The sequence below is a fragment of the Luteimonas sp. e5 genome, assembly GCF_054031035.1.
This window is the reverse complement of the sequence record NZ_JBSTRX010000004.1, coordinates 1-56,563: the sequence shown is the minus strand read 5'-3', so window position 1 is coordinate 56,563 and position 56,563 is coordinate 1. Positions and strand designations below refer to the sequence as shown.

48 protein-coding genes, 3 pseudogenes and 1 riboswitch (1 of these 52 cut by a window edge) are annotated in these 56,563 nt (G+C 67.9%); of the genes and pseudogenes, 15 read left to right on the top strand and 36 right to left on the bottom strand.

Annotation, left to right across the window (positions count from 1 at the left end; translation table 11 throughout):
* Together cysQ and nudE are read right to left on the bottom strand one after the other, a co-directional pair.
* Positions 1-489, bottom strand: partial view of a 3'(2'),5'-bisphosphate nucleotidase CysQ gene (gene cysQ, locus ACW11F_RS11875; protein WP_456997152.1) — the 5' portion only. It extends 303 nt beyond the left edge of the window; 489 of the gene's 792 nt are visible here — the first part of the coding sequence; its start codon is at positions 487-489; the stop codon falls past the left edge of the window.
* Positions 486-1,034 carry an ADP compounds hydrolase NudE gene (nudE, locus tag ACW11F_RS11870; protein WP_456997151.1) on the bottom strand — a complete coding sequence of 183 codons (549 nt, stop codon included), beginning with the start codon at positions 1,032-1,034 and terminating at the stop codon, positions 486-488. The genes cysQ and nudE overlap by 4 nt, the downstream gene beginning before the upstream one ends.
* A 35-nt stretch (positions 1,035-1,069) precedes the next feature.
* Between nudE and bioA the strand changes: the two genes are divergently transcribed.
* The gene (gene bioA, locus ACW11F_RS11865; RefSeq protein ID WP_456997247.1) at positions 1,070-2,485 is read left to right on the top strand and encodes an adenosylmethionine--8-amino-7-oxononanoate transaminase; all 1,416 of its coding nucleotides are present in this window, start codon (positions 1,070-1,072) and stop codon (positions 2,483-2,485) included.
* Positions 2,476-3,213 carry a 16S rRNA (uracil(1498)-N(3))-methyltransferase gene (locus tag ACW11F_RS11860; RefSeq protein WP_456997150.1) on the top strand — a complete coding sequence of 246 codons (738 nt, stop codon included), beginning with the start codon at positions 2,476-2,478 and terminating at the stop codon, positions 3,211-3,213. Before bioA ends, ACW11F_RS11860 begins: the two co-directional genes overlap by 10 nt.
* Positions 3,214-3,232: 19 nt before the next feature.
* Here ACW11F_RS11860 and ACW11F_RS11855 read toward each other — a convergent pair whose 3' ends face one another.
* The 3 genes and pseudogenes from ACW11F_RS11855 to ACW11F_RS11845 all read right to left on the bottom strand — a co-directional run.
* A complete protein-coding gene (locus ACW11F_RS11855) occupies positions 3,233-3,706 on the bottom strand; it encodes a chemotaxis protein CheW (RefSeq protein ID WP_456997149.1) in 474 nt (157 codons plus the stop codon).
* Positions 3,703-5,634, bottom strand: coding sequence for a chemotaxis protein CheB (locus ACW11F_RS11850; protein ID WP_456997148.1), 1,932 nt, complete (start codon positions 5,632-5,634; stop codon positions 3,703-3,705). The genes ACW11F_RS11855 and ACW11F_RS11850 overlap by 4 nt, the downstream gene beginning before the upstream one ends.
* Positions 5,621-7,897, bottom strand: a pseudogene (locus tag ACW11F_RS11845) (hybrid sensor histidine kinase/response regulator); the annotation flags it as partial. The gene ACW11F_RS11850 and the pseudogene ACW11F_RS11845, both read right to left, overlap by 14 nt.
* A 194-nt stretch (positions 7,898-8,091) precedes the next feature.
* On the opposite strand from ACW11F_RS11845, the gene ACW11F_RS11840 reads away from it, so the two are divergent.
* Positions 8,092-8,721 (top strand): pentapeptide repeat-containing protein, encoded by a 630-nt coding sequence (locus ACW11F_RS11840; RefSeq protein ID WP_456997246.1) that lies wholly within the window; start codon positions 8,092-8,094, stop codon positions 8,719-8,721.
* 79 nt (positions 8,722-8,800) lie between these two features.
* Here ACW11F_RS11840 and ACW11F_RS11835 read toward each other — a convergent pair.
* The 5 genes and pseudogenes from ACW11F_RS11835 to pilG form a co-directional block, all read right to left on the bottom strand.
* A pseudogene (locus tag ACW11F_RS11835) lies at positions 8,801-9,874 on the bottom strand (Hpt domain-containing protein); the annotation flags it as partial.
* A 1,648-nt stretch (positions 9,875-11,522) separates the two neighbouring features.
* A complete protein-coding gene (locus ACW11F_RS11830; protein ID WP_456997147.1) occupies positions 11,523-13,535 on the bottom strand; it encodes a methyl-accepting chemotaxis protein in 2,013 nt (670 codons plus the stop codon).
* Between the two features lie 63 nt (positions 13,536-13,598).
* Positions 13,599-14,138, bottom strand: a complete 540-nt coding sequence (locus ACW11F_RS11825; RefSeq protein ID WP_456997146.1) for a chemotaxis protein CheW — start codon at positions 14,136-14,138, stop codon at positions 13,599-13,601.
* Positions 14,135-14,506, bottom strand: a complete 372-nt coding sequence (locus ACW11F_RS11820; protein ID WP_456997145.1) for a response regulator — start codon at positions 14,504-14,506, stop codon at positions 14,135-14,137. The genes ACW11F_RS11825 and ACW11F_RS11820 overlap by 4 nt, the downstream gene beginning before the upstream one ends.
* Positions 14,507-14,519: 13 nt before the next feature.
* Positions 14,520-14,915 (bottom strand): twitching motility response regulator PilG, encoded by a 396-nt coding sequence (pilG, locus tag ACW11F_RS11815; RefSeq protein ID WP_456997144.1) that lies wholly within the window; start codon positions 14,913-14,915, stop codon positions 14,520-14,522.
* 196 nt (positions 14,916-15,111) lie between these two features.
* On the opposite strand from pilG, the gene gshB reads away from it, so the two are divergent.
* Both gshB and ACW11F_RS11805 read left to right on the top strand, forming a co-directional pair.
* A complete protein-coding gene (gene gshB, locus ACW11F_RS11810) occupies positions 15,112-16,074 on the top strand; it encodes a glutathione synthase (protein ID WP_456997143.1) in 963 nt (320 codons plus the stop codon).
* Complete coding sequence (locus ACW11F_RS11805; protein ID WP_456997142.1) at positions 16,071-16,958, top strand: energy transducer TonB family protein; 888 nt, start codon at positions 16,071-16,073, stop codon at positions 16,956-16,958. Before gshB ends, ACW11F_RS11805 begins: the two co-directional genes overlap by 4 nt.
* Positions 16,959-16,968: 10 nt before the next feature.
* Here ACW11F_RS11805 and tsaB read toward each other — a convergent pair whose 3' ends face one another.
* From tsaB to mrcB, 3 genes are read right to left on the bottom strand one after another with little or no spacing between them, the layout of a single operon-like run.
* Positions 16,969-17,673 (bottom strand): tRNA (adenosine(37)-N6)-threonylcarbamoyltransferase complex dimerization subunit type 1 TsaB, encoded by a 705-nt coding sequence (tsaB, locus tag ACW11F_RS11800; RefSeq protein ID WP_456997141.1) that lies wholly within the window; start codon positions 17,671-17,673, stop codon positions 16,969-16,971.
* A 31-nt stretch (positions 17,674-17,704) separates the two neighbouring features.
* The gene (locus tag ACW11F_RS11795) at positions 17,705-19,693 is read right to left on the bottom strand and encodes an ATP-dependent DNA helicase (RefSeq protein WP_456997140.1); all 1,989 of its coding nucleotides are present in this window, start codon (positions 19,691-19,693) and stop codon (positions 17,705-17,707) included.
* Between the two features lie 29 nt (positions 19,694-19,722).
* Positions 19,723-22,197 carry a penicillin-binding protein 1B gene (gene mrcB / locus ACW11F_RS11790; RefSeq protein WP_456997139.1) on the bottom strand — a complete coding sequence of 825 codons (2,475 nt, stop codon included), beginning with the start codon at positions 22,195-22,197 and terminating at the stop codon, positions 19,723-19,725.
* A 111-nt stretch (positions 22,198-22,308) separates the two neighbouring features.
* On the opposite strand from mrcB, the gene ACW11F_RS11785 reads away from it, so the two are divergent.
* Complete coding sequence (locus ACW11F_RS11785; RefSeq protein WP_456997138.1) at positions 22,309-24,396, top strand: glycosyltransferase; 2,088 nt, start codon at positions 22,309-22,311, stop codon at positions 24,394-24,396.
* Between the two features lie 20 nt (positions 24,397-24,416).
* Here the strand turns inward: ACW11F_RS11785 and ACW11F_RS11780 are convergent, their stop codons facing one another.
* Positions 24,417-26,402, bottom strand: a complete 1,986-nt coding sequence (locus tag ACW11F_RS11780) for a RelA/SpoT family protein (RefSeq protein ID WP_456997245.1) — start codon at positions 26,400-26,402, stop codon at positions 24,417-24,419.
* 215 nt (positions 26,403-26,617) lie between these two features.
* On the opposite strand from ACW11F_RS11780, the gene ACW11F_RS11775 reads away from it, so the two are divergent.
* The gene (locus ACW11F_RS11775; RefSeq protein ID WP_456997137.1) at positions 26,618-27,118 is read left to right on the top strand and encodes a hypothetical protein; all 501 of its coding nucleotides are present in this window, start codon (positions 26,618-26,620) and stop codon (positions 27,116-27,118) included.
* A gap of 30 nt (positions 27,119-27,148) precedes the next feature.
* Here ACW11F_RS11775 and hrpA read toward each other — a convergent pair whose 3' ends face one another.
* From hrpA to ACW11F_RS11745, 6 genes are all read right to left on the bottom strand, one after another.
* The gene (gene hrpA, locus ACW11F_RS11770; protein ID WP_456997136.1) at positions 27,149-31,180 is read right to left on the bottom strand and encodes an ATP-dependent RNA helicase HrpA; all 4,032 of its coding nucleotides are present in this window, start codon (positions 31,178-31,180) and stop codon (positions 27,149-27,151) included.
* A 48-nt stretch (positions 31,181-31,228) separates the two neighbouring features.
* Positions 31,229-32,140 carry an aspartate carbamoyltransferase catalytic subunit gene (locus ACW11F_RS11765; protein ID WP_456997135.1) on the bottom strand — a complete coding sequence of 304 codons (912 nt, stop codon included), beginning with the start codon at positions 32,138-32,140 and terminating at the stop codon, positions 31,229-31,231.
* 1 nt (position 32,141) lies between these two features.
* A complete protein-coding gene (gene ruvX / locus ACW11F_RS11760) occupies positions 32,142-32,630 on the bottom strand; it encodes a Holliday junction resolvase RuvX (protein WP_456997134.1) in 489 nt (162 codons plus the stop codon).
* 4 nt (positions 32,631-32,634) lie between these two features.
* Positions 32,635-33,207 (bottom strand): YqgE/AlgH family protein, encoded by a 573-nt coding sequence (locus ACW11F_RS11755; RefSeq protein ID WP_456997133.1) that lies wholly within the window; start codon positions 33,205-33,207, stop codon positions 32,635-32,637.
* Between the two features lie 80 nt (positions 33,208-33,287).
* Complete coding sequence (locus ACW11F_RS11750) at positions 33,288-34,424, bottom strand: PilT/PilU family type 4a pilus ATPase (RefSeq protein ID WP_456997132.1); 1,137 nt, start codon at positions 34,422-34,424, stop codon at positions 33,288-33,290.
* A gap of 40 nt (positions 34,425-34,464) precedes the next feature.
* On the bottom strand, positions 34,465-35,502 hold the full coding sequence (locus ACW11F_RS11745) for a type IV pilus twitching motility protein PilT (protein ID WP_456997131.1): 1,038 nt from the start codon (positions 35,500-35,502) through the stop codon (positions 34,465-34,467).
* Between the two features lie 141 nt (positions 35,503-35,643).
* On the opposite strand from ACW11F_RS11745, the gene proC reads away from it, so the two are divergent.
* On the top strand, positions 35,644-36,495 hold the full coding sequence (proC, locus tag ACW11F_RS11740) for a pyrroline-5-carboxylate reductase (RefSeq protein ID WP_456997130.1): 852 nt from the start codon (positions 35,644-35,646) through the stop codon (positions 36,493-36,495).
* Between the two features lie 5 nt (positions 36,496-36,500).
* Positions 36,501-36,989, top strand: a complete 489-nt coding sequence (locus ACW11F_RS11735; RefSeq protein WP_456997129.1) for a DUF4426 domain-containing protein — start codon at positions 36,501-36,503, stop codon at positions 36,987-36,989.
* 6 nt (positions 36,990-36,995) lie between these two features.
* On the opposite strand, the gene ACW11F_RS11730 is transcribed toward ACW11F_RS11735, so the two are convergent.
* From ACW11F_RS11730 to ACW11F_RS11715, 4 genes are read right to left on the bottom strand one after another with little or no spacing between them, the layout of a single operon-like run.
* Entirely contained in the window at positions 36,996-37,793 is a 798-nt protein-coding gene (locus ACW11F_RS11730; RefSeq protein WP_456997128.1) for an ABC transporter substrate-binding protein, read from the bottom strand.
* Positions 37,790-38,146: a hypothetical protein gene (locus tag ACW11F_RS11725; protein WP_456997126.1), complete on the bottom strand. Its 357-nt coding sequence runs from the start codon at positions 38,144-38,146 to the stop codon at positions 37,790-37,792. Before ACW11F_RS11725 ends, ACW11F_RS11730 begins: the two co-directional genes overlap by 4 nt.
* The gene (gene pdxH / locus ACW11F_RS11720; RefSeq protein WP_456997125.1) at positions 38,146-38,748 is read right to left on the bottom strand and encodes a pyridoxamine 5'-phosphate oxidase; all 603 of its coding nucleotides are present in this window, start codon (positions 38,746-38,748) and stop codon (positions 38,146-38,148) included. Before pdxH ends, ACW11F_RS11725 begins: the two co-directional genes overlap by 1 nt.
* A gap of 45 nt (positions 38,749-38,793) precedes the next feature.
* Positions 38,794-38,997 carry a dodecin family protein gene (locus tag ACW11F_RS11715; protein ID WP_456997124.1) on the bottom strand — a complete coding sequence of 68 codons (204 nt, stop codon included), beginning with the start codon at positions 38,995-38,997 and terminating at the stop codon, positions 38,794-38,796.
* A gap of 90 nt (positions 38,998-39,087) precedes the next feature.
* Here ACW11F_RS11715 and ACW11F_RS11710 point away from each other — a divergent pair, with 90 nt between their 5' ends.
* From ACW11F_RS11710 to hemE, 4 genes are all read left to right on the top strand, one after another.
* On the top strand, positions 39,088-39,627 hold the full coding sequence (locus ACW11F_RS11710) for a shikimate kinase (protein WP_456997123.1): 540 nt from the start codon (positions 39,088-39,090) through the stop codon (positions 39,625-39,627).
* Positions 39,624-40,715 (top strand): 3-dehydroquinate synthase, encoded by a 1,092-nt coding sequence (aroB, locus tag ACW11F_RS11705; RefSeq protein WP_456997122.1) that lies wholly within the window; start codon positions 39,624-39,626, stop codon positions 40,713-40,715. The genes ACW11F_RS11710 and aroB overlap by 4 nt, the downstream gene beginning before the upstream one ends.
* An 84-nt stretch (positions 40,716-40,799) precedes the next feature.
* Positions 40,800-41,054: a WGR domain-containing protein gene (locus ACW11F_RS11700; RefSeq protein WP_456997121.1), complete on the top strand. Its 255-nt coding sequence runs from the start codon at positions 40,800-40,802 to the stop codon at positions 41,052-41,054.
* A 45-nt stretch (positions 41,055-41,099) separates the two neighbouring features.
* The gene (gene hemE, locus ACW11F_RS11695) at positions 41,100-42,167 is read left to right on the top strand and encodes a uroporphyrinogen decarboxylase (protein ID WP_456997120.1); all 1,068 of its coding nucleotides are present in this window, start codon (positions 41,100-41,102) and stop codon (positions 42,165-42,167) included.
* 32 nt (positions 42,168-42,199) lie between these two features.
* Here hemE and ACW11F_RS11690 read toward each other — a convergent pair whose 3' ends face one another.
* The gene (locus ACW11F_RS11690) at positions 42,200-45,751 is read right to left on the bottom strand and encodes an ATP-binding protein (protein WP_456997119.1); all 3,552 of its coding nucleotides are present in this window, start codon (positions 45,749-45,751) and stop codon (positions 42,200-42,202) included.
* Between the two features lie 110 nt (positions 45,752-45,861).
* Between ACW11F_RS11690 and ACW11F_RS11685 the strand changes: the two genes are divergently transcribed.
* A complete protein-coding gene (locus ACW11F_RS11685; protein WP_456997118.1) occupies positions 45,862-46,434 on the top strand; it encodes a cytochrome b in 573 nt (190 codons plus the stop codon).
* A gap of 36 nt (positions 46,435-46,470) precedes the next feature.
* Here the strand turns inward: ACW11F_RS11685 and ACW11F_RS11680 are convergent, their stop codons facing one another.
* Positions 46,471-46,728, bottom strand: coding sequence for a glutaredoxin family protein (locus ACW11F_RS11680; RefSeq protein ID WP_456997117.1), 258 nt, complete (start codon positions 46,726-46,728; stop codon positions 46,471-46,473).
* A gap of 66 nt (positions 46,729-46,794) precedes the next feature.
* Here ACW11F_RS11680 and ACW11F_RS11675 point away from each other — a divergent pair, with 66 nt between their 5' ends.
* Positions 46,795-48,177 (top strand): L-serine ammonia-lyase, encoded by a 1,383-nt coding sequence (locus ACW11F_RS11675; protein WP_456997116.1) that lies wholly within the window; start codon positions 46,795-46,797, stop codon positions 48,175-48,177.
* A gap of 4 nt (positions 48,178-48,181) precedes the next feature.
* Here the strand turns inward: ACW11F_RS11675 and ACW11F_RS11670 are convergent, their stop codons facing one another.
* The 10 genes and pseudogenes from ACW11F_RS11670 to ACW11F_RS11625 form a co-directional block, all read right to left on the bottom strand.
* Positions 48,182-49,015 (bottom strand): aminoglycoside phosphotransferase family protein, encoded by an 834-nt coding sequence (locus ACW11F_RS11670; protein ID WP_456997115.1) that lies wholly within the window; start codon positions 49,013-49,015, stop codon positions 48,182-48,184.
* 193 nt (positions 49,016-49,208) lie between these two features.
* Positions 49,209-49,580 (bottom strand): helix-turn-helix domain-containing protein, encoded by a 372-nt coding sequence (locus tag ACW11F_RS11665; protein ID WP_456997114.1) that lies wholly within the window; start codon positions 49,578-49,580, stop codon positions 49,209-49,211.
* A 145-nt stretch (positions 49,581-49,725) separates the two neighbouring features.
* A complete protein-coding gene (locus ACW11F_RS11660) occupies positions 49,726-50,220 on the bottom strand; it encodes a helix-turn-helix domain-containing protein (protein ID WP_456997113.1) in 495 nt (164 codons plus the stop codon).
* A 47-nt stretch (positions 50,221-50,267) separates the two neighbouring features.
* Positions 50,268-51,350, bottom strand: a complete 1,083-nt coding sequence (locus ACW11F_RS11655; protein ID WP_456997112.1) for a homoserine dehydrogenase — start codon at positions 51,348-51,350, stop codon at positions 50,268-50,270.
* Positions 51,347-52,534 carry a cystathionine gamma-synthase gene (gene metB / locus ACW11F_RS11650; protein WP_456997111.1) on the bottom strand — a complete coding sequence of 396 codons (1,188 nt, stop codon included), beginning with the start codon at positions 52,532-52,534 and terminating at the stop codon, positions 51,347-51,349. Before metB ends, ACW11F_RS11655 begins: the two co-directional genes overlap by 4 nt.
* Positions 52,531-53,526 carry a homoserine O-succinyltransferase MetX gene (gene metX / locus ACW11F_RS11645; protein WP_456997110.1) on the bottom strand — a complete coding sequence of 332 codons (996 nt, stop codon included), beginning with the start codon at positions 53,524-53,526 and terminating at the stop codon, positions 52,531-52,533. Before metX ends, metB begins: the two co-directional genes overlap by 4 nt.
* 61 nt (positions 53,527-53,587) lie before the next feature.
* Positions 53,588-53,697: riboswitch (SAM riboswitch) on the bottom strand.
* 128 nt (positions 53,698-53,825) lie between these two features.
* A complete protein-coding gene (locus ACW11F_RS11640) occupies positions 53,826-55,040 on the bottom strand; it encodes a peptidoglycan-binding protein (RefSeq protein ID WP_456997109.1) in 1,215 nt (404 codons plus the stop codon).
* A gap of 158 nt (positions 55,041-55,198) precedes the next feature.
* On the bottom strand, positions 55,199-55,606 hold the full coding sequence (locus ACW11F_RS11635) for a hypothetical protein (protein ID WP_456997108.1): 408 nt from the start codon (positions 55,604-55,606) through the stop codon (positions 55,199-55,201).
* 143 nt (positions 55,607-55,749) lie between these two features.
* Positions 55,750-56,265, bottom strand: a complete 516-nt coding sequence (locus ACW11F_RS11630; protein ID WP_456997107.1) for a DUF4189 domain-containing protein — start codon at positions 56,263-56,265, stop codon at positions 55,750-55,752.
* A 12-nt stretch (positions 56,266-56,277) separates the two neighbouring features.
* Positions 56,278-56,563: pseudogene (locus ACW11F_RS11625) on the bottom strand (hypothetical protein); the annotation flags it as partial.

The window sequence follows — 56,563 nt, the reverse complement described above, 5'->3', positions numbered from 1 at the left end:
GCTGGCCGCGACCACCAAGCCGGTTTCCGGCGCGGCGCGGGTGCGGATCGGCACATCGCGCCCGGCTTCGCGGCGCCATGCGCCTTCGCCCGGTGCGCCGTGCCAGCACAGACCGCTGACCGGCTGCTGGATCAGGCCGAACACGGCATGGCCTTCATCGATCAGCGCGATGTTGACGCTGAATTCGCCATTGCGTTTGACGAAATCGCGGGTGCCGTCGAGTGGATCGACCAGCCAGTAACGCGACCATGCGTGGCGCTGCGCGATCACCTCCGGCGCGGATTCCTCCGACAGCAGCGGGATCGATGGCGTCAGCGTGGCGAGGCCATGGGCGATCACCCGGTGGGCGGCGAAATCGGCCGCCGTGACCGGCGAATCATCGGCCTTGTGCTCGACCTCGAACGCCTGCCGGTACACCTCGAGGATGGCGGCCGCCGCTTCGTTGGCGATCGCGATCACGCCCTCGCGCACGGTCCCGGGCAGGCTCACTGCGCCTGCAACCATTCGCGCACGATGAACAGCGCGGCGATGGCGCGGCCATCGGAAATGTCATCGCGCGCGACCAGTTCGCCCAGTCGCGCCAATGGCCAGCGCACCTGCTCCATTTCCTCGGGCTCGTCCCCCGGCAGGCGCTGCGGATAAAGTTCGCGCGCCAGCACCACATGCGCGGTATGGGTCATGTACGAAGGCGAAAGTGCGAGGCTGCGCAGCACGCGGATATCGTGCGCGCCGAAACCGGCCTCTTCCATCAGCTCGCGGTTGGCGGCGACTTCGGGGCTTTCCCCGGGATCGATCGCGCCCTTGACCGGGCCCAGCTCGTAACGCTCGAAGCCGGCGGCGTATTCGCGCACCAGCAGCACGTGTTCGGGATCGGGCATCGCCACCACGATCACCGCACCGGGGCCCTGCGCCAGCAGGCGCCGGTAACGGCGCCGTTCGCCATTGGAGAACTCCAGGTCGAGCTCTTCGACGATGCGTCCGTCGCCCTCGTCGCGCCGGCGCACGCCATGGATCACGGGCGGGATGCGACTCATCGGCGAATGCGGCGCAAGGCGCGATAATGGGCGATATGCAGGACGATCTTCATGCCCCGCCAATTCTAGCCGAGGAGCATGGCGCCCCGGCCGATGCCTGGCGCGCGCGCGACCTCGCCGTGCTGTGGCATCCGTGCACGCAAATGCGCGAGCATCCGCACACGCTGCCACTGGTCCCGATCGCCGAAGGCCGCGGTGCCTGGCTGACCGGCATGGACGGGAAGCGCTACCTGGACGCGGTGTCGAGCTGGTGGACCAATCTCCACGGTCACGCCGAACCGCGCATCGCCGAGGCCATCGCGCGCCAGGCACACAGCCTGGAGCAGGTGATCCTGGCCGGCTTTTCGCATGCGCCGGCGATCGAGCTGGCCGAACGGCTGCTGCAGATCGCGCCGCACGAGGATGGCCGCGCACCGCTGGCCAAGGTGTTCTACGCCGACAACGGCTCGGCCGGGGTCGAAGTGGCGCTGAAGATGGCCTTCCACTGGTTCCGCAACGCCGGGCAGCCACACCGCACCCGCTTCGTGGCACTGGAGAACGGCTACCACGGCGAAACCCTGGGCGCGTTGTCGGTCGGCGACATTCCGCTGTACCGGCGCACCTACGCGCCGCTGCTCGCCGAATGCCTGTTCGCGCCGAGCCCGGACGCCTACCAGGCACGCCCCGGCGAGGATGCCGAGGCCTGCGCCCTGCGCGCGGCGGATGCGTTGTCGGCATTGCTCGAGCGCCATGCCGGCGAGGTCTGTGCGGTGATCGTCGAGCCGCTGCTGCAATGCGCCGGCGGCATGCGCATGCACCACCCGGCCTACCTGCGCCGGGTGCGCGAGTTGTGCGATGCGCATGGGGCCTTTTTCATCGCCGACGAGATCGCCACCGGCTTCGGCCGCACCGGCACGCTGTTCGCCTGCGAACAGGCTGCGGTGCAACCGGATTTCCTGTGCCTGTCGAAGGGCCTGACCGGCGGCTTCCTGCCGCTGGCCGCGGTGCTCACCACGCAGGCGGTGTACGAGGGCTTCCTCGACGACTCGCGCGAGCGGGCGTTCCTGCATTCGCACAGCTATACCGGCAACCCGCTGGCCTGCGCGGCGGCGCTGGCTTCGCTGGACATCTTCCGCGACGACGAGGTCATCGCGCGCAACCGGCACACGGCGCGCCTGATGCGGCAACACGCGCAGGCCATCGCCGGCCTGGCGCATGTCGCCGATACTCGCCAGCTGGGCATGGTGTGCGCGTTCGAACTGAGCCGCGACGGCGAGCGCGCAACGCCGTTCGCACCCGACCTGCGCATCGGCCTGCGCGCCTACCGCGCCGCGCTCGAACGCGGCGTGATCCTGCGCCCGCTCGGCGACATCCTGTACTGGATGCCGCCGTACTGCGTGGACGAAGCCGATCTCGCGCAGCTGGCGGAAACCACCGCCGCGGTCATCAGCGAGGCCACCGCATGCGCCTGACCCGGATCCACGTCGATGCGCCACTGCGTGTCGGCGCGCAGCTCGAACTGCCGGAGCAGGCGGCCAGCCACCTCGTGCGCGTGTTGCGCCTGGGTCGCGGCGACGAGTGCGTGCTGTTCAATGGCGACGGCCATGACTATGCCGCGCGCCTGCAAGAGATCGGCAAGCGCGGCGCACGGGTGGAGCTGCTGGCTGCCACGCCGGTGGCAAACGAATCACCGCTGCGCATCGAGCTGCTGCAGGGCATCGCCCGCGGCGAGAAGATGGATCTGATCCTGCAGAAGGCGACCGAACTGGGTGTCGAACGCTTCATCCCGGTGCACAGCGAACGAAGCGAGGTGAAGCTGGAGGGCGCACGCGCCGACAAGCGCCTGCTGCACTGGCAGGGCGTGGTGGCCTCGGCCTGCGGGCAGAGTGGCCGCGCGCGCGTCCCGCAGGTGATGGCACCGCAGCCGTTGGCACACGCGCTGGCCGACACACAGCTTCCGGCCACGCGTTGCACGCTCTCGCCCGTGGCCGAGGGCGGAATCGCTTCGCTGTCCACGCCCGCCGATCACCGCCTGCTGCTGGCGGTCGGCCCCGAAGGCGGATGGTCGGAACGCGACCTCGCCATGCTCGATGGCGCGGGTTTCATCCCTCTGCGCCTGGGGCCGCGCATCCTGCGCACGGAAACCGCGGGACTGGCGGCGGTGGCCGCGATCCAGGCGCGTCTGGGCGACCTCGGCTGAGGCCGCGCGCGAATCAGCTTCAGGCTGCGGCAGCGAGCACTTCGACCAGGCGCAGCTCCAGCGCATCGAGGTCCGGCACCAGCACCTCCTCACCCTGCAGCCTTGCCATGGCCGCGACGCAATGACCGTCCCCGGCCGGCGCGCCGTCGTCCTCGATGTCCGCGGCATTGACCTTGACCAGCCGCGGATACCCCTGTGTCAGCAGGGCGAAGTACGGCATCGTCAAGTCGGCGGACAGGGTCTTCAATACCAGTACCCGCTGGCCACGTTGTGCGGCATCGTGCGCACCCAGGCCGGCCAGGGTGGAATAGGCCACCAACGGCACGTTCCAGCCATGCCAATGCACATGCCCGAGCAGCCATTCCGGCGCGCCGGCAATCGGCTCCGCGTCGGCCACCGAGAGAATTTCCGCGATGCAGGCGTTGGGCAGCAACAGGCGGCCACCGGTCACCTGGATCAACACCCCGCGCAGATCGGATTGCGCTTCGTTCATGCCTGCTCCTCGCCGCGCCACAGCGCGGCAATCCGGGTGGCGAGGTCGCCGGGTACATGCGCCTCGGCGCCACGCGCGATCAGCAGTGCCGGCACGGCGTGGTCGTAGCAGCCGTCGGCGGCCTGCGCCAGCACCCGGCCACCCGCCTGGCGGAAGCGTTGCGTGCGCTCGACGAACTCGCTGCCCGCACCACTGAGTGCGATCGCTCCGCTCTGCGCCGCCTGCAACGGCTCGAGCACGTCGGCGAAGCTGCTGCCACCCACTTCGATGAAGCCCAGCCCGCCGTTGGCGGCAGGCCCGACCCCGATGCCCGGTGGCAGCACGTAGGCATGGCCTGCCTGCAGCACCTGACCGGCTTCGGCCAGCACCACGGGCCTCGAGCTGGTGCGTGCCATCTGCCGCACCAGGCGGTCGTAATGGCCGCCATCCAGCCATTGCTGGATCAGCAGCGGCGGCTGGAAGTCCTCATCCAGGCGCTGCAGCAATTGGCGCAGCGCATCCGGCCCGCCGATGCCGGCCGCGATCACCACCGCCGAGTGCAGCGGGGGCGGCGCATCCTCGTCCAGCAGACTGAGGCCGGCGATACGCGATTCCAATCCCGCCAACGCCGGCGCTGCATCCGCAGGTGCAGCCTCCACACTCGCCAGCGGCTCATCGCTGAGTTGCCAATCGGTGGCCGCCGGCAAGGCATCCGCCGGCGGCACGTCGCCGCCAACCACCGCAGCGGATTCATCTTCCTCATCAGCGCCATCGGCCACGGGCTCATGCCAGGGCTCGCCGCTGCTAGGTGACTGGAAGCGTTGGAACTCGTCGCCAAGGTGCTCGAGATAGTCGTCCTCATCCGTGCCCGTCGATTGCGTGGGTGCCTCGACGGAAAAAGCGGGCAGACGCTGGACCGAGTCGGGACTCGCAGATGCCAGCTCGTCGATGGCATCGAAATCCTGGAACACCCTCCAATCCTGGGGCGGGTCATGCTGCGCCGGCAGATCCGTTGCCGCTGATTCCGCCGCAGCCGGAACCTCCGGCTGCGAAAGCGCCTCGGCGTCGGAATGCACACCGACCGGATCGGTCGGCAGCGCAGCCAATGCCGCCAATGCCTCCTCGTCCGGGAAGTCGCCGACCTCGACCCCGGCTGCCGGGCGCTCGTCTGCGGCATCCGGCAACATGGTGGAGGGTGCGTGATCTGCCACCGGCTGCAGTCCCCATGCCGGGCCCGGATCGATCTCCGGCGGCGCGTCCCATGCATCGGCTTCATCGCGCGCCGTATCCGTGTCCGCGGCTGCGAGATCCGGATCGGAGGCCGTCGCATCCCGTGCAGGCGGCAATGCATCGGTGCCGGGCTGCGCCGGCTCCGGCGTTTGCCAATGCAATCGACCATCCCAGGGTGCCGCCTCGAAACGCAGGCGTACCTTGCCAGGTGGCAGGGCTTCGTCCGCGTCCTCCGCCTCATCGGTCACGTCCGCTGCCACCGCGACGCCCGGATCGGCCGTGACCTGCGCAGCGGGCGGCGCGGCGGACGCGGCATCGGCAGGTGACTCGCCCGGCACCTCATCCGCCGCTGGCGAATCCTGTTCATGGCCGGCAGGCAGCACGTCGCCATGGCCGAGCAGCTTGGCACCCAGGTGTCGCGACCAACGTGCCGCATCCCAGCCATCGCGCGCCATCACCAGCGCTTCTTCCTCGAACAGGATCCGCCAACGCGGGTCCTCGAGCACATCGACCAGCCGATCCAGTGCATCGTCAACTTCCTGGTCGACCACGATCACCAGGTTGCCGGCACCCAGCCCGGCCAGCTCGGCAAGCTCCACCTGCAACGGGTCGAACTCGCCGGCGAGCACCACCCCCGCATCGACGAGTGCCGAGCGCATGCGCTCGCGCGCCGCACCCGGGCGCGCCAGCAGCACGGTGCGGGTATCAGGACTGGCCACGGCTCAAACCCAGAAGCTCATTGACATTGCGCAGCAGCTCGGCTTCCTGGTAGGGCTTGCCGAGGTAACGATCCACGCCGAGGTCGAAGGCACGCTGACGATGCTTGTCGCCGCTGCGCGAAGTGATCATGATGATCGGGATCTGGCGCATGCGTGCGTGGCGCTTCATTTCCGCGGCCAGCTCGTAACCATCCATGCGCGGCATTTCGATGTCGAGCAACATCAGATCGGGCAGGCGCTCGTCCATCTGTTCCAGCGCGTCGATGCCGTCCTTTGCGCTCACCACTTCCAGACCCTGACGACCCAGCACGCGCCCGGTGACCTTGCGCATGGTGATCGAGTCATCCACCACCATCACCAGCGGCACCTGCGCCGCGACCTCGATCGGCGGCGACGCCGGCTCCACCGGCTGCGTCAGCCTGCGGCGCACCAGCGGCGCGATGTCCAGCAGGATGCGCACCTGACCATCACCCATCACGGTGGCACCGAAGATGCCGGGGACCGAGGCGATCTGCGGCCCCATCGGTTTGACCACCACTTCGCGGCTGCCCAGAACCTGGTCGACGCCGACCGCGACGCGCAATTCGCCGGCACGCACCAGCAGCAGCGGCATCTGCAACTGCTCGTCGGCCTTCGCCGGCGCCTGGCCGAGCAACTGGCCAAGGTCATGGATGGCGTATTCCTCGCCGCCGTAGTCATGCCGCGCGTCCTCACGGGCATACTGCTCGCGGGAAACGCGGGAGACGCCGCGCACCGATGCCACCGGCACCGCATACACGTTCTCGCCGATGCGCACGAACACCGCCTGGGTCACCGACAGGGTTTGCGGCAGGCGCAGGGTGAAGCGGCTGCCCTGGCCCGGCTCGCTGGCGATTTCCAGCGAACCACCAATCTGCCGCACCTCGCTCTGCACCACGTCAAGGCCCACGCCGCGGCCGGAAAGCTGGCTCAACTCGCCGGCGGTGCTGAAACCCGGCTCGAGAATCAACTGGTCGAGTCGGAAATCGTCGAGCTCGTCATCGGCGGCGATGATGCCGCGCTCGATGGCACGGCGGCGGATCGCATCCCGGTCGAGGCCGGCACCATCATCGCGTACTTCGAGCACCACCTCGGAGCCTTCCTGGCGCATGCTCAGGCACACCTGGCCGGTATTGGATTTGCCTGCCATGGCCCGCTCTGCGGGCGGTTCGATGCCGTGCGCGACCGCATTGCGCAGCAAATGCTCCAGCGGTCCGAGCATGTGTTCGAGCACGTTACGGTCAAGCTCGCCTTGTGCCCCCTCCAGCACCAGCTGCGCCGCCCTGCCGGCATCCGTCGACGCCTGTCGCACCACCCGGCGCAGGCGCGGCAGGGCCGGCTCGATCGGTACCATGCGCGTGCGCATCAGCCCTTCCTGCAGATCGGTGCTGACCCGTGACTGCTGCAGCAGCAGGGTTTCGTACTGCCGCGTCAGATCCTCCAGCGTGCCTTGCAGGCTGCCAAGGTCGTTGGCCGATTCGCCCAGCGCGCGCGAAAGTTGTTGCAGGGTGGAGAAGCGGTCCAGCTCCAGCGGATCGAACGTCGCATCAGCCGCGTCCTGCTCGCGCTGGTAGCGGGCGATGATCTGCGCCTCGGTTTCGATGTCCAGACGGCGCAGCTGGTCGCGCAGTCGGGTATTGGTCTGTTCCATTTCCGTCATCGCAGCACGGAACGCACCCAGCTGCTGCTCCAGACGCGAACGATAGATCGCCACTTCGCCCGCGTAGTTGACCAGACGATCGAGCAGGTCCGCGCGCACCCGTACCAGCTCCTGCGGTGCCCGCACCTGGGCTTCGAACGTCGTGACCGGATCGGTCAGCGGTGCCGACAAGGCATCCAGTTGCGGCTCGGCCGCCGCCGGCAGCACCGGCTGCGCACTCTCCACCACCGTTTCGCCACGGGCACGCGTTTGCAGCGTGGTGATCAATGCATCGGCCGCATGGATCGCACGGCCTTCGCCGACCCGGCCAAGCATCGCGTGCAGGCGATCGAGGCTGGACTCGATCAGCGGCACATCGCTTTCGGCAAGTTCGATCCGATGCTCGGCAACGCCTTCGAGCAGGCTTTCCAGTGCATGCCCGAGATCGCCCATCGCCATGATGCCGGCCATGCGCGCACCGCCCTTGAACGTGTGCAGATCGCGCTGCAGTGCCGCCAAGGCGGGGCGGTCGCCGTGATCCTCGCGCAGGCGCGCGGCCATGCCGTCGGCGTGGTCTAGCAGATCCTGACCTTCCTCGATGAAGATTTGCAGCAGGTCCGGGTCCAGACCGGGGATGTCCAGCGCACTCGCCGGGCCGATCTCGTCGGCCTGCATCGGCTTTTCCTGTTCGCGCTGGTGACGCAGGGCTTCCAGGCGTTCGGCTTCGGCACGCAACAGGTCCTCATGCTCGCGTCGCCGCAACTCGGCCAGGCGCAGCGCCTCGGCTTGAGCCTGCGCCTGTGCCCGGTTGGCTTCTGCGATGCGCTCGGCCTCCTCGCGGCGTGCGGCTTCGAACTGCGCCAGTTCGCGTTGCTCGAAAGCGATGCGCTCGGCCGCCAGGAGGTCGGCTTCGCGCTGCGCGACATCGAGATGCCCGGCTTCGAGGCGTTCGGCTTCGAGGCGTTCGGCTTCGAGACGCTCGGCTTCGAGACGTTCGGCTTCGAGGCGTTCGGCTTCGAGGCGTTCGGCTTCGAGACGTTCGGCTTCGAGGCGTTCGGCTTCGAGACGTTCGGCTTCGAGACGTTCGGCCTCGAGACGCTCGGCCTCGAGACGCTCGGCTTCCAGACGCTCGGCTTCAAGACGCTCGGCTTCGAGACGTTCGGCTTCGAGACGTTCGGCTTCGAGACGTTCGGCTTCGAGACGCTCGGCTTCGAGGCGTTCGGCTTCGAGGCGTTCGGCTTCGAGGCGTTCGGCTTCGAGGCGTTCGGCTTCGAGGCGTTCGGCCTCGAGGCGCTCGGCTTCAAGGCGTTCGGCTTCGAGACGTTCGGCTTCGAGACGTTCGGCTTCCAGACGCTCGGTTGCGAGACGTGCGGCTTCGTCCTCGACCGGCTGCATCACCACATGCGGCAAGGCGTCACGCAAGGCGATGAAACGTGCCGCCAGCGCATGCTGCACGGGGACGCTCTGAGGCGTGCCTTGCAAACCGGAAATCGTCAGGCGCACCTGCTTGACGAGCTCGTGCATTCCGGCAAGGCCCGCTTCATCTGCGGATGTGCCCGCCGCGCTCAGGCGCTTGAGCCAGGCTTCCGCCGGCGCAGTCGCCTCGGTGATCGCCGGGACTTCGGCCATCGCGAATGCGCCATTCATGGTGTGCACCGCGCGCATCACCGCATGGTTCGGCGTGGCATGGCCCGCCTGTGAAGCGTCCAGCCACTCCTGCAGCGTTGCCAGATGCCCCTCGACCTCGGCGCCGAGGATCTCCAGCAGCACCGCATCGACCTCCACCGCGATGCGATCGACGCCGTCGCCTGGCAGCGCCGCTTCCACCTCCGGCTCCGGCGCCGGCGCCGGAGCATCCGCCACGGCCGGAGTCGTCGCGAGGAAGGCCTCCTCCCCGTTCGCCAGACGATCGGCCACGTCTTCCATCGCCGCGATGTCGATGCCGGCAAGCGGGGCACCGAGCAGCGCCCCATGCAATGCCGGCAGGGCGGCATGCGCGTGACCGACCAGCGCCACCACCGCGGGAGACGCGGCGCGGCTGCCATCGAGCACGCGATTGAGCATGTTCTCGACCTTCCAGCTGAACTCGCCGAGGACGCGGGCACCCACCAGCCGGCCACTGCCTTTCAGCGTGTGGAATACGCGCCGGATCGGACGCAGGCGCTCGATGTCGTCCGGCGCCTGCTGCCAGCTCGACAGCATCTGCGAGAGGTTGCCGATTTCCTCCTCGAACTCTTCGAGAAAGATGCTCCGGATCTCGTCGTCGATCTCGTCGTTGCCACGGTCGAACCCGCCTTCCAGGACCGAAAGCACATCCACCCCGTCACTGGCGGCTGCCGGCAGGGTGTCCTCCACCGCGCCATCGGGCGCACGATCGTCCGCTGCCTTGCCGGGGACGCCCGCGGCGTCGAGGAAGTCCTCGTACGCTGCCTCGACCTCCTCGCCGAGGGAGTCCGGCTCTTCGGCCGTCTCCTCCGCAGGCACCGGCCAGTAGCGCAGTGCTTCCAGACTGTGGCGGGTAATGGCGAGGATCTCGTCGCGGCCGCCACGCTGCTCGCGCAGCGCCTCGAGGAAATACTCCATGCTCGAGAGCGCATCGGCCAGCGTGTCGAGCTGCTGCCCGCCCGGAATGCGGCGCTTGTCGAGCAACTCCACTTCGGTATAGCGCCGGATGCCGATGAGATATTCGGCGGGCTTGTCCAGTTCCAGCATGCGCAGGGCGCCGCCCACCTCCTGCAGCAGGCGTGGCACCGCGTTCAGCTGCTCGTGGTCCCAGCCGGTTTCGACAAACGCAACGAACGCCTGGCGCGCGTCGGCGAAGTTTCCGATCGCTTCACGGGTCAATGCTTCGAGCAGAGCCAGGCGTTCGGCATCACCCAGACCGTCTTCATCGAAGTCGCCGCTGGATGGATCCGCTTCACCAAGCCGCGCAACCTGATCGTCCAGCGAGGCATCGACGTACAGCAGCGCGCCGGCGATGTCGAGCAATGCGCTTTCGCTGACGGCCTCCCTGCCCGCCGCGAGCACGGCGAGGTGATCGCGCTGCCGGCTCACCGCATCGCGCGCGGCACCAAGTCCGAGCATGCCCAAGGTGTCGGCGACCCGGCCCAGCGCCTCGACCTGCGGCTGCAGCATGCCGTGATCCGGATTGCCGGTGCGCAGGTGCAGGTCAAGGGCATCCTTCACCCGCAGCACGTCCTCCTTGAGCGCCGCGGAGACGGTGTCGAGCAGGGCACGATTGCGTCCCCCGATGCTGGCTTGTGCATGGGCCAGCTCCTCGGCACTGGGCGCGATCTCGCGATCCAGGCCGAAGGTGTCGTTCAAGCGTGCCAGTGCCGGATGCAGGCGGTGGCGCCCGGCGACCTGGTACAGCAACTGCCGCGTCGGTTCGAGCAGGCTGGAGGTCGGCACCTGACCTTCGGCCTCTGCCGGCGCATCGATCAGCCGCCGTGCCTCGCGCTCGACGCTGGCAAAGGCATCGCGCAGCGCCTGGTTGGGCTCGATCGCGCCATCACGCAATGCCGACGCCACCTCCGACGCCACCCAGAACAGGCGCCGCGCATCGGTCGAAGCTTCGGCTTGGGCAAGCTGCTGCAGGGATTGGTGCAGTCGCTCCAGGTCGGGGGGGGCACCGGAGTTCCAGGCCGCCATGATCTCGCCCAGTGCTTGCAGCAGCCCCGCCATGGAGGCTGGCGCATGCTCGGCCACCGGCAAGCCGGGAAGCGCCTGGTCGAGTTGCGGATTGAACAGCGCCGCCTCGCTGATCGCCGCGCGCCCGTGGCAGGCGCGCAGATCGTTGAGCAGCGGCATCAACACCACCGGGATGTCGCGGTGACCACCCTGCAGACGTTCGAGGTAATCAGGCAGCTGCACCGAGCCGCGCATCAGCGCGGCGCAGGCTTCGTCGGCATCGCCCACATCGCCATTGGCAAGGCTTTCGGCCAGCGCCTGCATTTCGCCGGCCACCATCGCCGGCGCATACAGCTCGATCATGCGCAGGCTGCCCTGCACCTGATGCAGCAGCATCGACGCCAGGCGCATGCGGGTCACGTCGGCGCCGTCCTCGACATACGCTTCGACCTCCTGCTGCACCTGCGACAGGGTGGCGTCGAGCTCGGGCTTGATCCAGCCCAGCGTGGCGTGGTCGATGGCCTCGCGCAGCACGTTCATCGGCGGCGCTCCGGACTGACGGTGGTGCAGACGGCGGTCATTGGCTCGATGTTCCCTCGCCTCAGTCCGGCAACTTGAAGTCGGCCACCGAACGGCGCAAGTCGCTGGCGAGCTTGGTCAAATCACCAATCGAGGCAGCGGTCTGGCTGGCGCCCTGCGAGGTCTGCGCGGTGATCGCCTGGATCGTGCCCATGGTTTCGGAAATGTCGGAAGCCGCATTGGACTGCTGTGCGGCGGCTTCGGAAATGTTGCGGATCAACGCGGCCAAGTCGCTAGACACGCGTTCGATCTCGCCCAGTGCGGTACCCGCATCCTCGGCCAGACGCGCACCCTGCACCACTTCACTGGTGGTGCCTTCCATCGAGCTGACCGCCTCGTTGGTGTCGGACTGAATGGTCGACACCAGGCCCTCGATTCGCCGGGTGGCGTTGGAGGCACGTTCGGCGAGGCGCTGCACTTCGTCCGCCACCACCGCAAAGCCGCGCCCGGCCTCGCCCGCCGACGCCGCCTGGATCGAGGCGTTCAAGGCGAGGATGTTGGTCTGCTCGGAAATGTCGTTGATGAGTTCGACGATCGCGCCGATTTCCTGCGAGGACTCGCCCAGGCGCTTGATGCGCTTGGAGGTTTCCTGGATCTGGTCACGGATGTTGTCCATGCCCTGGATGGTGCGGCGGACCACGTCGGCACCGCTGGTGGCGATTTCCACCGAGCGCTGCGCCACTTCCGCCGACTGTGCCGAGTGTGCGGACACGTCGCGGATGGAGCCGGCAATTTCGTTGATGCGGTTGGTCGCCGAACCGATTTCGGCAGCCTGGTGCTCGGCCGCCTCGGCCAGATGCATCGCGGTGGCCTGGGTTTCCATCGCCGAGGATGACACCTGCACCGAAGTTTCGTTGATGGTGCCGACCAGGCTGCGCAACTGCTCGATGGCGAAGTTGATCGAGTCGGCGATCGCGCCGGTCACGTCCTCGGTCACCGTGGCGTTGACCGTGAGGTCACCCTCGGACAGGGTCACCATTTCATCCAGCAGACGCATGATCGCCTCCTGGTTGCGGTGGGTCTGCTCCTCGGCGAGGGTGCGACGCAGACTCTGTGCGCGGTACTGGCTGAGCACGAAGCCGATGATCGCGCCCAGCGCGACCAGGCCGGAGATGATCGATATCCAGATGTTGCCGATGAGGCTGGTGTCGCTCAGCGAGCCGGCGGCGGTGAAGGCGCTGAACAGCTTGCGCGAGTCGGCCAGCAGTTCATCCGCGCCGCTGGTGATGCGGCTGGATGCGGCCTGCACCTGGAACAGCTGCTGCGAGCCTTGCTGGATCGCCTCCAGGTCCTTCTTCATCTCGACCCACAAGTCGCGGGCGCTGGCCAATGCACCCTGCGCCGCGGCGGGCACCCGTTGCGCACTGGCACCGCCTTCGGCCAGGTCGCCCAGCACCTGCTCGAACACCGTCGTGTCCTGACTCAGGCCCTGTGCGGCGATCGGCGCGCTGGCGCCGCCGGCGCGGATCTCGGCAATGCGACGCGCCATCTGCGAGGCCAGGTTGGCCTGGCGCATGGCGATGAACTGCTGGCTGGCCGGCGAGCCGGAGGTGGACATCGCACGCACCATTTCATCCAGTTGCGCCTGCAGTCGCGGCACTTCACTGGTAAAGCGGTCGGCGTGCTGGCCCAGCGAGGAGACCACGCCTTCGCCTTCGATGATGCGCTGCGCTTCCTCGGCCAGCGGTGCCCAGGTCTTCTTGATCTGCGCGATCGGCGCGGCCACCGACACATCCTTGCCGTAATCGGCATCGACCCGGCCGATGTTGCCGTCGATGCGTGTCTTGGTTTCGCGGAAAGCCGCGAGCGCATCGGCACTGCCGCCGGCGGCTTCCTGACCCTGGCTTGCCAGCTGCTGCGACAACACCTGCAGGTCGGCCACTGCGGTGCTGGCCCCGCCGAGCCGGGTCGCCCGCCATACCGACAACGCGGTATTCACCGCGAAGATCAGGACGGCGATGGTCAGGATCGTCAGCCACAGGCCTGTGCGCGCTTCGCGGAGCTTGTCGGTGACCTTGTTGGAAGCTGTGCTCATGGTCTGGAACCTCGGTGTTTTTGCGGGATTCGGCGCATTGCCGGAAATGTGTATGCGGATGATTCAGGCGGCGGCGTTGCGGAACTCCGGTGTTCGCCCCAGGCGGTCGAGGTCGAACACCGACCAACGCTCGCCCTGTACCTCGTAGGCATGGTCGATGAAGTGCTGGTAGCGCCCCATGGCGTCGTCACCAGGCTCCACCCGCGAGCGCTCGTCGAAGCTTCGCTGGCCGAGCAATTCGTCGATCAGGAATGCGACATCGCCGCCGGGCTGGCGCATGCTGAGCAGGCGTTGGCGCTCCTGCGGCACGCTGCGTTGGCCCTCGAGGAACAGTTTGAGGTCGACCACCGGCAGCAGGTTGCCGCGCACGTTGGCCAGCCCCAGCAACCAGGGCTGTGCACCGGGAACCGCTGTCAGCGGCGGCACCCCGAGGATCTCGACCACGCTGTCGAGCTCGGACACCAGTGTGCGCCGCCCCAGCCGCCAGGCCAGCCCACGCCAGCCGCTGCGGCCACCGGCATCCAGCGGGCTGCCGGCGACATGCGCCAGCGCGCGGCGCTGGTAGTCGCGCAGCAGGTCCATCAGCGGCAGGCCGGTACTCATGCTGCTGCTCCCAGCGCGGCATGGATGCGTGCAATCAGGTCCGCTTCCACCGGGGGCTTGACCACGTAATCGCGCGCGCCCTGGCGCATGCCCCAGGCGCGGTCGACTTCCATGCTCTTGGTACTGACGATCACCACCGGGATGTGTCGGGTGGCCTGGTCGCGGGTCAGTGCGCGGGTGGCCTGGAAACCGCTCATGCCCGGCAGCACCACGTCCATCAGCACCAGATCCGGCAGATCCCGGCGGCAAGCCGCAAGCCCTTCCTCGGCACTGCCGGCAAGGCTTGCACGATGCCCGTTGCGCTCCAGCAGCTGAGCCAGCACTGCGGCTTCGGTGGGCGAATCTTCGATGACGAGTATGTGGGCCATGCCTTCACCCCGGTCAGGCAGGGACGTAAGTGCGGATTGCGTCGAGCAGTTCCTCGCGAGTGAACGGCTTGGTCAGGTATTGCTCGGAGCCGACAACGCGGCCACGCGCCTTGTCGAACAGCCCGTCCTTGGAGGACAGCATGATCACCGGCGTGGACTTGAACACCTGGTTGCTCTTGATCAGGGCACAGGTCTGGTAGCCGTCCAGGCGCGGCATCATGATGTCCACGAAGATGATGTGCGGATGCTGGTCGGCGATCTTGGCCAACGCCTCGAAGCCGTCATTGGCGGTGACCACGTCGTAGCCCTCGCGCTTGAGCAGCGTTTCGGCGGTGCGGCGAATGGTCTTCGAGTCGTCGATGACCATGACCTTGAGCGCGTTGTCGCCCGCGGCATTTCCCTCTTGCATCAAGACTTGACCCCTGCTGAGGCCGCCCCTGGGCGGCGCTTCCTGACGGGGCAATCTTTCATCCCCACACCGGCATGTCAAGCCAAACAGCGACCAGCACGCATATTTGTGAGTCCGGTCCTGCTCGGCGGCCGATCCGCTCTGCTAACGTCGCGCGCGCTGCTAACATCGCGCCATTCCCTGCTCAGGCCTGCCGATGCCGATCGACGTCGTGGTGGTGATGGACCCCATCGCCCGCATCAATCCCGCCAAGGACACCACGTTCGCCATGCTGCTGGAGGCACAGCGACGCGGGCATCGCCTGCACTACGTGCGTCCGGGCAGCCTGCATCTGCGCGAGGGCCATGCCGGCGCCGCCATGGCCAGCCTGCAGGTGCGTGACGACATGTCTGACTGGTTCAGCCTGGGTGAATTCGAAGCGCGCGACTTCGGCCCGGGCCAGGCGGTGCTGATGCGCAGCGACCCGCCGGTCGATGCCGATTACCTGCACGACAGCCAGTTGCTCGATTTCGCCCGTCTGCAGGGCGCACTGGTGGTCAACGACCCGCGCGGCCTGCGCGACTACAACGAAAAGCTGGCGGCGCTGCTGTTCCCCGAATGCTGCCCGCCGACCTTGGTCAGCCGTGACGACGCCGCGCTCAAGGCCTTCGTGCAGGCCCATGGCGAGGCCGTGCTCAAGCCGCTGGACGGCATGGGCGGGCATTCGATCTTCCGCGCCTCGGCTGGTGATGCCAACCTGAACGTGATCCTGGAAACCCTGACCCGTGGCGGCCGCCACCTGGCCATGGCGCAGCGCTACCTGCCGGAGATCGTGGATGGCGACAAACGCCTGTTGCTGATCGACGGCAAGCCGGTCGAGTTCGTCCTGGCGCGCATCCCGCAGGGTGACGAGTTCCGCGGCAACCTCGCCGCCGGCGGACGTGGCGAGGGGCGTCCGTTGTCGGCCCGCGATCGTTGGATCGCCGAGCGCGTGGGCCCGGAGATGAAGCGCCGCGGCATGCTGTTCGTCGGGCTGGACATCATCGGCGAGTGGATGACCGAGCTGAACGTGACCAGCCCGACCGGACTGCGCGAGCTGGATCGCCAGTTCGGCCTGAACATCGCGGCGCGTCTGTTCGATGCGATCGAGGCACGCATGGCGGATGACGCGGCGCAATGAGCGAAACCGCCACCCCTGCCCTGCCCGCGTCCGCGCGCCTGAGCGAACGTGACCGGCTGGGCGCGACCCTGGTGCTGTCGGGCGGGTTGCATGCCCTGCTGATCCTGGGCGTGGGCTTCGCGGTGCAACAGCCCCCCGCGGGTGCGCCGATGCTGGACGTGATCCTGTCCGGCACGCGCACCGCGTTGACGCCGAAGGAAGCCGAGTTCCTGGCCCAGGTCAGCAATCAGGGCAGCGGCGAGCACGAAAAATCCAATCGTCCGAGCGAGCACGTCAGCGGGCCCCTGCCGCTGCCGGAAACCGGCGACGCACCACTGCCGATGCGCGCACAGAGCCCCGAGGCCGCGCCGGTACCGGAAGCGCGCGTGGTGCGCAGCCTGGACGGCGAGGACGCGATCCCGTTGCCGCGCGACCAGCCGCAGGCCGAGGACGAGCCGCTGCCGCCGGGCCCGACCAAGATCGCCCATGACACCGAGATGGCGCGCCTGGCCGCCGAGATCCACCTCAATTCGGAACGCTATGCCAAGCGCCCCAAGCGCAAGTTCGTCTCCGCCAGCACCCAGGAATACGTCTATGCCGAATACCTGCGACGCTGGGTCGAGCGCGTCGAGCGCATCGGCAACCTGAATTACCCGGAAGCCGCACGCCAGCGCGGCCTGTCCGGACAGGTGGTGGTGAGCATCGGCATCCGCCGCGATGGCGGCGTGGAGTCGGCCCAGGTGCTGGTATCGAGCAAGCAACCGATCCTCGACCAGGCCGCACTGCGCATCGCCAAGCTGGCCGAGCCCTATCCGCCGTTGCCGCGCACCGAGGACGGCATCGACGTGCTCAACGTGGTGCGCACCTGGGCGTTCAAGCCCGGCGGCGAGTTCGTCGACCAGTAGCGCAGACCACTCATTCCGCCGGCGTGCCGCGCGCGGCGGCCTGCTCGGCCAGGGTCAGCGCCACGTTGTCGCGCAGATAGGCCGGCTCGATCCGGTCGGCCGGCTGTGCCAGCCCCGCGGCGTGCGCGCGCACCGCCAGCCGGGCGAGATCCGCAGCCTGCGGCAGCGCGTCGGCATCCACGGCTGCCAGTTGTGCCCCGAGCTGGCGAACCAGCGCGTCCTCGCCGGCGCCGAAACCACTGCCGACACCGTGCCAGCCCATGCCCTCGACCTGTACCTGCGCCGGCGCCGTGATCCGCTCGCGCAGCAACGCTCGCGGCGCGCCGTCATCGAACTCGAAACCGGCCCAGTAGAGTTCGCCCATGCGCGCATCGATCGCCGCCAGCACGCGCTGGCCGTCCGTCGCCGACGCACGCATCGCCAGCGTGGCCAGGGTGGATACCGCGACGACCGGGATGTCCAGCGCCAATGCGATGCCCTGTGCCAGCGAGATCCCCAGGCGCACGCCGGTGAACGCGCCCGGTCCGCGCCCCACCGCGATCAGATCGAGCGCGCTGCGCGACAAGCCGGCTTCGGCCAGCAACGCCTCGGCCCAGGGCAGCACCAGTTCGGCGTGCCGGCGCGGGGCCAGTTCGAAGCGTTGGCGCACCTCGCCATCACACCACAGGGCGACGGAGCAGGCTTCGGTGGCGGTTTCCAGTGCGAGCAGGTTCATCGGTCGGGGGTACGCAAAGCAGGACGGGCGCTCAGGATGCCGTGTTTTGCGCCGCGAAGAAGGCCTCCACATCGCCCAGCTCGCGACTGCGCGGCATCGGTGGCAGGGAGTCGAGGAAGGTGCGGCCATAGCTTTTGCCGAGCAGGCGCGGATCGCACAGCACCAAGACACCGCGGTCGTCGATGGTGCGGATCAGGCGCCCGGCGCCCTGCTTGAGCGCGATCACCGCCTGCGGCAGTTGCTCGTCGCGGAACGGATTGCCGCCGTCGCGGCGCACCGCCTCCAGACGCGCCTGGAACACCGGGTCGTCCGGCGCGGCGAACGGCAGCTTGTCGATCACCACCAGCGACAAGGCCGGGCCGGCCACGTCCACGCCCTCGCGGAAGCTGGCAGTGCCCAGCAGCACGCCGTTGCCGGAGGCACGGAAGGCATCCAGCAGCTGCCCGCGCGGGGCCTCGCCCTGCACGAACAGCGGCCACGGCAGGTCGTCGTGCGCGCGCAGCAGGGCCGCGGCCTCGCGCAGCGCGCGGTGCGAGGCGAACAGCAGGAAGGCGCGGCCCTGCGACGCCCGCAAAACGGGCAACACGGCATCGATCACCGCTGCGGTGTAGCCGAACGCCGATGGTTCGGGCATCGCCTTGGGCAGATACAGCAGGGCTTGTCGTGCCCAGTCGAATGGCCCGGGCTCGAGCACGCTTGGCGGCTGCCACAGGCCGAGTCGCTGGCTGACATGAGCGAAACTGCCGCCGACCGCCAGCGTGGCCGAAGTGAATACCCAGGCCGCACGTGAATGCTCGCGATGCCGGCGCAGCGGACCGGACACGTCCAGCGGCGTGCGTTGCAGACGGAAGCCGCGCGGCGTCAGCTCGTACCAGTAGACGTTGTCGCTGCCGGGATCGGGGCTGCGCTCGTCCAGCGGCTCGACGTCGGCATCGGACGGCGCATTCCAGGCCTCGCACCAGCGTGTGAGACGCCCGCGTGCTTCCAGCGCCCGCGCATGGCAGGCGTCGAGGCCGGGGCCGCTCTCGCGCCACGCGGCGAGTGCCTGGATCAGCCCGTCGAGTGCGGCTTCAAGCCCGGCCACGGCCGCCTGCACGGAATCGAGCTGCAGCGCCTGGCTGCGGGTGCCACGGATCGGCAGACGATCCATCGCCAGGCGCAGGCCGCGCGTGGCCTGCTCCAGCCCCTCGATCGGTGCCTGCAGTGCCGCCAGCGCGCCGGTTGCCTCGCGCGATTCGCGCAACGCATCACGCGCAAGATCCACCAGCAGCCGCGCACCGAGGCCCTCGCCGAAAAATTGCGCCGCCAGCTCGGGCAGCTGATGCGCCTCGTCGATGATGAAGCTTTCCGCGCCAGGCAGGATCTCGCCGAAGCCCTCCTGTTTCAGTGCCAGATCGGCCAACAGCAGGTGATGGTTGACGACCACCACGTCCGCTGCCTGCGCGCGTGCGCGCGCCTGCACCACGAAGCATTCACTCCAGAAGGGGCATTCGTTGCCAAGACAGTTTTCGTTGGTCGAAGTCACCTGTGGCCACAGCGGCGAATCCTCCGGCATGTCGTCCAGTTCGGCCAGGTCACCGAAGCGTGTGCGCCCGCTCCAGGCCACGATGCGCTGCAACTGGTCGAGCTGCTGCCGGCTGCTCTGGCGCGGCTCGGCGCGCGCCTGCTGCAGGCGGTAATGGCACAGGTAGTTGGCCCGCCCCTTGAGCAAGGCGGCGCGGTGACCGATGCCGAGCGCTTCACGCACCCGTGGCAGGTCGCGATGGAAGAGCTGATCCTGCAGTGCGCGGGTACCGGTGCTGATGATCGTGCGCCGGCCTGAGAGCAGCGACGGCACCAGGTAGGCGTAGGTCTTGCCGGTGCCGGTACCGGCCTCGGCGAGCAGTTCGCCGCGCTGGCTGATCGCTTCGGCGATTGCTTCGGCCAGATGTTGCTGCGCCTCGCGCGGCACGAAGCCGGCCACGCTCGACAAGGCGCCTCCGGCCGAGAGCGCCTCGCGGCTGCATGCGGCCAGGTCCATCGACGCAGCGTCCGGCTGCCCGGCGACGCTCATCGCTCGGGCACGGGCGATGCCGGATCGGCCGCAGGCGGGGGTGGCGGATCCCGCGGTGGCTGGCGCTCGCCCAGCCCGAAGAAACGTCGCCAGCCACTCACCCCGGTGGAGGGTTCGGCACCCGGCTCGGATGGTGATTGCAGCGGGTTGCCGAATTCGTCGTATGTCGGCGCCGGCTCGATCACGCAGGGCCGGTAGGCCGGGGCATAGCCGGAGACGAAGGCGAAGCGACGCGCACCCGGGCAGCTGGCATCGCTGCTGTGGCCATCGACCACCCACTGCCAGTCCAGGCCATCGTCGCCGGGTTGCAGCGCGCGACTGGGCAACTTGGCGAAGATGCCGGACCAGACCCGCATCGCACCGGTCGCGCCATACAGGCCGGTCGGCTGGTTCTGGTCGTTGCCGACCCAGACCACGGCGAGATGATCGCCGGTCCAGCCGGCAAACCAGCTGTCGCGGCTGTCGTTGGAGGTGCCGGTCTTGCCCGCCGCGTTGAGCCGGCCGAGGCCATCAGCCACCAGTTGCCGGCCGGTGCCCGAGGCCACCGCCTGCTGCAATGCCAGGGTGACCAGGCGCGAGGCCACGGCATCGCCCTGCTGCGCCGGCGCAGGCGTCTTGTCATAGCGGTTCAGCGCATGGCCGCTGGCATCGAGCACGCCGCGCACCGCATGCAGCGGTTGCACCTGACCGCCCGAGGCAAGGAACTGGTACAGCTGCGCCATCGCGTAGGGGCTCTGGTCGGTGGCGCCGAGCAGCAACGACGGATTGCTCTGCGCCTCGACCCCGGCCAGTGTGCGCATCAGCTCGGCCACGCGCTCCGGGCCCACGTCCATGCCCACGCGCACCGTGGCGAGGTTGTAGGACTGCGCCAGCGCATCGATCAGGCGCACCGTGCCATGGCTGCGGCCATCGGAGTTGCCCGGCGACCAGCGCTGGCCATTGGACAGGCGGATGGCCAGCGGCGAATCATCGAGGTAACTGGCCAGCGACCACTTGCCCGGCTGAGCCAATGCCAGCAGGTAGACGAAGGGCTTGATGGTGGAACCGACCGGGCGCTGCGCATCCAGCGCGCGGTTGAAACCGGGGTTGCTGAAGTCCTTGCTGCCGACCGCGGCCAGCACCTGGCCGGTATGCACGTCGGTCAGGATCAGACCCGACTCCAGCGCCACCTTGCGCCGTTCGCCCAACGCCTTCATGGTGCGCGTCACCGCACCTTCGGCATAGCCCTGCGCCGAGGGCGACATGCTGGTCATCACCGCCAGCCCCGCCCCTTGCAGCGAGCCGGCCGGGTAGTCGCGCACCAGCTGGCGGCGCACCAGGTCGACGAACGCCGGGAAGCGGTTGGGCGCGGCCACGCCCGGCTGTTCGCTGACGCCAAGCGGCGCCGCGCGCGCGCGCTCGTATTCGGGCTGGTCGATGATGCCGGCTTCATGCATCTCCGCCAGCACCAGGTTGCGCCGCTGCAACGCGCGCTCGGGGTTGCGCCGCCCGTCGTAGTACGAGGGGCCGTTGACGATCGCGATCAGCAGCGCGATGTGCTCGGTGTCGAGGTCGTCGAGGCGGCGGTTGAACCAGAACTCCGAGGCCGCGGCCACGCCATGGATCGCCTGCGAACCGCGCTGTCCCCAATAGACCTGGTTGAAATAGGTTTCCAGGATGGTGCGCTTGTCGTAGCGCGCCTCGAGGATCAGCGCATACAGGATTTCATTGAACTTGCGCGATGGCGTGACCTCGTTGCCGATGCCGAGCAGACCGCTGCGCGCCACCTGCTGGGTCAGCGTGCTGCCACCCTGCAAGCGCTTGCCGCGACTGCGCAGGCTGACCCAGGCGGCACGCGCCATGCCGCTGATGTCGATGCCGTGGTGGCGAGCGAAGTCGCGGTCCTCGACCGCCTGCAAGCCGGTGACCAGCTTTTCCGGCACTTCGTCCAGCCGCACCAGGCGACGCTCCTCCTGGTTCTGTCCGTACAGCGTGGCGATGCGTGCCGGATCCAGCCGTGCCGCCTTGAGCGCACGCTTGCCCTCGATGTCGCGCAGGCTGGCGACCTTGCCACCGGAAATGCGCACCTCGATGCGCAACGGCGCGATGCGCCCTTCGACATCGTGGTAGCCGCGGCTGGAGATGGTGAAGGTACCGTCCTTGTGCGCATACGTCCCCGGCTTGCCGCCAGTGCCGTCATCGCGGTAGGCCGCCGCATCCAGCTCGGTACGCAGAGTGGCGACGTTCATCGCGATGCCGGGCTCGAGCTGCAACGGCCGCGCATACACCCGGGTCGGCAACTGCCACTGCAACTGGCCGAAGCGTTCGCTGACCTGGTGGTTCAGGTACACCATGTAGGGCGCGAGAAAACCCAGGCCCACGCCCGCCAGCGCCAGCAGTGCCACCAGCAGGCGTCGCCGCCAGCCCGGTCCGGCATCCCGCTCATGGTCGTCTTCGTCGAAGTCGGGATCGTCGTAGTCGTATCGGCTCATGCGCTGCACCGGTACCGGCGCGTAGTGAGAGAATGTCCAGTCGGCGAGTCTAGCTCACCCCTTCCCTCCTCCATCCATGCGCGCGCAGCGCCGTCAGGCCCCGTTCCGTTGATGTCCTTCCTGCACGACAGCCTGCTGTATCGCGTCCGCCAATGCTGGGGCCTGCTCCGGCGCGGCCTCGCCAGCCTGCGCGCACGCGGCTGGAAGGCCACCTGGCAACGCGTGACCATGCATTTCGGCGTCCTCGCGCCCAGCCTGCACCAGCCGCTGTACCTGCCCGGGACACCCGCGGACGTGGGCGGTGTTGGCACGCTGCCGGCCGCGGCCGAGCCCGTGGCCAGCATCATCATCCCGGTCTTCGGGCAACTGCCGCATACCTTGCGCTGCCTGAACGCGCTGGCCGAACACCCGCCCGCGCACGCTTGTGAAGTGATCGTGGTCGATGACGCATCCGCCGATGGCAGCGCCGATGAGCTGGCCCGGGTGGCAGGCCTGCGTCTGCTGCGCCGCGCCGAGAATGGCGGCTTCATCGATGCCTGCAACGACGGTGCAAGCGCTGCGCGCGGGCGCTTCCTGGTATTCCTCAACAACGACACCGCACCGCAGCCGGGCTGGCTCGATGCCCTGATCGACACCTTCGAACAGCGCCCGCAGGCCGGGTTGGTGGGGGCACAACTGCTGTACCCGGACGGCCGCCTGCAGGAGTCGGGCGCCGCGCTGGCCGCCGATGGCAGCGCGGAAAACCTCGGCCGCTTCGCGCATCCGGATGACCCGCGGCATGCCGCGCTGCGCGAGGTGGACTACTGCTCCGGTGCCGCGATCGCACTGCCACGCACGCTGTTCGAGGCACTGCAAGGCTTCGATACGCATTACCGCCCGGCGTATTACGAAGACAGCGACCTGGCGATGCGCGTGCGCGCCCGCGACCTTCAGGTACTGGTGCAGCCCGCCGCGCGCGTCGTGCACTGGGAAGGCACCACCGGCGGCACCGACACCACACGGGGCAGCAAGGCCTGGCAGCCGGTCAACCGCGAAAAGTTCCGCCAGCGCTGGCACGACGTGCTGCACGCGCGCGCTGGCAGGCCGCGCCCGCCCAGGGTTCTGGTGGTGGATGCGACCACGCCGACGCCGGACCGCGACTCCGCTTCGTTGCGCATGCGCGGCCTGCTCGGGCTGTTGCTGGAAGAGGGCGCCGAGGTGCAATTCGCGGCACTCGACCGCCGCCACGCGGGTCCTTACACGCGGGCGCTGCAGCGCAGCGGCGTCGAAGCTTGGCATGCGCCGTTCCTGCGTTCATGGCCGGCGTGGTTCAAGGCGCATGGCGCCGAACTGGACCTGGTCATCCTCTCGCGCCATTTCGTCGCCAGCGAGCTGCTGCCGTTGGTGCGCCGCCATGCACCGCAGGCGCGCGTGGTGTTCGACAGCGTGGACCTGCATTACCTGCGCGAAGGCCGCGAAGCCGAACTCGGGGCTGACCGTGCGGCACGACGCCGGGCGGCGCGCACTCGTCGGCGCGAACTGGCGGTGATCGCCGCCAGCGACCTGACTCTGGTGGTCAGCCCGGCCGAGCAGGCACTGCTGAGGACCGATGCCCCCGACGCGCGCGTGGCGGTGTTGTCCAACCTGCACGAGCTGGCCGACGGCGGCAAGCCGTTCGCCGAACGCCGCGACGTGGTGTTCGTTGGCGGCTTCCGCCATCCACCCAACGTGGATGCCGTGCTGTGGTTCGCCGCAGAAATCTGGCCCGCGGTGCGCGCGACGCTGGGCGATGTGCATTTCGACGTGGTCGGCATGCAGCCGCCGGATGCGATTCGTGCGCTGGATGGCCGCGATGGCATTCGCGTGCTTGGCTACGTTCCCGACATCGACCCGTGGATGGATGGCGCACGCGTGGCGGTGGCCCCGCTGCGCTTCGGCGCCGGGGTCAAGGGCAAGATCAACCTGAGCATGGCGCATGGCCAGCCGGTGGTGGCCACCGCCTGCGCCGCCGAAGGCATGTACCTGACCCACGGCCATGACGTGCTGGTGGCCGAAGATGCCGGTGCCTTTGCCGACGCAGTCATCACCCTGTACCGCGATCAAGAGCTGTGGCAGCGACTCGCCGACAACGGCCGCGAGAACATCCGCCGCCATTTTTCCGCCGATGCCGCGCGCGGAACCGTGCGCCGCATGCTTGACCGGGACAAGGACACGGAGTGATGCCGCGCGCCATCCGCGCCTCAGGCGCGACGCGCCTCGTGCACCCCGGGCAGGCCGTCGAGCTTGGCCAGCAGCTGTGACAACTGTTCGAAGTCGCGCACCTCGACGCCGACCAGCACCCGTTGCAGGCCGTCGCGCGCCACGCCATCGGCGCGGATCGAACTGACCATGATGTTTTCCTGCGCGATCAGGTTGCTGAGGTCGCGCAGCATGCCCTTGCGATCCAGCGCGTCGATGCGGATTTGCACCTGTTGCCGCGCCGCGGCATCGCCCCAATCCACCGGCAACAGGCGCTCGGGATCGGCGGCGGCCATGCGTTTTAGCGCGGCGCAATTGGCGCGATGCAGCGACAGTCCACGGCTGCGGGTGAGGTAGCCGGCCACCGCCTCGCCCGGCAACGGCTGGCAGCAACGCGCGATGTGCACCAGCAGATTGTCCACGCCGGCCACGCTGACTCCGGTTGGTGCTCGCGTTCTGCGTGGTGCCGGCGCCTGCGGCAGCGCTTCCTCCGCCGGCTGCCCGGCCCGGCGCGCTTCGTTCAGCGCACGCACCACCTGGGTCGGCCCGATCTCGCCCAGTGCCACCTTGATCTGCAGCTCGCCGACATCGGCCAGCTGGAACTGCGTCAGGGCCGGCGCCAGATCGGCGTCGGCCAAGCCCATGCGCTTGAGTTCACGCTCGATGATCTCGCGCCCGGCCTGCTGGTTGCGTTCGCGGTCGAGACGACGGAACCAGACCCGCACCTTCTCCCGCGCGCGCGCACTGGCGAGGAAGCGGTTGCCCGGCAGCAACCAGTCACGGCGCGGCTCGTCATGTTTGCCGACCAGCACCTCGACCCGTTCGCCGGTGGCCAGCTTGTGATCCAGCGGCACGATGCGCCCGTCTACCTTGGCCCCGCGACAGCGGTGGCCGATATCGGTATGCACGCGGTAGGCAAAATCCAGCGGCGTGGCACCGGCCGGCAGATCGATCACCTGCCCCTTCGGTGTCAGTGCATAGACACGGTCCTCGACCAGCTCCTGGTCGAGGTCGTCGCGCAGTGCGGCATCCCCCTCCTCGCTCGCGGCATCGAGCAGGCGCCGCATCCACGCCACCTTGCGCTCCAGTGCGGCATCGCCGGCACCGCCTTCCTTGTAGCGCCAGTGCGCGGCGACGCCCATTTCCGCATGCTCATGCATTTCGCGGGTACGGATCTGCACCTCGACCACCTTGCCCTCGGGGCCGACCACGCAGGTATGCAGGGAGCGGTAGTCATTGGCCTTGGGCCGCGCGATGTAATCATCGAATTCGCCGGGCACCGGCATCCACAGCGCGTGCACCAGGCCAAGCACGGCATAGCACTCGGCGGTGTCCTCGACCAGCACGCGCACCGCACGCAGGTCGTGCAGCCCTTCGAAGGGCAGGTTCTTGCGCTGCATCTTGCGCCAGATGCTGTACAGGTGCTTGGGGCGCCCGGCGATGTCGGCCTTGATGCCCTGTACGCCCAGTGCGCGTTCCAGCTCGCGCTTGACGATGTCGATGTAACGCTCGCGGCCGGCGCGGGTATCGTCCAGCAGGCGCGCGATGCGCCGGTAGGCCTCGGGTTCGAGCACGCGGAAGGCGAGATCCTCCAGCTCCCATTTCAGCTGCCAGATGCCGAGCCGGTTGGCCAATGGCGCGTGGATGTCACGGGTCAGGCGCGCCAATCGAGTGGCCTGTGTCGTCGTGCCCTCGGCGTTGGCGGCGGTGCGCAGACGCAACAGGTGGCGCACCAGCAGCACCGGCACCACACGCAGGTCGCGACTCATCGCCAGCAACAGGCGACGCAGGCCCTCGGGATTGCCGCGCCCGTCCTGTTCGGCGTGCAGGGCGCTGACCTGGGTTTCGGCATCCAACCCTTCGAGCAGGTCGCGGATGCCCGGCGCAGGCACCTCCCCGGGCGGCAGCGCCGATACCCCGCCGGCGACATCCAGCAGCACGGCCGCCAGCATCTGGCCATCGGCGTTGAGCGCGGCCAGCTGTTGCATCGCCGCACCCGCCTCGCGCACCACGACCGGGGCCAGCGTGGCCGGCAACACGCGCTGCAGCCACTCGCGCAGTTCGACGTCAATGGCCGTCGCGGCGGGCGTTTGCAGCAGTTCGGCGATGGAGGACGGGGCAGACAAATCGGTGAGGGAAGAGGGTCGCACCACGGCGAACCGATATCGCTACACTACCGCCACATCCTGCGATTGGAAGCCCCATGCGCCTGTCGATGCTCGCACTTCCACTGATTGCCGCACTCAGCCTGCCCGCCCTGGCGCAACAGGACGAGGCGCGCATGCCGATCGAACAGCAGATGAGCGCCGAGGAGTTCAAGGCCGCGGGCCTGGACAAGCTCTCGCCGGCGGAACTTGCCCGGCTGAACGCCTGGCTCGGCCGTACCGTGGCCGCGGAATCGCAGAAAGCGGTGGCCGAAGCACGCCGTGAAGAAACCACCCGCTCCGCGCGTGGCGGTTCACTGTTCGGCGGTGGCGGTACCGCATTCGAAGCCCGCCTGCAGGGCCGCTTCGAAGGCTTTGGCCGCGGCAAGCGCTACACCCTGGACAACGGCCAGGTGTGGGAGCAGATCGACGACACCACGATGTACGGCGTCAGGCTCGACAATCCCAGTGTGCAGCTCAAGCCCAGCCTGATCGGCAGTGCTTGGTACATGCGCGTGGACGGGCGTGCGGTCAACGCCAAGGTCAAGCGCATCAAGTAAGCCGCCGGCGCGCAGCCATGCGGCGCGTGCTCAGTCTTTCAGCGCATCACGCGCGGCCTGCCATTGCGCAATGCGCGTGGCGAGTTTTTTCGCCGACACTCCGCCCTTGGCGCCCAGTTCCTGGGCGTAGGTCGCCACGCGCAATTCCTCGAGGTCGCGACGCAACGCGCCGGCGGCGTGGTCATCACCTGCATCGGCCAGCGCGTCGACGAAGGGCTTGAGTTCGAGCATGCGCGCCTGGTCCTTGGCCGGGTCACGTTGCGCACGCTCGGCACGCAACGCCAAGGCACGCAGCCAGCGCGGATACTCCGCCAGCATCCCGGCATCCACCGTGCGCAGGAAACCCGGATAGACCAGCGTCCCCAGATGGGCCTGCATGTCGTCGAGGTTGCCGCTGGCCCAACCCATCAGTTCCGACTGCAACCCGGCACGCACCTCGGCGACCCGCTCGAGGATGGTTTCGGCCTGCTGCAGCCGTCGCATCGCCTCGGCGAACAGATGTTTGCCCACGCTCTCGACCAGGGCATCGAATCCCTCGCGGTCGCGTACTTCACGCAATGCCTCATCTCCGGCCAGGGCGACGAACGCACCTTCGACCAGGTCCTCGCGCAGGTCGTTGGCATCGGCCGCCCTGGGTTGGCGCAGGCGCTGCAACGCGGAGGGCGGCTGTTCGATGGCCGCATGCAGCAGGGCGACCCGCGCCTGCACCGGCAATTGCCGGCGCGCCTGCTTGAACCTGTCCGCCAGCGCCAGACGCAGCAGGCGCCGCACTCCGGACGGATGCGCGCGTGCGGCGACTTCGCGCTGCGCATGCACATGCAACGACACCGAATCACCCTCGTCATGCAAGGCGGGAAATGCCGGGATCCCGCCTTCGCCGCGCAGCTCGAGCGGGATCGGTCCGGCGGGAAATTCGAGCAGGCCCGCCTTCGCCATGCCGCTGCCGGCGCGTGCGGCGAAGGCGCGCTGCGCACGCGCGCCGAAGCGCGCCTGCAACCGCGCAAGATCGCGCGAGGTGGCGAGCACGTGGCGTCCCGTCTCGTCCTGCAATTGCAGCAGCATGCGGAAATGCGGCTCGATGTCGGCATCGGCGAAGTCGAGCGCGCTCACCTCGACTCCGCTCAAGCGCTGCAGGAAACGCGCCAGCACCGCTTCCATGGCATCGGCCTCGGGCCCGGGGTGGGCCTCGGCGAATGCACGCGCGAAGTCCGGTGCCGGCACGAAATTGCGGCGCAGGGCCTTGGGCAGTGCGCGGATCAGCGCGGCAGCCTTGTCGGCAACGAATCCCGGTGCCAGCCACGACAAGCGCGCCTCGTCCACGGCATTGAGCAAGTGCAAGGGCAGCACCAGGCTCATGCCGTCGTCGGCGGCACCCGGCTCGAAGCGATAACGCACCGCCAACCGCGCATCACCCAGCGCCAGCCACGGCGGGAAGCGCGCGGCGTCGGTTTCCTCGACCACCAGCAAATCCTCGCGGCGCCATTCCAGCGCCGCCTGCTGCGGTGGCGGCAGCCCCTTGAACCAGGCATCCAGTGCGCGCGCGTTGTGCACATGCGCAGGCAGGCGGTCGAGATACCACTGCGCCTGCCACTCCTCGTCCACCACCAGACCGGCGCGGCGCAGCTTGGCTTCTTCCTCCCTGGCCGCTGCCAGCGTCTTCAGATTGCGCGCGAGAAACGCGCAGCGGGTATTGATCTCGCCGCTCACCAACGCATCGCGCACGAAAATCTCGCGTGCTTCGGCGGGATGCAGCACCGCGTAATGCACCGGCTTCTTCGGTGCCAGCACCAGACCGAACAGACTCACCTGTTCGCTGCCCAGCACCCGGCCCTGCGCGCGCGACCAGCGCGGATCGTGCTGCCGCCGCGCGAGCAGGTGCGGCACTTCGCTGATCACCCATTCCGGGTCGATCGCGGCATTGGTGATCGCCCATACCTTCTCGGTATCGAGCAGGGTCGCCGACAACACCCACGGCGGCGGCTTGCGCGCCAGTGGCGAGGCCGGGAACAACTGGAAGCGGCGCCCTCGCGCACTTTGGTAGATGCCACGTTCAACCTGATGCCCGACCTGCGTCGGCAACCCGGCGATCAGCGCGCGGTGCAGGCGCGCGTAATCGACATGCGGTGCGACATCGCCTGCATCCGGCTGGGCAACCGGATCACGCACGTGCAGGTGCGAACCATCAGCCTCGGCCGTGCGTTGCCGGCGGCCGGTCGCACCCGCCGCGGGGTCGCGAACCGGCCCACTCGCCCAGCCCAGGTCTTCGCACTGCAGCTTGAGCTGGCGGTGCAGCTCACGCCATTCACGCAGGCGCAGGAAGCCGAGGAAGTGTTTTTCCGCCCATTTGCGCAACTGCGACTGGCTCAGCCGCTCATGCGCGAGGCGGAAGGCATGCCACAGCTTCCAGATGCCGATGAACTCGGACTTGGCATCGGCGAACGCGGCATGCGCCGCGTCGGCGGCGGCGCGCGCCTCGGCGGGCCGCTCGCGCGGATCCTGCACCCCGAGGAAGCTGGCAATGGCGAGCATTTCGTGCAGCACGCCGTGCTGCTGTGCGGCGATCAGCATGCGCGAGAGCTTCACGTCCACCGTCAGGCGTGCCATCTGGCGGCCGATCGCGGTGAGCCGGCGGTTCTCGTCGATCGCGCCAAGCTCGGCCAGTTGCTGCCAGCCGTCGGCGATGGCGCGTGGATCGGGCGGCTCCAGAAACGGGAACTTCTCGATTTCGCCGAGGCCGATCGCAAGCATGCGCAGGATCACCCCGGCCAGCGCCGAGCGGCGGATTTCGGGGTCGGTGAAGGCCGCGCGCGCCTGGAAGTCGACCTCCGCGTACAGGCGGATGCACACGCCATCGGCCACCCGCCCGCAGCGCCCCTTGCGCTGCTCGGCACTGGCCTGCGACACCGCTTCCACATGCAGCCGGTCCAGCTTCTGCCGCGGGCTGTAGCGCTTGACCCGCGCCAGCCCGGGATCGACCACGTAGCGGATGCGCGGCACCGTCAGCGACGTTTCCGCCACGTTGGTGGCGAGCACGATGCGGCGCCGGGTGCCGGGCCGGAACACCTTGTCCTGATCGCGCGCCGACAACCGCGCGTACAAGGGCACCACCTCGGTATGCCGGTAGCGGCGCCGCTCCAGCGCTTGGTGCGCATCACGGATTTCGCGCTCGCCGGGCAGGAACACCAAGGTGTCACCCAGGGGATTCTCGCGGGTGATCTCGTCGCAGGCGGCGACGATGCCCTCCAGCACGCTGCGCTCGCCGCCCTCTTCGCCCTCACCTTCGAGCGGCCGCCAACGCACCTCGACCGGATAGGTGCGCCCTTCCACCGTGACCACCGGCGCGTTGTCGAAGTGTTCGGCGAAACGCCCGGTGTCGATGGTGGCCGAGGTCACGATCAGCTTGAGATCCGGGCGGCGTGGCAGCAGTTGCTTGAGATAACCGAGCAGGAAATCGATGTTGAGGCTGCGCTCGTGCGCCTCGTCGATGATCAGCGTGTCGTAGCGCGACAGCCAGCGATCGGACTGGATCTCGGCGAGCAGGATGCCGTCGGTCATGAACTTGATCGCGGTGCGCTCGCCAACCTGCTCGTTGAAGCGCACCTGGAAGCCGACCGTCGCGCCCAGTGGCACTTCAAGCTCCTCGGCCACGCGCCGCGCCACCGAACGCGCGGCGATGCGTCGTGGCTGGGTGCAGCCGATCATCCCGGCCTGCCCGCGACCGGCCATCAGGCACAGCTTCGGCAACTGCGTGGTCTTGCCGCTGCCGGTTTCCCCGGCGACCACCACCACCTGGTGCCGGCGGATCAGTTCGACCAGCGCATCGGCATGTTCGGCGATCGGCAGATCCGCATTGATGCGCGCCTGCGGCAACTGCGCGGCACGCGCCTGGCGCTGCTCGAGCGAGGCCTGCAGGCGGCTGGCGAAGGCCTTGCGCCGTTCATCGTCCGCGGGCCTCGCCTTCCACTTCGACCACAAGCCGAGCAGGCGGCCACGATCCCGCGTCAACGCGTCGTCGATGGCGCGCCGGGCCTTGCGAAGCTCGTTGGCGGGCGAAGCAGGCATGCGCAGGAAATGGGGGCGAAAGCGCGGCAGGCAATCCCGCGCCGGGGTTCAATCCAGGCCGAAGGCGCGCTCCAGCACCGCCATGCGCACGGCGACGCCGTTGGCGACCTGGCGCAGGATGCGCGATTGCGCGCCATCGGCCACGTCGTCGCTGATCTCCACGCCGCGGTTCAGCGGGCCCGGATGCATCACGATGGCATCGGGCCGTGCCTTGGACAGGCGTGCCGCGGTGATGCCGAAATCACGGTGGTAGTCCTCCAGCGAGGGCACCAGGCCGTCCTGCATGCGCTCGCGCTGCAGACGCAGGGTCATCACCACATCAACGTCGGCGAGCGCGCGATCCAGATCCTGAGCGACTTCGCAGCCGGCCAGGCTGCCGTCATCGGGCAGCAGGGCTTCGGGGGCGCAGGCGCGCAGTTCGCCCACGCCGAGCGTGCGCAATGCGGTGATGTCGCTGCGCGCCACGCGGGAATGGCGGATGTCGCCGACGATCGCCACGCTGAGCCGGCTGAAGTCATCGCCTTTGGCCTGGCGGATGGTGAGCATGTCGAGCAGGCCCTGGGTGGGATGCTGATGACGGCCATCGCCGGCATTGATCAGCGCGGTGCCGGGCCCGGCCTCGGCCGCCAGCGCCGCCACCGCGCCTTCCTCGCGCGCACGCACGACGAACGCTTCGACGCCCATCGCCTCGATGTTCTTCAGCGTGTCGCGTGCGCTTTCGCCCTTGGTCGTGGATGAAGTGGCCGCCTCGAAGCCGAGCACGTCCGCCCCGAGGCGCTGCGCCGCGCGCTGGAAGCTGAGGCGGGTGCGCGTGGAGGGCTCGAAAAACAGCGTGCACACCGCGCGTCCGGCCAGCGGCCGCCCCGGGTCGGCACCCCCGGCCAGTTGCGCGGCGCGATCCAGCAGCGCCAGCATCCGCGCGCGGTCGAGTTCATCCAGGGACAGCAGGTGTCGGCGCATGTCAGGCTCCGCTCGTGCGTACATCGGTGTCAGCGGCCACATCGGCCAGCATGATCGCGCCCTCGGGCGCGGCCAGCCAGCGTTCGAGGATCACCGCGGCGGCCATCGCATCCAGCAGCTCGGCATCGCGGCGGCGACGCTGGCCTTCGGCGCGCTCATGCGCGAAGCGCTGCGCGGCTTCGATGCTGCTGCTGCGCTCGTCGACCAGCATCACCGGCAGGCCGAAGCGTGCGGCCAGTGCACGCGCGAACGCGTGCGCCCGTCGCTGCGCGGGCTGGCCTTCGCCCTCGAGGGTGAGCGGATCGCCGACGACGAAGCCGCCGGGCAGCCATTCACGGCGCAGGCGCTCCACCTGCTGCCAATCGGGCTCCCCTTCGCGCATGTCCAGCACGGCCAGCGGGCGCGCCGCGCCGCCGATGCGGCTGCCGACGGCCACGCCGGTACGCCGCGCGCCGACATCGAAGGCCAGCACCGTGGCATCGGCGCGCATGGGGTCAGGCCCGGCCGCTGTAATGGGTCATCTGCATCAGATTGACCCCGATCTTGCCCGCCGCGGCCATCCAGCGCTGCTCCAGCGGCAGGTTGAACAGCAACTCGCCATCGGCGGGTGCGGTCATCCAGCTGTTTTCGGCGATTTCCTGCTCCAGCTGTCCGGCGCCCCAGCCGGCACACCCCAACGCGACCAACGCGCGTTCCGGCCCCTGCCCGGCCGCCAGCGCTTCGAGCACGTCGCGCGAGGTGGTCAGGGCAAACCCGTTGGGCAGGCGGATGCTCGAATCCCAGGCCTTGTCGCCATCGTGCAGCACGAAGCCGCGCTCGGCATGCACCGGGCCGCCGGCCAGCACCGGGCGCTCCAGCAGTTCGGTCGCGCTGTTCGTGATGTCGATCTCGAGCTGCGAAAGCAGTTGGCCGATGCTGTATTCCGAGGCGCGATTGATCACGATGCCCATCGCTCCGTTGTCGTCGTGCTGGCAGATCAGGGTGACGGTGCGGGAGAAATTGGGATCGGACAGGCTCGGCAGCGCGATCAGCAGCTGCTGCGAGAGGGCGGAGGCGGAATCGGACATGCCCCGATTGTAGCGCCGTCCGCCATCCGGCCCCTGCGGCAGGACGTGCCCGTGCCCGCAGGCATGGGATCGCGTGCGACTCAGGGCTTGGCTTCGGCCACTTCGACCCCTTCCATGCCCTGGGCCAGGGTGCGCGCATCGCCGCTTTGCGCCAGCTTGATCTTGAGCCGCACCTCGTTGGCCGAGTCGGCATGGCGCAGCGCATCCTCGTAGCTGATCTCGCCGGCCATGTACAGCTCGAACAGGCTCTGGTCGAAGGTCTTCATGCCCAACTGGGTGGATTCCTTCATCACTTCCTTCAGCTTGTGGATCTCGCCGTCGCGGATGTAGTCCTGCACCAGCGGCGTACCGAGCAGGATCTCCAGCGCCACGCGGCGACCCTTGCCGTCGGCACGCGGGATCAGCTGCTGCGCGACCACGCCCTTGAGGTTGAGCGAGAGGTCCATCAGCAACTGGCTGCGGCGGTCTTCGGGGAAGAAGTTGATGATGCGGTCCATCGCCTGGTTGGCGTTGTTGGCGTGCAGCGTGCACAGCACCAGGTGGCCGGTTTCGGCGAAGGCGATGGCATGGTCCATGCCTTCGCGGGTGCGCACCTCGCCGATCATGATCACGTCCGGCGCCTGGCGCAGGGTGTTCTTCAGCGCGTTTTCCCAGCTGTCGGTGTCCACCCCGACCTCGCGCTGGGTGACGATGCAGCCCTCGTGGCGATGCACGAATTCGATCGGGTCCTCGATGGTGATGATGTGACCGGTCGAATTGCGGTTGCGGTAGCCGATCATCGCCGCCAGCGAGGTGGTCTTACCGGTGCCGGTGCCGCCGACGAAGATGATGATGCCGCGCTTGGTCATCGACAGCTGCTTGAGGATCGGCGGCAGGTTGAGCTCTTCGAAATCGGGGATGCGCGTTTCGATCCGGCGCAGCACCATGCCCACCTGGTTGCGCTGGTAGAACGCCGAGACGCGGAAGCGGCCGACGCCGGCCAGGCCGATCGCGAAGTTGCACTCGTGGGTCTTTTCGAACTCCTCGCGCTGCGGCGGGGTCATCACCGAGAGCACCAGGTCGCGGCTCTGCTGCGAGGTCAATGCCTCCTCGGTGACCGGGGTGATCTTGCCGTCGACCTTGAGCGAAGGCGGCATGCCGGCGGTGATGAACAAGTCCGAGGCGCGCTGGGCGGCCATCAGCTTGAGCAACGAGGTGAATTCGGTGGGCGTGGTCATCGGGAAAACTCCAGGCGGGCGGGACCGCGACTGACGCGGGTCATTCGAACAGACGCTTGTCCTTGGCATACTCGCGCGCCTGCTGGCGCGTCACCATGCTGCGCGCGACCAGTTCCTGCAGGTGCTGGTCCAGGGTCATCATGCCGTGCTGCTGACCGGTCTGGATCGCCGAATACATCTGCGCCACCTTGTCCTCGCGGATCAGGTTGCGGATGGCCGGGATGCCGACCATGATTTCCCAAGCGGCGGTACGTCCGCCGCCGACCTTCTTCAGCAGCGCCTGCGCAATCACCGCGCGCAGCGATTCGGACAGCATCGAGCGCACCATCGGCTTCTCGCCGGCGGGAAACACGTCGATGATGCGGTCGATGGTCTTGGCCGCGGAACTGGTGTGCAAGGTGCCGAACACCAGGTGCCCGGTTTCGGCCGCAGTCAGAGCCAGACGGATGGTTTCCAGGTCGCGCAACTCGCCGACCAGGATGTAGTCGGGATCCTCGCGCAGCGCCGAGCGCAGCGCCTCATTGAAGCCATGCGTGTCGCGGTGCACCTCGCGCTGGTTGATCAGGCACTTCTGCGAGGTGTGCACGAATTCGATCGGGTCCTCGACCGAGAGGATGTGGCCGTATTCGTTCTTGTTGATGTGGTCGAGCATCGCCGCCAGCGTGGTCGACTTGCCCGAACCGGTCGGCCCGGTGACCAGAATCAGGCCCTGCGGCTGGTTGATCAGGTCGCGGAAGATCGGCGGACAGCCGAGCTGGTCCAGCGTCAACACTTCCGAGGGAATGGTGCGGAACACCGCGCCGGCGCCGCGGTTCTGGTTGAAGGCGTTGACGCGGAAGCGCGCCAGGCCCGGGATCTCGAACGAGAAGTCGGTTTCCAGAAACTCCTCGAAATCGCGCCGCTGCTTGTCCGACATGATGTCGTAGATCAGCGCATGCACGGTCTTGTGTTCCAGCGGCGGAATATTGATGCGGCGCACGTCACCATCGACGCGGATCATCGGCGGCAGGCCGGCCGACAGGTGCAGGTCGGACGCCTTGTTCTTGACCGAAAAGGCCAGCAGTTCAGCGATATCCATCTTGGCTTGGTGTCCCCTTGGCGAAATGCCGGCTCCCCGCGGCGGCAACGGGCAGAATACCCATATCGCCCGATTTTGGCACACGCGCGTTGCCGGCGCCCTGCCTGATCGATACTGCCCTGCCCCGACACAGCGAGGCCGATGATGTCACCAGCCAACGATACACCCCCCCATGCACTGCCCGTCACTGCCTTCATCGGCGGCGGCAACATGGCGCGCAGCCTGGTCGGCGGCCTGGTGACCAGTGGCGCGGCACCTTCCATGGTTCGCGTCGCCGAGCCGGTCGAGGAATTGCGCCACGCCCTGCACGCGGACTTCGGCGTGCAGGTATTCGCCGAGGCCGGGGCCGCGGCCCTCGATGCGGCGACCTGGGTGCTGGCGGTCAAACCGCAGGTGCTGCACGAGGTCTGCACCACGCTCGCCCCGCTCGCGCAGCGGCAGCGCCCGCTGGTGGTATCGATCGCCGCCGGCATCACCAGTGCCCAGATCGAGCGCTGGCTGGGTGGCGACATCGCGGTGGTGCGCTGCATGCCCAACACCCCGGCCCTGCTCGGCGCCGGGGTCACCGGCATGCACGCCAATGCACGGGTCGATGCAGCCGGCTGCGCGATCGCCGACGCCCTGCTCGCCAGTGCCGGTGAAACCGTGTGGATCGATGACGAAGCGCTGATGGATGCAGTGACCGCGGTTTCCGGCAGCGGCCCGGCCTACGTGTTCCTACTCGCCGAAGCGCTGCAGGCCGCAGGCGAGGCCGAAGGCCTGGAGGCTGAAGCCGCGCGCACGCTGACCGTGCATACGCTGCTCGGCGCGGCACGCATGCTGACGCATGACGACACGCCCGCGGCCGAACTGCGACGCCGGGTGACCTCGCCCAATGGCACCACCCAGGCGGCGATCGAAAGTTTCGAGGCCGACGGTTTCCGCCAGATCGTCGCGCGCGCGGTCGCCGCCGCGCGCCGCCGCGGGGCGGAACTCGCCGCAAGCCAGGAGTGAATCGCATGCAGCGTTCTCGCCTCACATGCCTTGCCAGCCTCGGCCTGATCGCGCTGCTGGCCGCCTGCCAGCGCACGCCGGCACCGCAGCCGGCAGCGGCCGTCACGGCCAATGCGCCGGGCCAGGCCGCCGAGGCCAGCCTTGGCGGCATCCGCCTGCAGGCACGCCTGGTGCGCAGCAGTGATCTGGGCGCGGCGATGGCCACGCGCTATCGCATCGAACGCGATGACGCCTCGTGGCTGTTGCTGCTCTCGCCACGTGATGCACAGGGCGATGCGGTCGATACCGCCGGCCTGCAGCTCGAAGCACGCGCCGGTGGGCTCGCCGAGACACCGCAGCCGATCGAACTGCGCGCGGTCGAGGTCGAAGGCTTCACCGATCTGATCGGCGTGGTGCGCGCACGGGCACCGCAGACCCTGCGCGTGGAAATCGATGCCCGCCACGGCACGGCGCGCGCGGAAATGCGTTTCAGCCGCGAATTGCCCAAGCGCTGAGCCGGATCAGCGCGGCGCCTTGGCCCAGGCCGCGATCAGGCGGTGCAAGGCTTGCACGCCCTCGGTCAGTGCGGCAGGGCCCGGCTGCAGGATCAATGGCGACTTGATTTCATGCAGCCAGCCGTCGCGCACCGCCGGCACCGCACCCCAGCCCGGCCGCGCGGCGACCTTGTCCGGCCGGAACTTCTTGCCGCACCATGAGCCGAAGATGATGTCCGGAGCGCGGCGCACGACCTCGTCCGCGTCTTCGAGGATGCGCTGGCGCGCCAGTGGCTCGGCGGCGCGCTCGGGGAAAATGTCGTCGCCACCGGCGATCGTGATCAGCTCGCTGACCCAGCGGATGCCGGTGATCGGCGGGTCGTCCCACTCTTCGAAATACACCCGTGGCCGACGCGGCAAGGCCGCCGCGGATGCGGCGATCGCCTCCAGTCCGCGCTGCAGCTCATCGGCATGGTCTTCGGCACGCGCGGCGGCGCCGACCAAGGCACCCAAGCGACGGATGTAGTCGAGGATGCCGGCGACACTGCGGTGATTGGCGATCCACACCTCCACCCCGTTGCGCACCAGCTCGGCGGCGATGTCGGCCTGGATGTCGGAAAACCCGATCGCCATGTCCGGCTTGAGGGCGAGGATCCGGTCGATCTTGGCCGAGGTGAAGGCACTGACCTTGGGCTTTTCCCGACGCGCGCGCGGCGGGCGCACGGTAAACCCGGAAATACCGACGATGCGCGCCTCCTCGCCCAGCGCGTACAGGGTTTCGGTCGGCTCCTCGGTGAGGCAGACGATGCGCCGCGGCCCGTTCATGCCGCGTCTCCGGCAAGCGCGAGCCGGGTTTCATCGACGAACACCGCCGGCACCCGCCATGGATGGTGGGGGAACACGCCTTGCTCGAGGATGCGTCGCAGGCGTGCTTCCTCGCGCGGCAGCATGAACTCGATGCGCACGCTGTCGACCTGCTGCAATTCGCCGGGCGCGCCGTGCGCCGCTTGCGCCGTTTCCGAGGCACGGAACTGTTCGACCACCTGCGGCATCCACCACAGGCCCTCGCTGTAACCACCCGCCTCGAGGCGGTCGGCAGCCAGAATGGCCGCACGCAATGCCGCGGCCTGCGCCGCAGGCACGCATACGCTGACCCGATAGACCGGCACCAGGCGCATCACGGATACAGCATGCGGCGTGACCAGATGCCGTCCGCGCCGCGCTCGTACAGCTCGCGCTGGTGCAGGCGGAAGCGTGCGCCGTACCAGAACTCGATCGCGCGCGGCCGCACGCGGGTGCCGGACCAGTCGGCGGGCCGTGGCACCTCACGTCCCTCGAACTCGCGCTCGAAATGGGCGATGCGCTGCTCGAACACCTCGCGCGCCTCGAGCGTGCGCGACTGCTCGGATGCCCAGGCACCGATCTGGCTCAGGCGCGGGCGGCTGGCGAAATAAGCATCGGCTTCGGCATCGCTGACGCGCTCGACGTCACCCTCGATGCGCACCTCGACTCCGGCCTCGCCCAGATGCGGCCACCAGAACAGCAGCGCCGCCTGCGGATTGGCTGCCAGCTCGGCGCCCTTGCGTCCGTCGGTATGGCTGTAGAACACGAAGCCGCGTGTATCGAACTCCTTGAGCAGCACGATCCGCGCTGCCGGGCGTCCGGCGGCATCGGCGGTGGCCAGGGTCATCCCGGTGGCTTCGGTCTCACGCTCGCGGGCCTCGGCGAAGAGGCCGGCAAAGGTGTCGATGGCGTGCTGCAGCAGCGGGTCGGTATCCATGCCGGCATTGTCGCCGCTGACGCCGCTGCGCGCACCCGCCGCGGCTTACTCGACGATGAAGGTGATGCGCAGGTTGACCCGCCACTCCTTGACGCTGCCATCGGCATTGGTCACCACCTTGATTTCGTTGACCCAGGCACCCTGGATGTTCTTCACCGTCTCCGATGCCTTGGCAAGGCCGTGCTTGACGGCATCTTCCATGCTGGTGGCGGATGCGGCATTGAGTTCGATGACCTTGGCGACAGACATGAGTTGCTCCTTATCAATCGGGATGAACGCGGCAATGCGCCGCGCGTCCATGCTGCCGGAGGCCACGTTAAATCGCTGTAGGATGCAGCCATGGATACCGCCGCCAACCTGCTGCTGGTCGGTTCGATGGGCGCCGGCAAGACGTCCATCGGCAAGCGCCTGGCCGAGCTGCTGGCGATGCGCTTCGTCGATGCCGACCGCGAGCTGGAAGCCCGCACCGGTGCCAGCGTGGCCGACATCTTCGCCTATGAGGGCGAAGCCGGCTTCCGTCGCCGCGAGACGGCACTGCTGGCCGATCTGCTGGAGCACCACAAGGGCCTGCTGATCGCCAGCGGCGGCGGCGCGGTGCTGGCCGCCGAGAACCGGCGGCGCATGGCCGAGCGCGCGTTCGTGGTGCACCTGGACGTGAGTGTCGACCAGCAACTGCGCCGGCTGGCGCGCGACCGCAGCCGGCCGCTGCTGCTGCGTGACGACCGCGAGGCGGCGCTGCGTGCACTCGCGGTACAGCGCGATCCGCTGTACGCCGCCGTGGCCGATCTACGTCTGGACACCGATGGCCTCAGCCCGGATCAGGCCTGCGCCGCGCTGCTGCCCCTGCTGCCTTGCAAATGGCGACACCAGGCGGCATGAGCATGGCGCTGCGGATCGAAGTCGGCGGCGCCGTGCCGTACGACATCCATGTCGGCAGCGGCTTGCTCGACAACCCCGCCCTGCTCGCCGCCACCTGGCGCGGACGGCATGCACTGGTGGTCAGCGATGCCCACGTCGCGCCGCTGTACGGCACGCGGGTGCTGACAGCACTGCGCGACGCACGTCCGGATGCGCAGGTCGCGCTGCATGTGATCGAGGCCGGAGAGCAGGCCAAGACCCTGGACGGTTTCGCCGGGGTGATCGACGCGCTTGCCACCCTCGGCGCCACCCGCGATGCCTGCATCTACGCCCTGGGAGGCGGCGTCGTCGGCGATCTGGCCGGCTTCGCCGCCGCCTGCTGGATGCGCGGCATCGACTGCGTGCAACTGCCGACCACGCTGCTGGCGATGGTCGACTCCTCGGTCGGCGGCAAGACCGCGGTGGACATCGCCGCCGGCAAGAACCTGGTCGGTGCCTTCCACGCCCCGCGCGCGGTGATCGCCGACACCCACACCCTCGCCAGCCTGCCGCCACGCGAGTTACGCGCGGGCCTGGCCGAAGTGGTCAAGTACGGTGCGATCTTCGATGCCGACTTCCTTTCCTGGCTGGAAACCCACAGCGAGGCCTTGCTGGCGTTGCAACCGGAGGCGCTGGGCGAGGCGATCGCGGTCAGCTGCCGGCACAAGGCGGCGGTGGTGGAACGTGATCCGTTCGAACGCGGCGAGCGCGCGTTGCTCAATTTCGGGCATACCTTCGGCCATGCGATCGAGGCCGAACAGGGCTTCGGTGGCCTCAATCACGGCGAAGCGGTGGCGGTCGGCATGCATCTGGCCGCGCGCCTGTCGGCGCGGCTGGGCATGGCCGACGAGGCCGCCGGTCGTCGGCTGGGCGAGCTGCTGGCAGCACTGGGCCTGCCGCTGGCGCTGCCCACGGGACTGCGGCCGGATGCGCTGCTCGAACGCATGCGCCTGGACAAGAAGAACGATGCGCGTGGCCTGCGCCTTGTGCTGTGGGACGCTCCGGGACGTGCGCGGGTGGTGCCCGGGGTGGGCGAAGACGCGGTGCGCGCGGTGCTCGAAGCCGCCTGAAACGCCGCTGCTCGGGCGGCGACAACGTCCATTCAGCTTCGCCCGCGGAGCAGCTTCATCCTGCCCCGCGGCTACAATCCACCCATGCGCCTGCTCCTGCAACAACGCCCCGCGGGGCACGAAGCGCCGCGCTTCGTCAAGCTGACCCTGCAGCCGGACCTGTTCGGCGGCTGGGTGCTGCTGCGCGAGAACGGCCGACATGGCAGCCGCAGCAGCCTGCGCCGCGAGCAGTTCCTCGATCACGACAGCGCCTTGCGCGCGCTGGAGCACGCGCGCGACCTGCAACTGAAGAAGGGCTATCTGCTGATGTATGCCCAAGGCGAGGGCGAGCGCCCTTGACCCGCCCGCACAGGGCGCCCCGTACCGATATCCGATGGAGCCGAAATGACGCTTGAGAACGACCGCTACCTGCGCGCGCTGCGCCGCGAGCCGGTGGACCACACCCCGATCTGGCTGATGCGCCAGGCCGGCCGCTATCTGCCGGAGTACCGCGAGGTGCGCAAGCAGGCCGGCAGCTTCCTCGCCATGGCGAAGAACCCGCAGATCGCCTGCGAAGTCACCCTGCAGCCACTGCGCCGCTTCCCGCTGGATGCGGCGATCCTGTTTTCCGACATCCTCACCATCCCCGACGCGATGGGCCTGGGCCTGTATTTCGTCGAGGGTGAAGGCCCGAAATTCGAGCACCCGGTGCGCGAGGCCGCCGACGTCAAGCGCCTGGCGGTGCCCGACATCGATCGCGAACTGCGCTACGTGACCGACGCGGTGCGCGTGATCCGGCGTGAGTTGAACGGCTCGGTGCCGCTGATCGGCTTTTCCGGCAGCCCGTGGACGCTGGCCTGCTACATGGTCGAGGGTGGTGGCAGCAAGAGCTGGGGCCGGATCAAGGCCATGGCCTACAACGAGCCGCAATTGCTGCACGCGCTGCTGTCGGTGACCACCGATGCGGTGATCGTCTATCTCGCCGCACAACGCGAGGCCGGGGCTCAGGCGCTGCAGGTGTTCGATACTTGGGGCGGCGTGCTGTCGCCGGCGCTGTACCGCGAGTTCTCGCTGCGCTACCTGGAGCGCATCGCGCGCGAACTGCCGCGTGGCGAAGGCGAAGATCGCACGCCGCTGATCCTGTTCGGCAAAGGCAATGCCCCGTATCTCGACCAGCTGGCGCAGACCGGAGCCGACGCGCTCGGCGTGGACTGGACCATCTCGCTGGAAGATGCCGCCTGGCGCACCAAGGGCAAGGTCGCGCTGCAAGGCAATCTCGACCCCGCCATCCTGTATGCCAGTCCCGACGCGATCCGTGCCCAGGCGCGCGAAGTGCTGGACAGCTACGCCAACGGCAACGGCGGCTCGCGCGAGGGGCATGTGTTCAATCTGGGGCACGGCATGTCGCCGGACATGAACCCGGAACACGTCGCGGTACTGGTCGACGAAGTGCACGCCTACAGCAAGCGCTGAGCCCGCAACGCGCCGCGACCGCGGGCGCCGGCTCACGTCGTCGCAGGCGCCATCACCTCGACCAGGGTGTCCGAGAGCATCCGCGAGGTCAGCGGCTTGCGCAGGAAGGCGTCGAATCCGCTGGCGCGGGCCAGCGATTCCGCCTCGCCATCGGCGCGCGCGGTCACTGCCACCAGCGGCTGCGTGAACCCGGCATGGCGCAGCTGGCGCGCCAGCTCGAAGCCGTCCATGCCCGGCAGGTCGAGGTCGAGCAGCGCCAGGTCGAACTCACCTGCCGCGGCTTCGGCCAGGGCTGCCAATGCATGCGTGACGTGCCGCACCTGGTGGCCTTGCGCGGCCAGCAGCCCGGCGATGACCTCGGCCACGGTGGCGTCATCTTCCACCAGCAGCACGCACCACGGCCCGGTGTCGCGCACGCCGTCCTCGAGCGTCGGCTCAGCGCCGGCAGGGGCTTGTGCCAACGGCAGTTCCAGCACGAAGTGCGAACCCTGCCCGACGGCGGTATCCACCCGGATGCGACCGCCCATCATCGCCGCCAATTCCTGGCTGATCGCCAGACCCAGCCCGCTGCCACCGGCCTGCGTCGTCGCATCGCCGCCCTGCTCGAAACGGCGGAACACGCGCTGGCGCTGTTCGGCATTGAGCCCGGGGCCGGTGTCATGCACCACGCAGCTCACGCCATGTCCGCCTGGCAGCGGCGCCACCTGCAACCCGACCTCACCTGCATCGGTGAACTTGATCGCATTGCCCAGCAGGTTGAGCAGGATTTGTTCGACGCGGGTGCGATCGCCCCACAACCATGGCGGCGTGCGCGGATCAATTTCGAGGTTGAAGGCCAGACCCTTGCGGTCCGCCAATGGGCGCAGCAACGCGACCACTTGCTGCAGCAGGCGCAGGAAGTCGAATGGCTCGTCGGCCAAGGTGAGTTTTCCGCTTTCGATACGCGCCAGGTCCAGGGTGTCATTGACCAGTCGCAGCAGATGGCGCCCGGCGCGCACGATGGCGTTGACCTGGTCGTACTGCCGGGCATCGAGCGTGGTCGCCTGCAGCAACTCCGCCATGCCCAGCACGCCGGTCATCGGCGTGCGGATTTCATGCCCGAGAGTGGCGAGGAAGCGGGTTTTCGCCTCCGATGCCTGCTCCGCCATCCGGCGCTGCTGCTCGGCCAGCAACCACTCCCGGCGACCGCGTTCGCGCTGGCGCCATTCGCGCGCCAGCAGCATGCCCAGGAGCACGCCAAGCACGGTGAACATCAACAGCGCCCACGGCGCACGCCACCACGGTGGATCGATGCGGAATGCCAGCACCTGCTCGGCGGCTGCATTGCCGGCCGGATCACGCGCACGCATGCGCAGTCGATAGCGCCCGGGCGGCAGCCCGGCAAACACGCGCTCGCCCTGCGTTCCCTGATCGACCCAGGTCCGGTCAAGCCCTTCGAGCAAGCTCCAGTAACGCACCGCAGCGGGGTCGTCGAAGGCCAGCAAATGCCCGCCGAAACGGAACTCCTTCTCGTCGGCACTGAACTGCAATGCATCGCGGGCCAGCGCCACCGGCGTCCAGTCGCCTTCGCGGCGCACGTCCACGTTATCCAGTCGCAACGTGGCAGTGCGTGCCGGCGGATCGGGATAACGCGTATCGATCAGCACCACGCCGACAGCGTGGTGGGCGAGCGCAAGCATGCCGGCCTCGTTCAGTGACATCGACTGATTGATGAACTCCTGCCCGCTCAACCCGTCGGCGATGCCATAGCTGCGCAGGTGTCGGCGGACAGGGTCCCAGCGGAACAGACCGCGTTGCGTGGAGACCCAGACGCGGTGCGCAGCATCCACGTGCAGGCCACCGGCTTCCACCGCCGGCAGATCGCGGCCGCTTGGCACGCGTGCGACGCGACGCCAACGTCCGCCATCAAGGCGATATTGCTCGAGCCCGGAAAGACGGTGCAACCAAAGCACGTCATCGCCATCGAAATCGAAGCCGAACACACGGTCGCCACGCAATTCCGGCGGCGTGATCACGCGTGGCTGGATCGGGTCGACCCAGCCCAGACCCAGAGTGCCGGCCACCCACAGCCGCCCATCCGGGCCCAGCCGGATCGTTTCGGTGTCGCCGTCATCCAGACCACTGTCCGCCGAGTCCACGAGGATTTCACGCAGCACGCGACCGGTGACGATATCGCGCTGCTGCAAACCGGCGCCGGCCATCGACAGCCACAAGGTGTCGCCTTCGCCACGCGTGAGCAATCCAACGCCGCCCCCACCCGGGGGGGCATCGACAGCGCTGTCGCGATTCCAGCGATCGATGCGACCACTGGCTTGTATCCGCACCAGGCCATCACGCAGGCTGCCCAACCACAACTGGCCCAGGCGATCCTCCAGCGCGCTGTACGGACTCAGGTTGAACAGCGCCTGGCGTACGGCCTCGGACATCACTTCGACCACGCCGTTGCGATCGATGCGCTCGATATGCCCACCCAGACCCGCCGCCCAGATGCCACCGGCAAGGGCCGGCGTGGTGGCACGATAGTATTCTCCGCCCAGCTGCTCCGGCCCACGGCGCAGCTCGGCAATACCGCGCCAGTCCGAACGCAGATAGCCCAGGCCCACCGCAGGAACTCCCGCCCAGATTGCGCCATCGGGCTGCACGCACAGTGCGGGGTGAAAACGCAAGGGCGTCTTGTCCCCGGTGGCGACCGGCTGCGGGATGGCGTCATCACCCTGCACCCGCCACAAGCGCCGCTGACTGCCCATCCACAACGCGCCATCCACATCGCGCGCCATGGACACCACCGCATTGGGCCGCTCGAACATGTCCGACCAGGAGGGCCGCACCCAGCGCCCGTCGACTTCCCGCCGCCAGACGCCATCGGTCGCGGCCACCCACAGGCGCCCGGCATCGGACATCAGCGTCAACACATGCCCGGGGGCTTCCTGCCCGGGAATCTCGACACTGCGTATCACTCCATCCTCGAGCAATGCCAAGCCGCGCATGGTGCCGATCCACAGCCGCCCGGCGGCATCCACCTCAAGCGCGAACACGGCCTGTGAAGGCAGACCGGGGATGGCTTCAGGCACCCAGGTGCGCGGATCATCGTGCTGCACGGCTACCCGGTACAGCCCGGCGTTGGCCGTACCCAGCCACAACGTGTCGCCCTGGCTCGCGATCGCGAACACGTCATTGCTGGCCAGTTGCGGATGTGTCTCGCGGCGCATCACCGCGAAGCCTTCGCGCGTCGCGTCGAGCATGCCCACGCCACCGAACTCGCTGGCCGCCCACACCCGATCGCGCGCGTCCACGTGCAGCGCCTGCACGATGTTGCCGGGCAGCGAGCGCGGATCACCCGGCACATGGCGCCAGGTGCGAAAGCGGTTGCCGTCATAACGCGCCAGCCCGTCGTCGCTGGCCAGCCAGACGAAACCGTCGCGGTCCAGTTCGATGCCCGTGAGCATGGTCGAGGGCACCCCGTCACGCGGGCCGAGCACACGCAGTTGCGGTGCCTCCGGCACCTGCGATGTCTGCGCGCCGGCCTGTCCCGGCATCAGCACCGCTGCCAGCAACGCAATCACCGCCCGTCGCATCCTGCTCATCCGCGGACTCCCCATCGCCCGCCCCGATCCTCGCCCGCGCAGCACGTCAGCGCAAGCATCGCCAAAGCGGCTGCGGATAGAATCGATGCAAGCCAACCGGAGCGAACGCGATGAGCATGCGCAATTCCGTCAACCATTGGGGCGGCGTCAGCAAGACATTCCACTGGCTGATCGTGCTGCTGCTGCTGTTCCAGGGCGGGCTTGGCCTGTTCATGGGCGACCTGCCGCGCGAGATGCGTGCCGACACCGTGGCGCTGCACAAGTCGATCGGGGCCACCATCCTGATGCTGGTCATCCTGCGCATCATCTGGGCGCTGTTCGCCGGGCGTCCCGGCCCCGTACCTGGCGTTTCGATGCTCAACCACCGCCTTGCCAGGGCTGGCCATGCCCTGCTCTACCTGCTGCTGCTGGCACTGCCGATCAGCGGCGCGCTGATGTCCGCCTATGCCGGCCGGCCGGTGGAGTGGTTCGGCCTGTTCAGCATGCCGACGCTGCCAGTGGCGCAGAACCCCGAAATGAAGGAGTGGATGGAAGAGGCCCACGAATGGCTGTTCTGGAGTCTGACGCTGGTCGCGATGGGCCATGCCGCCTTTGCCGTCTATCACCACATGGTCAAGGGTGACGCCACCCTCGCGCGCATGATGCCGCGCGGCTGGTTGCGTGAACCCGAACGCGATGCGTGAGGTGACGCCCGCCGCTCAGCCGGACACGGGCCGCGCCTAGCCTTCCCCGTCGGCGATGCAGGCGCGGGCATCGGCCAGAAAGCCGCGTACCGCCGCGGCATCGAACGGCCAGTCGAGCTCGCGCCCGGCGCTGTCGTCGCGCAGCACCGGCACGCGGGTGCCGTAGCGCGGCTCCAGTTCCGGCACGTCGTCGAGGAACACGCTGTCGAAATCCGGCGCACGCGCTTCGGCCAGCACCGCGAGGGCGAGGTCGCACAGGTGACAGTCGTCACGCTGGTACAGGATCAGGGCCATGCGGTGGCGTCGCTGCCGTCGTCGGGGGACGCCTAGAATAGCGGGGATCGTTCCGGAGTCCCGCGCATGTCCGTCAGTGTCTTCGACCTTTACAAGATCGGCATCGGCCCCAGCTCCTCGCATACCGTGGGCCCGATGCGTGCGGCGGCGCGCTTCGCCGAGCACCATCTGCAGGAAGCCGGCAAGCTGGAGCAGGTCACGCGCATCCGCGCCGAAGTGTACGGCTCGCTGGCACTCACCGGGCGCGGCCATGGCACCGACAAGGCACTGATGATGGGGCTGGAAGGCCATTGGCCCAACCGCATCGATCCCGACATCATCCCCGAAGCACTCGAGCGCATCCGCGGCAGTGGCCGCATCCGCCTGCTCGGCACGCACGAGATCGAGTTCAGCGAAAAATCCGATCTGGTGATGAACAAGCGGCAGAAGCTGCCGTTCCACACCAACGGCATGCGCTTCACCGCCTATGACGCCGACGGCGAAGTCCTCGCCACGCGCGACTACTACTCGGTCGGCGGCGGCTTCGTGGTCAACCAGGACGAGGCGGCGGAAGACCGCATCGTCGCCGACACCACCCCGCTCGCGCATCCGTTTTCCAGCGGCGACGAACTGCTGGCGCGCAGCCGCGAAACCGGACTGTCGATCGCGCAGCTGATGCTGCACAACGAGGCGGCCTGGCGCAGCGAGGCGGAAACCCTCGAAGGCCTGCGCGAGATCTGGCAGGCGATGACCAACTGCATCGAACGCGGCATCCGCCAGCCGGGCACGCTGCCGGGCGGGCTCAACGTCAGCCGCCGCGCGCCGAGCCTGTACCAGGAACTGTCCTCGCGCCCGGAAGCGGCGATGCACGACCCGCTGACCGTGCTCGACTGGGTCAACCTGTACGCATTGGCGGTGAACGAGGAAAACGCCGCCGGTGGTCGCGTGGTCACCGCGCCGACCAATGGCGCGGCCGGCATCCTGCCCGCGGTCGGGCGCTATTACGAACGCTTCATCCCCGGCGCCAACGAACAGGGCATCTTCGACTTCCTGCTGACCGCCGCCGCGGTCGGCATCCTGTACAAGGAAAACGCCTCGATTTCAGGCGCCGAAGTCGGCTGCCAGGGCGAAGTCGGCGTGGCCTGCTCGATGGCCGCCGCCGGCCTCACCGCCGCGCTCGGTGGCAATGCCAGCCAGATCGAGAATGCCGCCGAGATCGGCATGGAACACAACCTCGGCCTCACCTGCGACCCGATCGGCGGGCTGGTGCAGATTCCCTGCATCGAACGCAATGCGATGGGCGCGGTCAAGGCGATCAATGCCGCGCGCATGGCGATGCGCGGCGACGGCAAGCACAAGGTCAGCCTGGACAAGGTGATCAAGACCATGCGCGAAACCGGCCGCGACATGCAGGACAAGTACAAGGAAACCAGCCGCGGCGGGCTGGCGGTCAACGTCATCGAGTGCTGAGCGCTCAACGCGGGCTTCGGCCCGCCTGTTGCCCGAGCCATGCCAGTGCGGTGCGGGCGATGGCCGCGTCGTGGGCCGCCTGCGCTTCGTCGCCATCCTCCAGGAACCAGACGCCGGACAGCGCGGCGCAGGCCGCGGTCCAGCGTGCCAGCCGCTCGGGTGCGATGTTCGCGCAGGCCGCGACCCGCGCCAGCTGCGATGCGAAGCGCGTCGGATCGGCCGCATGCGGCAAGTCGGGATTGCACAGGATCTGCGCGTAGTCGAAGGCGCGTTCGCCGATGCGATCCTTCGGGTCGATTGCCAACCACTCCTCGCCAAAGTCCAGCACGTTGCGATGGTGGCAATCCCCATGCAGCGGCACGATGTCCTCGCACCGGGCACTGGCCAGCAACGCGTCGGCGAGTTCGGCACAGGCGGGATATGGTTCGCCCAGACCGCCGGCCTCGCGGCGCAGGCTGTCGAACCATGCTGCGAGGGGCTGCAGCGCCGGCAGCGGAGCCGGTCGCGCGGCATGCAAGCGGCTCAACACCGTGCACAGCACCGTGCTGGCGACCGAATCCTGACGCGCATCATGCAACGCCCAAGCCAACAGGTCGCGCTTTCCCGTGGCACGTACCATCAGCACCACGTCGCCATCGCGTGCGAGCACGCGCACCGCGCCATCGCCGTTCCACCACTGCAGCAAGGCCAGGCCGGCGCGCTCCTCGGGTGTGGCGACATGCTTGAGGATCACCGGCTTGCCGTCCCCGGATCGTGCCGGCAACAACACGGCACCGGGCGTGCGCAGCAGCTCGCCATCCACATGCAGGCGCCAACGGCGCAGATGATCTTCGAACATGGTCCCGTTCCTGGCCGTCCGCGCGCCTGCATGACAGCGTCAAGTGCCGACACGATGCCACATGGAGCCCGCTGGCATCGCACGGGAATGGGCGCGCGCGCACTGAGCGCCCGGACGACGAGATCGCGGCCGGGCGTGAGGATGGCACGCGATCCGGAATGGCTGCAGCGTGCCGCGCATCGCAACACCGGATTCAACCGCGCACGCAGTCGCTGGCGCCGCTGGCCACGCAGTCGCGGTAGTTGTCGCGCAACGCCATGTCCTTGCCGGCGCGGTAGCCCGTCGCCGCCGAGAACAGGAACAGGACCGCCAGACCGATCGCGACCCACTGCAGCACGTGTTCACGACGTGTCTTGCCAGCGGCCTCGAGGCGTTCGACCGGCAGCTCCAATGCGCTGGCCAGCGCGCGCAGGGTCGGCGCATCGGCCTTGTCCTCGTCTTCGGCCTTGCGCACCAGTGCCACGTCCAGACCGGCGGCTTCGGCCAGTTGTTCGTGGCTCAAGTCGCGCACGTCGCGGGCACTGCGGATCAGGTTGGGCGGGCAGAAGGTGGTGTCGCGGGTCATGCTCGTACTCCGTTGCGGGTGGGAGGTGTCAGCAAACCACCGCACCCCATGCCGGAGCCACGCCAACGCCCCGACTGCCACCCGACAGATCGCCCACCGCCCTTTCAAATCAACAACTTGCGGATCGAAATCGGACGAAAGCCCATCAACGACAATCGCTGCGTCCAGCCGCGATACAGGCTTCGTAGGCCTCACGGGCCTCCTTGCGACTGGCGCGATGGGCGATGTCGCGACCGAACATGTAGCCGAACAGGAGGAACAACGCGAACAGGATCGCAATGCCCACCATCACCAACGCCATCTGCGGCGGTGCCTGCGCCGGATCCGCGGGCACTGGCAGCGACTGCGGCGCGTCGTTCATATCGGCACTGCCAGGCGATGCCGCACCATCGCGTTCGCTGGCAGACGCGTCCGGCATCGGGGTGAGCAGTTCGCCCAGATCGACCTGCAACGCGGTCGCCAGCGCCATGCGCGTTTCCAGCGAGGCACCGGCGCCGCCCTCCACGCGCTGCACCGTGCGCACGCTCAGGCCGGCCACTTCGGCCAGTTGCTCCTGTGACCAGGCGCGGGATTCGCGCAGATGGCGCAGCGTGGCCGGGTCGATCCCCATGCGCGATGAGGCCGGTTTGGCCGTGCTCATGGCGATGATTGTGCCGCGCCACGTGCGCGGCGGGCAACGCGGCGCGTTCAGGCCACCGAGCGTGCCGCGGGCCGCCGCGCCGCCTGCAGCCGTGCCGCCGGAGCCAGCCGCAGCACGTCATCCAGCAGGGCCGCAGCGGTGACCTCGGCCCCGGCGCCCGGCCCCTGGATCAGCAGCGGCTGCTCCGGGTAGCGATCGGACCAGATCGCGATCCGGTTGTCGGTGCCGGCGCCCGCCGCCAGCGGATGCTCGACTGGCAACGCTTCCAGCCCGACCCGCGCCACCCCGTCCTGCCAGCGTGCGACATGACGCAGTACCGCGCCTTGGCGACGCGCCTGTTCAAGTTGGCGCAGCAACGGCTCGTCCAGCATGGCGAGTGCGGGGTCGAGTTCGGCAAGCGGCACCGCCTGCAACGCGGCCGGCAGCAGCGAAGCCACCTCCACCGCCTCCAGCGGCAACGGATGGCCGGCGGCACGCGTCAGGATCAGCAGCTTGCGCCGCACATCGTCGCCGCCGAGGTCATCGCGCGGATCGGGCTCGGTGAAGCCGGCCGCGCGTGCTTCGCGCACCAGTGCGGAAAACTCGCGCGAGCCATCATGATGATTGAACAACCAGGCCAGCGAACCGGACAGCACCCCGGCGATGGCATGGATGCGGTCGCCTCCGGCACGCAGTTCGCGCAGGCTGCGCAGCACCGGCAAGCCGGCACCGACGGTGGCACTGTCACCGTAAGCCCCACCCTGTGCCTGAGCCTGCTCGATGCGCTGCCAGCGCGCGAGGGATTCGCCGACCCCGAGTTTGCAGGCGGTGACCACCTGCGCGCCGGCCTGCAACCACTCGGCATGGCATTCGGCCAGGCGCTCGCTGGCACTGGCATCGACCACGATGTCGCCGGCGCCGAAATCTGCAGCGGCGAGCCAGGCGGCATCGCGTGGCGCATCCGACTGGCGCAATTCGTGCAGCACCTCACTCGGCGCATGCTCGCCGCACGCCCGCCATTGGCGCGAGTTGGCGATCGCGGCAAGGCGCGGCAGCGGCAGGCCATGCGCGCGCAACGCCGCATGCCGCGCGACGAAAGCACTGCCCACGGTGCCGGTGCCGAGCAGGATCAGGCGTGGCTCGCGACTCATGCCCGCGCCTCCCGCGGCAACGCGAGCACCCGTGCCAGACCCGCCTCGAGGTCGGCGCGCAAATCGCCCGCGTCCTCGATGCCGATCGACAGCCGCAGCAGGCCCGCCTCGATGCCGGCCGCAGCCCGCACCTCGGGGGTCATCGCGGCATGGCTCATGCTTGCCGGATGCGCAATCAGGCTCTCAACCCCACCCAGCGATTCGGCCAGGGTGAAGCAGTCCAGCCCCTCCAGAAAGGCGCGTACCGCGGCCTCGCTCTCCAGTTCGAAGGACACCATCGCCCCGAACCCCTGCTGCTGACGCGCGGCCAGCGCATGCTGCGGGTGGTCCGCCAGACCCGGCCAGTGCAGGGCCTTCACCGCCGGGTGCCCATCCAGCAGATCGATCACGGCACGGGTGTTTTCTTCATGCACGCGCATGCGCGCGGCAAGCGTGCGCAGACCGCGCAGCGTGAGGTAGCTGTCGAACGCGGCGCCGGTCAGGCCCAGCGCATTGCCCCACCAGGCAAACTGCTCATGCAGCGCGGCATCGCGCGCGATCAGCACGCCACCGATCACGTCGCTGTGGCCGTTGAGGTACTTGGTGGTGGAGTGCACCACCGCATCCGCACCCAGATCCAGCGGGCGCTGCCACAACGGCGAAAGGAAGGTGTTGTCGACCACGCTGAGTGCGCCGACCGCACGTGCCTCGGCCACCACCGCGGCGATGTCGGTGATGCGCAGCAACGGGTTGGACGGGGTTTCGATCCAGGCCAGTGCGGGTCCGCGTGCGAATGCCGCGGCACGTGCGTCGGCATCGGTGTAATCGATCAGTTCAAGCTCGAACGCGCCGCGTTCGGCCAGCGCATTGAACAGGCGCCAGCTGCCGCCATAACCATCATGCGGCGCCACCAGCCGCTGCCCCGGCCGGAGCAGGCTGGTGACCGCCAGCGTGATCGCACCCAGGCCACTGGCGGTGACCACGCCACCGGCCCCGCCTTCCAGGTCGGCCAGCGCCGCAGCCAGTTGATCGCGCCCCGGATTGCCACTGCGGCTGTAGTCGTAGCTGCGCTTTTCGCCGAGACCGGCAAAGCTGAAATTGCTCGACAGCACCAGCGGCGGCACCACCGCACCATGCGCGGTGTCACTGTCGATGCCCGCGCGCACCGCGCGGGTGGTCGGATGCTGATTGGACTTCACGCTCATTCCTCGAGTGCCGCGTTGATCGCGGCGCCAATCGCCGCGCTTTCCTTGAGGAAGGCGTCATGCCCGTAACGCGATGCAATCACCTGCAGCCATGCATCCGGCGCACGCACCGCCAGTTCGGCCAGGTCTTCGCGCGGCACCAGGAGGTCGCTGTCGACCGCAATCACCGACAACGGCACGCGCACGGATTCGGGCTCGATGCGGTGCAGGTCGATGGATTCGGACAGGCGGCAATAGCTTTCCGCATCGAAGCGCGACAGCACACGCTCACCGCAATGTTCGAGGTAGTCTTCGGCCGGACAGCGTGCATGACCATGCTCCAGCGTCACCGGCGCATCGAAGCGCTCGGCGAACTCGCGCGGGCTGCGATAGGACAGCATCGCCAGCTGCCGTGCCAGGGCGAGCCCGGCATCGCCGCCATTGCCCAGCTCGATCGCCTTGCGCTGCACCGAGCGCAAGGCACTGGCCCAGGGATGCGCGCGATGCGCACCGCTGATCGCCACCAGCGAACGCAGGCGCGCGGCATGGCGCGCGGCAAACTGCAGCCCGACCATGGCACCGTACGACGCACCGATGAAGGCATGCACGCGCGGCAGCTCGAGTGCTTCCAGCAGTGCAGCGATGGCATCGGCCTGGTCGGCACTGTCGATGGCGACATCCAGCCCGTCACCATCTGCCAGCCAGTCGATCGCGAGCACGCGGTAACGCCCCAGCAGACCCGCCTGCGCCTGCCACCAGCCGGGCGTGGCGTCGAGATCGTTGGCCAGCACGTGACGATGCGCGGAAATGCCACCGGCCACCACCAGCAACGGCGCATTCGCCGGCCCGCACAGCTCCCAGCGGATACCGACCTCGCGCATGCCTGCATGGCGCAACGACAAGCGACAACGGTGTTCGCCACGCAGGGCCAGCGTGCTCGGCTCCGCAGCGGGCAGCTCGAAGCGGCAGATCGAATCAGGCGAGGAACAATCGAATGCGGCAGTGAAACTCATGGCGGAACTCCGGTTGGCATCGAGTTCCGCGGTGGCGCATGTCGGGCGCACTTCGTGCGCTCAACCATCTGCGCGGTGGACAACCGTGTCCCCGCAGGAATTGGCACCTTGGACCCATGTCCGGTTGCCTCGGCGTCAAAGGGCCTGTCCCTCAGCCGATCTCGATGGATGCCACGCAGTCTGCCTGCCCTTCCCGGCAAAGTCAATCGCTTCATTCGGATGAAGCGATTGCATGCAAGGACGGGCACGAAAAAAGGCCCCGTTGCCGGGGCCTTGCGTGCCTGGATTTTCCGTGCAGATCAACGCATCACGGCGTGCTGCTGCATGCGCTGTTGCTGCTGTTGGGTTTGCTGCTGCGCTTCGTTGTGCTGCTGCGCCATGTGGTCGCTCATCGCCTGCAGGTCCGGCGTCGGGGCGTTCAGGTCCACCCGCGCACGCTGCCCCGGGTCGATGCCATTGCCGAGCACCCACACGTCGCTGCCGTTGAGGTGCACCTTGCGGATCTTCGACGGATCGTCGATGCCGGTTTCCTGCGCCTGCAACGCGATATTGGCCGCCACCCGCGGATCGGTGCCCCTGGGCAGTGCATCGGCGATGGCGCGATGCAACGCATGGTTCGGATGCGTGGCCTCGGTCACCAACGGATGCTGCCGCGCATGCTCGAGCGCCTTGATCGTCTGCGGACCGACGATGCCATCGACCTTCAAACCATGCATCTGCTGGAACTGCCGCACCGCGTGATCGGTGTTCGGCCCGTGGATGCCATCCTGCACCAGCGGCTGGCCGCTCCTGCCGTGGTAGCCGAGGCTGGCGAGAGTGACTTGCACTTCCTTCACTGTTTCAGCTTTGCCAGCTGCCGGGGATTCGGCAGCATGCACGCCGTGTTGCTTGGTGCTTTCCTGGCTCAGCCCGTGAGAGGTAGCACCAACCATTGAGGACCAAGCCTCCTTGGGAGACATGCCACGCTCGATGTTCTTCGCATACTCCGCACGCATCGCATCCAAAGCATCTGCGGACTCTTGCAACGAAATATGGGCCCTGTTACCGCTGCCATAATGGCTGCGCATGTCCCCTTTGCGTGGATCACTGAAACTCGCCCACTCCCGGGAAAGCTCGAACTGCGCCCTTTCCAAGGTGGCCCCGGACTTTCCTGTGATATACGCGTGGATATCGGGGCGCTTGGTGACGATCAAGTACTCGGAAAAAATCCTGTCCTGCAGCTCTGGTGTAAATCTTTGATTGAGATCCAGCCCCATGGACTTAACGGCGGAGTCCATCGTATCCGGAATGATTTGATACTTCCCGACCGCGAAGATCCGGTCAGGATCACGTCTCCCCAGGCTCTGGAGTTCAACCACTTGCCCTAGTGTCAACGTCGAAAAATCAATATCCCGATCAGCTGGAACAATGTATGGGCGACCATTCGAATTGACGGCTGTACCTCGATTGTAGGCATTGTATCCGGCGGCGCCGGACTCGCCCTTGTACATCAAGTCACGCAACGGATTGCTCATGAGAAAACTCCTTTTAGGCAAGATATTTAGCGGGTTATCTCCGAAGACTCATCCTGAATGCAATCGGCCCTTGCGCGCACGGCGCTCTTCAATTGACTCTTGCGACCATCAACTGAAGCATGTCGGCGCATCATGCGCCGATATTAAAATGATCTAACTCATTCAAACTCCCAGGAAGAGTACTGAAGTCGGGAATCGTCACCATTCACGCTCCAGTCGCGAAGCATCCCATATGCATTTACCGAAATTGCCGCGTTGGATTGCGGATGACGGAATCTCGCGAGCATGATGCCTTCACCGCTGTATGAAGCCAGCTCCGCCATGGACTCGCATGCCGAACATGTTTGTGCAGGCTCGGGGCTGCGACAGACATTTTCCCAGTCACCCCCGACAACAGCTTGCATGCAATCCGGTGACTTGATCGGCTCCCAACCTGCCTCCAAAAGCGCAGCTCGCGCATCCGCATAAGCCATACCTGGCGCCAAGACAGCATCAAGATGCTTCTTCACTTCTTCCATTGAGCCCATGCTCCGGTCGTTATCGTTTGGACCATCATCGACTTTCACATCAGCTTGTTGGTGCTGGGATGGCTGTCCGGCTGCCGTCGGGACTTCTTTCGCACACCCCCCCATAACGCAAAGGGCAGCAGCAACCAGGAGGGTTGCTGGCGCTTTCAATATTGCATTAAGACTTGGCACCATACCCGGCCTCACTTGACTCGTACTGGAAGGCTGCAGCTAGAATACTGAACTTCGCAGTTTCGCCCCACCTTATTGCATTGTTCTATTGCGAAACGTTCCGCAGTTTCTTGGTTCTCATAACTTGCGTGACCAACGCCACCGGGGCCATATGCCACAGCATGACAGCTATTCCTGATAGAGGATATCACTCGACACCCTCGCGTACCGCATTGAGAAAGCGCTAAACGCTCCGCAGCTCTCTTTGATCGCTGATTTTCAGAGACACCGCTTCTTGAGTTCTCATAATCCGCGGCGATAGCCCCGAACCTGTTTTCCCATACCTCTGTATACGTCTCCCTGATGCTAGGCCTGCTAGAGCCTGCTCTATTTGCAGCTGCTTGTGCTGGTGATACACATACACCTTGAGACGGCACGGCCCCTGGAGGACAAGGCCCGGTTGTAGGTGGGGCTTGGGCGCTACCAAATCCTGGCAGCGCCAAACCTACTAAAAATACAAAGGGAAGGATAACCCTCTTAACTAGCATAAGCTTTCTTCATTATTTTGTGGGCCCGCTCTTTTTAACGATGTCCCCAGGCAAGGCAAATCCATCCCCTGCTTTCTTATTTGCCAACTCCTTGTAAGGATTGCTCACAATCGCAGTATGACCCAACTCAGGCTCGCTCTGTCGATCAGCCGGCCTATACTCACCGCCACCCACGGGGTTGCCTGCAAGGTCGCGGGCTTGGCCGCCTTGGGCGCCGAACTGCGAGTACATCGTCACGGCGTGGCCCAGCGTGCCCTGGAAGAACATCGCCGCCATCGGCGGGCAGGTGATCAGCATG

Bases quoted from the DNA above. Each gene is read 5' to 3' on its own strand.
- ACW11F_RS11715 (WP_456997124.1), bottom strand. From the start codon at position 38,997: ATGTCTGTCGCCAAGGTCATCGAACTCAATGCCGCATCCGCCACCAGC.
- ACW11F_RS11765 (WP_456997135.1), bottom strand. From the start codon at position 32,140: ATGCGCCGACACCTGCTGTCCCTGGATGAACTCGACCGCGCGCGGATG.
- ACW11F_RS11820 (WP_456997145.1), bottom strand. From the start codon at position 14,506: ATGGCCCACATACTCGTCATCGAAGATTCGCCCACCGAAGCCGCAGTG.
- ACW11F_RS11640 (WP_456997109.1), bottom strand. From the start codon at position 55,040: ATGAGCAATCCGTTGCGTGACTTGATGTACAAGGGCGAGTCCGGCGCC.
- ACW11F_RS11655 (WP_456997112.1), bottom strand. From the start codon at position 51,350: ATGAGTCGCGAGCCACGCCTGATCCTGCTCGGCACCGGCACCGTGGGC.
- gshB (WP_456997143.1), top strand. From the start codon at position 15,112: ATGCCGATCGACGTCGTGGTGGTGATGGACCCCATCGCCCGCATCAAT.
- ACW11F_RS11780 (WP_456997245.1), bottom strand. From the start codon at position 26,402: ATGCAACAGCTGGCCGCGCTCAACGCCGATGGCCAGATGCTGGCGGCC.
- aroB (WP_456997122.1), top strand. From the start codon at position 39,624: ATGAGCATGGCGCTGCGGATCGAAGTCGGCGGCGCCGTGCCGTACGAC.
- ACW11F_RS11725 (WP_456997126.1), bottom strand. From the start codon at position 38,146: ATGCGCCTGGTGCCGGTCTATCGGGTCAGCGTATGCGTGCCTGCGGCG.
- metX (WP_456997110.1), bottom strand. From the start codon at position 53,526: ATGAGTTTCACTGCCGCATTCGATTGTTCCTCGCCTGATTCGATCTGC.
- ACW11F_RS11630 (WP_456997107.1), bottom strand. From the start codon at position 56,265: ATGCTAGTTAAGAGGGTTATCCTTCCCTTTGTATTTTTAGTAGGTTTG.
- pilG (WP_456997144.1), bottom strand. From the start codon at position 14,915: ATGCAAGAGGGAAATGCCGCGGGCGACAACGCGCTCAAGGTCATGGTC.
- ACW11F_RS11690 (WP_456997119.1), bottom strand. From the start codon at position 45,751: ATGAGCAGGATGCGACGGGCGGTGATTGCGTTGCTGGCAGCGGTGCTG.
- ACW11F_RS11680 (WP_456997117.1), bottom strand. From the start codon at position 46,728: ATGGCCCTGATCCTGTACCAGCGTGACGACTGTCACCTGTGCGACCTC.
- ACW11F_RS11855 (WP_456997149.1), bottom strand. From the start codon at position 3,706: ATGAACGAAGCGCAATCCGATCTGCGCGGGGTGTTGATCCAGGTGACC.
- ACW11F_RS11685 (WP_456997118.1), top strand. From the start codon at position 45,862: ATGAGCATGCGCAATTCCGTCAACCATTGGGGCGGCGTCAGCAAGACA.
- hemE (WP_456997120.1), top strand. From the start codon at position 41,100: ATGACGCTTGAGAACGACCGCTACCTGCGCGCGCTGCGCCGCGAGCCG.
- ACW11F_RS11795 (WP_456997140.1), bottom strand. From the start codon at position 19,693: ATGGACCTGGCCGCATGCAGCCGCGAGGCGCTCTCGGCCGGAGGCGCC.
- ACW11F_RS11775 (WP_456997137.1), top strand. From the start codon at position 26,618: ATGCGCCTGTCGATGCTCGCACTTCCACTGATTGCCGCACTCAGCCTG.
- ACW11F_RS11665 (WP_456997114.1), bottom strand. From the start codon at position 49,580: ATGACCCGCGACACCACCTTCTGCCCGCCCAACCTGATCCGCAGTGCC.
- ACW11F_RS11735 (WP_456997129.1), top strand. From the start codon at position 36,501: ATGCAGCGTTCTCGCCTCACATGCCTTGCCAGCCTCGGCCTGATCGCG.
- ACW11F_RS11860 (WP_456997150.1), top strand. From the start codon at position 2,476: ATGCGCCTGACCCGGATCCACGTCGATGCGCCACTGCGTGTCGGCGCG.
- ACW11F_RS11730 (WP_456997128.1), bottom strand. From the start codon at position 37,793: ATGAACGGGCCGCGGCGCATCGTCTGCCTCACCGAGGAGCCGACCGAA.
- ACW11F_RS11660 (WP_456997113.1), bottom strand. From the start codon at position 50,220: ATGAGCACGGCCAAACCGGCCTCATCGCGCATGGGGATCGACCCGGCC.
- ACW11F_RS11825 (WP_456997146.1), bottom strand. From the start codon at position 14,138: ATGAGTACCGGCCTGCCGCTGATGGACCTGCTGCGCGACTACCAGCGC.
- ACW11F_RS11700 (WP_456997121.1), top strand. From the start codon at position 40,800: ATGCGCCTGCTCCTGCAACAACGCCCCGCGGGGCACGAAGCGCCGCGC.
- metB (WP_456997111.1), bottom strand. From the start codon at position 52,534: ATGAGCGTGAAGTCCAATCAGCATCCGACCACCCGCGCGGTGCGCGCG.
- ruvX (WP_456997134.1), bottom strand. From the start codon at position 32,630: ATGCGCGCCGATGCCACGGTGCTGGCCTTCGATGTCGGCGCGCGGCGT.
- ACW11F_RS11755 (WP_456997133.1), bottom strand. From the start codon at position 33,207: ATGTCCGATTCCGCCTCCGCCCTCTCGCAGCAGCTGCTGATCGCGCTG.
- tsaB (WP_456997141.1), bottom strand. From the start codon at position 17,673: ATGAACCTGCTCGCACTGGAAACCGCCACCGAAGCCTGCTCCGTCGCC.
- mrcB (WP_456997139.1), bottom strand. From the start codon at position 22,197: ATGAGCCGATACGACTACGACGATCCCGACTTCGACGAAGACGACCAT.
- ACW11F_RS11785 (WP_456997138.1), top strand. From the start codon at position 22,309: ATGTCCTTCCTGCACGACAGCCTGCTGTATCGCGTCCGCCAATGCTGG.
- ACW11F_RS11710 (WP_456997123.1), top strand. From the start codon at position 39,088: ATGGATACCGCCGCCAACCTGCTGCTGGTCGGTTCGATGGGCGCCGGC.
- proC (WP_456997130.1), top strand. From the start codon at position 35,644: ATGATGTCACCAGCCAACGATACACCCCCCCATGCACTGCCCGTCACT.
- ACW11F_RS11805 (WP_456997142.1), top strand. From the start codon at position 16,071: ATGAGCGAAACCGCCACCCCTGCCCTGCCCGCGTCCGCGCGCCTGAGC.
- ACW11F_RS11670 (WP_456997115.1), bottom strand. From the start codon at position 49,015: ATGTTCGAAGATCATCTGCGCCGTTGGCGCCTGCATGTGGATGGCGAG.
- ACW11F_RS11675 (WP_456997116.1), top strand. From the start codon at position 46,795: ATGTCCGTCAGTGTCTTCGACCTTTACAAGATCGGCATCGGCCCCAGC.
- nudE (WP_456997151.1), bottom strand. From the start codon at position 1,034: ATGAGTCGCATCCCGCCCGTGATCCATGGCGTGCGCCGGCGCGACGAG.
- ACW11F_RS11750 (WP_456997132.1), bottom strand. From the start codon at position 34,424: ATGACCACGCCCACCGAATTCACCTCGTTGCTCAAGCTGATGGCCGCC.
- hrpA (WP_456997136.1), bottom strand. From the start codon at position 31,180: ATGCCTGCTTCGCCCGCCAACGAGCTTCGCAAGGCCCGGCGCGCCATC.
- pdxH (WP_456997125.1), bottom strand. From the start codon at position 38,748: ATGGATACCGACCCGCTGCTGCAGCACGCCATCGACACCTTTGCCGGC.
- bioA (WP_456997247.1), top strand. From the start codon at position 1,070: ATGCAGGACGATCTTCATGCCCCGCCAATTCTAGCCGAGGAGCATGGC.
- ACW11F_RS11745 (WP_456997131.1), bottom strand. From the start codon at position 35,502: ATGGATATCGCTGAACTGCTGGCCTTTTCGGTCAAGAACAAGGCGTCC.
- ACW11F_RS11830 (WP_456997147.1), bottom strand. From the start codon at position 13,535: ATGAGCACAGCTTCCAACAAGGTCACCGACAAGCTCCGCGAAGCGCGC.